Source organism: Proteus alimentorum (assembly GCF_002607735.1).
In the GTDB taxonomy this organism is placed as follows: domain Bacteria; phylum Pseudomonadota; class Gammaproteobacteria; order Enterobacterales; family Enterobacteriaceae; genus Proteus; species Proteus alimentorum.
In genome coordinates this window covers 1-50049 of record NZ_NBVR01000001.1, presented here as the reverse complement: position 1 = coordinate 50049, position 50049 = coordinate 1, and the positions used below count along the sequence as shown (strand labels likewise).

The window sequence follows — 50049 nt, the reverse complement described above, 5'->3', positions numbered from 1 at the left end:
CGGACTTTTTTCATCATGACCTCTGCAAATTAAAGGGCAGAAAATCTAATTATAGCTGTCTTATTTTAGGGGAAGTGGACAGGGGTAATTATGAATAATCAAAATTTAGAAGTGTTAGTCACTACATTATCAGTACCAAGTAGAACGACAAGCGAAAAAAATAGCAGGGTTACCAAAAAATTCGCTAGCATGCAATTAACGTAATGTGAATTAGATACTATTAATAATGCCATATTAATGGCTCTACTATTTGCCAGTTAAAACCTTTTTGTTAAATAACGTGAATAAGATTAAGGCTACGCATTATGTGTAGCCTTAATTATTTTTGTAAGGGTTTTGAATTAGGTTAATTCAAACTTGAATTGATTAGTTTTGTCGGTAGAAAACAATTATTTCTTATTTTACTGTCCAAGCTTCTGAAAAATGACGTTCTGAAAATAATTCTACTAACCCACTGATTTGTTTTAAGCGTAATACTTCATCTTGTGACATACCTAATTCATCACCAATCCGCTTATCGTTCCATCCCAATCGGGATAGATCTCTAACTATATCTGACATAGCTGCGACTTGGTGTTGTCCTCTTGCGCGATTATGACGAATAGTTGTTGCTATTTGATCCGACATTGTGTGGTTTTTAACATCAAGAATGCTAATTGGTAAATAATTATTAATTCGTTTTTTTAAGGCGTTTTCTTTGCTTAATAAATAACGATGATAGCCATCAACGATTTGCCATTGCAATTGTTTAGTTTTATTTTGTTGTGAACATAATACTACAACGGGTTGAGTATAACCGTCTTTTATCAATGAGGTTTTAAGTAATCTCTTTTCTGTCGGAGACATAACATTAGGATTGTAGTCATTTGCTATGACTTGATTTTGCTTTATCCAAAGAACGCAATCTATAGGTTCATTTTTGAACGGACTCATTTGATGAAGAAATAGTTTAATTTTGTTGATAGCTTCGATTTTTTGCTCATCATTGAGTTTTAGTAAATAATCTTTTAGCGAAGAAAACACTGTTTCAATAGTCATATTCACCTCTTGTTAAATCAACTGCCAATTTTTACGTTTTTCCTGTATACGTTTGAAATACCTGTCATAACAGTGTGATTTGGTAGGACTAAATGCTAATGTTCTACACCAAAAATCATTACGTAAAATAGTTTTACAGATCCGTCGCCAAGACGGGATTTGTTTGCTGCTAGTATCACCGTCTTGTTCATCTGGTATTCCATTTGGATAATCTCGCTCCGCATACCAGTGAAGATAAACTGCGATTTTATTTCGGTAATGTTCAGCGGTTTGTTCTGGTAAGCTCGCTAGTAAAAAGTGGGCGTAAGATTTCCATGTATGATGGGCGGGTTTACTCATTTTACGTTGCCCAAAAAAACCTGATTTATTACGAGGGTGGGTGTATAACATACCTGCATCAGCACCACTCACTCGTTCACAGGCGAGACTCCACGTCTCAGGTTCTAAAACATGGTATAACCATAGCCCTTTACGTTGTTCAGGGCCAAATGGTTCACAAATGCGCATTTGGCTTAAACTAACCCCAGCTTGATGCATGAGATCATAAATAGAATTATAGGGTAGGTTAAAACGTGAAATATATGTCCAAATATCTTTTACATGCCAGTCATAAATAGGATAGGCCATATAATAAAAACCTTCAGGTGATGCTGTTGTCCATGGGATGTCATCGGCATAACGTAATTTTTGGTTATTATTGATCGCGATAAAGCGATTTAATGATTCATCGGCTCTAATTCCTAATAAAATGACTGAACTGCGATGATTTCCGGTGATCCACTGATTAAATGCCGGTGTGAAGTCTTCAAAAATTATATTCGGATGATAAAAAGGGAAAAAGTCTGGATCGGTAATTGCGTCTTCTGGCGGCTGCCTCACCCATTTTTTTTCTGGTTCCCAAGCCGTCCAAGTAGGTTCATATTGTGAGATCCCGCTTTCCGTCGTTATAGGTAATGCTATCCAATAAAATCGCTCGGTACAGTCTTCATACAAAGACTTCATTTTTGCAACATGACTAATGGTAGCGGAGTATTGCACCTCCCAGTCAAGAAACATGACGTTGAATTTTCGATGTCGTTTTCTCGCTTCAGCAGCAACCAGATGAAAAAGAACAGTAGAATCTTTACCTCCAGAAAAGGAGAGAGAGATTTGTTCAAAAGTGTCAAACAACCATTCAATCCGTGTTTGAGTGGCATCTAACACGTTTTTTCCAAGAGGAATTTTGTGTTTGCAAGACATAACTATCACCAGAATAAGTTAGTTAATAGTATTATTACTTAATCACATTTAGACTATAAGGGTAAGTGATGATTACTAGTTGTTACTGAAGTTTGTTTGAAAAATGAAATAAATAATTATATCTCATTGTTATTATTGACAATCTATAGCAATGAAAAATTTATTTTATAATTATTAGAAATAAAGTAAGTGATTTAGTTAGTCGATAATGTTTTAAAAATATTTCCTGATTTATTATTCGGTATTTTCAACTATTCATACAATAAATAAAAAATAAAATAGTCATTTTATGATGGGGTATTGTATGACATTAAGTACACATAATGGAGTCAAAGTATATACACCAGTGTCATTGAAGCTATACGATTGGTGGGTACTTAATATTTCTAATAGCTATGCATGGCACTGTGACACGAATAAATATTTAATTCCACATTTTAAAAATCATCTCGGTGATCGTCATATGGATATTGGTGTTGGAACGGGATTTTATTTAAAAAAATCATTAAATTATATAAAAGAAATCTCATTGACTGATCTTAACTTACACAGTTTGGAACATACTAAAAAATATATACCTGATGATAAATTAATAAATTGCCTTCAGCATGATGTTTTTCATCCTTTTTCTAATGAATTAAATACATCTTATGATTCTATCTCTTTGTTTTACTTACTACATTGCTTGCCAGGAACAATGGATGATAAGAAAAAAGCGATAGAAAATATAAGTTATCTACTGACAGAAAAAGGGGTTTTATATGGTTCAACGATTTTAGGGAAGGGAGTTAAACATAATTCTTTTGGTAAAAAATTAATGTCTATTTACAACAAAAAAGGTATTTTTTGCAATTATTCTGATTCTGCCGAGTCTTTAGAAGAAATGCTTTCTTATTTATTCCATGACATCTCTATACATGTACAAGGTACAGTAGCTTTGTTCACCGCGAAGAATAAAAAATAATAAGAAATATTATTCTGAATTGTAGGTTTTTTTATCTTTATTTTCTTAAGGAACAGTATGTTATCACGTAGTCTGTTTTTTACCTTTTTATTATTAACACCAACCGCATTTGCCACAGATACATTAAGTCATAATATAGAATATTATTCTAATGTCACATTAACCGATTTTAATTCGGGAAAAATTGAAGATGGTCGGTATTTTTGTGTTAAAGCGATGAATCATGGTGGTGAATTTATTGCCTGTGCAGTATCTAACAAGTCAGATTGGGCTTCTTCCTATGAACACTTTTTTCAGCAAGCTCATTATTACTACACAACAGGTAAAAGCTTTAGGTTATATGTTCAACCTAATGTTTGGACACATCCAAAATTTACTCGAATATATTCAAATAAAGCGATAGCAGGGTTCGCTAGTTGTCATAATAGTCGTTGTATGGGGCCAACAAAAGACAACTAATTGATTAATATTCAGTTTTATAAATTGGATAAATCCCATTAGAATTTCAGATAGATTTTTTTAAATTAGAGAGAGTAAAAGAATACGCTATAAATACTAACTTAATGATATTTAGGGGACTATATGAAAATTTTATTTAAAAGTATTTTTTTTGCAGTCGGTATTTTGTCTTCTAGTTTTTCCATGGCAGATAATGCTGATGAGATAACGAAAGTATCTTATGCATGTGAAAATAATCAAATAATGGAAGTTATTTATATAAATACAGACAAGGATAGCTATGCGATCATTAATCAAATGGATGAAATGATCCCAATGAAAATCATGAAAATGGCTTCTGGTGCAAACTATGAGGCGATGAATAAAGCTTATACATATAAGTTGTATACTAAAGGTGATAATGCCGATTTAGTTGAAGGAAAAGACAAACCAGTATTGAGTGGGTGCAAAGCGGGTTAATTGTCACTAGTTTTATTAAAAATTATTTAGCGCTCTCATAGAGGTCACTTCGGTGACCTTTTTTGTATTCATCATGTTTACCTACAAAACCCAACTTAAACGTTAAACAGATTTGCTGAATTAATGGTGGCTATCAAATCAATATTATTCATTCCTTTATAAGATCACTTAGGTGATCTTTTTCGATATATTTAATCCGATTCTTTAAGTGTATTCATGGATATAAATATTTCTCGCATCATTTGAGTAATTCTCCAGCAGTCATTTAAATCTTCATTATCGAAGCTACACCAATGAAAAATAGTATATACATGTAGAGGATATTCGTGCTGTAATAATTCTCTAACTTCTGATTTATATTTATTAATTTGAGTATCCTGTTCTTCTAGTGCCTGTAATATAAGCATCATCAGTGTAAATTTTTGGTCATCATTAGACAGTTTCTTATAATGTGAAATATATTTATCTATATGTTGAGGGATCGAAACAATATAAGCCCAATCTTGCATCCAATGCTCATTAGGTAAGTTCAAATCTGTGGCGAGTTGTTTGATTGCAACAGCAGTTTCATAACGTGGAGCAGGAGTATTATACATAGTATGATTCTTATGAGTTTTTGTATCTCTAAATTAAAGTCTATTGTAATAGTAGCAATATAATTAAAAAATGATACTAACAAATTTGAGTATTATATAATAGCATCACAATCGAGGTGGGATTAAGTTTCATAAAATTAACCTTTGGCAATATAAATATTTTTTAATTGATAAATTTGAAGTTTGATGCAAATAAAAATTTTAAAGTAGGATGAAGAAAAATTATAATGATCTGTAAAACAATTAAATCTAATTGATAAGTAATTATAATTTTTATAGGTGATTAATGAAATATGATAAAAAACCATTATACAGAAAGCAAAATACAACAACACGGACTCATCCTTGCGATCATCATATGGGTGGAAAATATAAATGGGAGAGAGCTAAATATAAAAAGATAAATGAGTTCTCTATCGTTCGTTTATCAATGAAAGGAAAGGTGATGCGAGGTTATGACTACACACCGTTATTTCGCTTTTTATTAAATAAAGTCGGTTGCTTATGGAACGATGTTTTTAGTGAAGCGATTAAACGTTTAGATAAACCAGAGCCAATATACTGGATGGTTTCATTAGATCATACTGAAAAACGCGAGTATGTGCGTATTGGTGATAGTTCTTATTATTCACAATTATATATTGATGAAAAAGGATATTTACAGAAAGTAAATTCTTCCTTTGAAAAGGGAAATATACCAATATATTGTTCTTGTTGTACTTATACATTTAATGGTGAATTAATAATATAATTATTATTTTATTCACAATAAATAAATGAGGAGTGGTATGAAAAAATATTCATATTCACAATTATTCAGTTATACATTTTCAATTTTATTTATTATGGCTATGTTTTTTTATTGGAAATTTGAAATTAAAGAGTATGTTATAATTTCAAATGTATCGATTAAAATAGCATTGGTGATCTCTGTTATTGTTTCGTTAATATGCTTTTTTTTCATATATAAAAAACCAACTTTTAATAAGAAAATAAAAAACTTATTACTTTTTCCTTTAGCATTAATTATGGTTATATTCATTATTGAATATTTCATAATTTCTAATATTGTTTATTTTACTCGTGGAGAAATAAGTAGCTATAAGTCTAGTTACTCATACGTAGAAGGAAGAAGAGCATGTTCTGGTATAAAAGTAAATGATGAAAGTGAAGGTGAAGTAAAGGTTTGTGCTAAAATTGTTTACGGTAATATTGATGAAACTGGAAATGCAGTGGTTTTTAAGAAAACAAATGTTTTAGGTTTTGAGTTGATATCAGCAGAAACATACTAATATGAAACTGAGATAAAAACCTCATTAAATAAGGAGGTTTTTATGTGTAAATTTTATAATATAAACAATAAAATTATTAAAAACTCATTCTAAAGCCTGCTGTCGCATATATTGGAGTTTCTATTTTATTGCCATTTTGATAATTTATTTCAGTATAGAAAAGGGCATCGTTACCTATATTAGTTGTTAAACCAACACCATATTTACCAATATTTCCAGAATAATGACTATCAAATGATATGTTATTAATCTCTATTTCGTTACTTTTAATGAATTCACGAGATATTGCTGCTTTTATGTAAGGCTTAACATTGTGGTTTGCAATCAGTAAATTACTTTCTAATATGGATCCTAATTCACCTTTTAAGCTATCAGCATTGTGGATGTTTGCTTTCATACCGTTTTCTAACAAATAATGCGACTTACCAATATGAGAATAAAGGATCTGACTGTATGGTGTAAGTGTCAGTGCGCTTGAAAACTCAAGAGGATAGCCTATTTCTGTTGACGCTGTAATTGCATTTTGATTGTAATTTCCTTTAACTTTTCTACCTTCATTCATATTAGTATTGATTTCATTATGAAGATGATTCATTTTAAATAAAGAATCTACATAAAAACCAGAATGATTAAGCCAAGTTAAATAAATACCACCGCCATAGCTATTAATATCACCATTATTGATATTGTCAGATTTGATCTTACTCTTAGTATAAGAAGTCATTAAACCAAATAGCAATTGATCATTATTTATGGCTATTTTCTTATCTATACCAATTTGCATTCCATTTAAGTTTGAATGGAATTGGCTATAACCTTTATCGTTCAAATGAGAATTATTGTTTAAATAACGAACCCATACGCCGAGATCATTATTATTTTCACGTAAAAAACCCATTCTTTGGTGTAAAGTACTCGTCTCAATACTCAATATGTGCTGCGGTGCTGAGGCCATATTAATAATAGCTTGAGCACTATTGCTTAATATCGGCTGGGTAACATTAGGTTGTTTAGGGGTATCAGGCTGTTTAGAAGTATCAGGCTGTTTAGAAGTATCTTGCTCGCCAGCTTTTCCGCCTACAAGATACCATTCTGTATGGCCATCATTAGTTTTGCTATTTAATTTATATTTCCAAACACCAACTTCAACATTACCGTCTTTATTTAATAAGTTAAAATCAGCATCACCACTATTTACATAAACTAATTGAGTTTTTTTAGGATCAGAAATTTCTTCTCCACTATCATTTATTTTTAACCCAAAATGCCCAGTTGCATGATCTGAAATATAAATATTATCGCTTAAACCATCGGCTAAGCTGCTGCTTAAAATAAAAGTACCTTCACCAGTGAGCGTTTTTAATTCAAGTCGATTGAATTGCATACCAGAAGCGTAATGATCCATTTCAAATTGGCTACCAGCTTGCATTTCTAAATTGTTAATATGAGTGATTAATTCTGGGCCCGGTTTTTCTGGTCTAGGGGCATCACCATCATCACCATAATCTTCATTCCATGAAGGTACAATATATGTTTTACCTGCTAGTGTTAAGTTTTCTATAAAAATATTAGCTGAAGGGACAGGATCATTTTTAGATACATCAGTAGATTCAGCATCAATGTTATCAATATATAATTCAGCATTTTTATCTATAAATAGCTTGCCTATAGATGATGAATTTGCGCTCATATCAATATTACTGGTGTCTGTTATTATAGTATCTTTAATAGTGGGAATACCGATTTCTTTTTTACCATATGTATACATACTAATATTAGCATCATCTTTAACGATAGTGCCTATCGCTAGGCTATCACCATACATTCTTAATACTGCCTGGTTTGCAAGAGTAATATTTTGTATTTCGTGGCTTTTATCTATATAAAGGTTTGTTGTATCACTATAAGTTGAATTAGAGGTAATTTCCTTATTAGAGAGACTAAAATGCTGTGTGTTATTTTCTTTGGCATAAGCTGAACCAGCTAAGAAAGATAATATACTTATAGTAATAATATTTTTACTAAAATGTTTATTCAATAGCATAAAATATGACCTGTTTTGTTTTTTGTTGTGTGAAAAACAGCTAATTTATGCTTAATGATTATGGTGTTTGTTTTTTTTATCAATTTAAATAAACTTAAAAGATTATATTTAGAATATAATCTTTCTTAAGGTGAATTCTATTAAAGAAAAATGTAATTATTTACTATATAGAATAATATATATTAGGTGGTTATTTGGCTTATGGCATTTTTTATTTAAGTAAAATACCATAAGCTAAAAAAGAATATTATGATAGTTAGCTATTATATTTTTGGGGCTCTGTATGCTAAAATAGCAAAAAATATAGCCCATAAGAAACTGATAACTTTAAACCATTTAGGATATTTTTTTTGTAGAGAAAACCAGCAAAAAATAAAGGGAGCAAAAAAAGTGGCAACAGCTAAAATCGCAAATTTGGTTTTATAAAATCTTTTTGCTTTGAATTCTTTTTTAACTCTTTTCTCAATTTCTTTACCGTTTCTTTCTACTTCAGCTCTTTCACTATTCCATGATGGGTATTTATTATCTAACCAGCGAGTTATCCCAAATAATGAGGTGGTAATTCTATTTTTTGCGTGTTGACTTGTATCGCCAGAATATTTAATCTCTTGAATAACTTGAAAAAATGATACAGTAAGCCTAAGAAATTCATTGTCTAATTTCTTATAATGCAGTAGTTTATCAGAGTTAGGGCTTTTGCTTTTTTTCTCCGATCTTTCAAAACAACCGATCATTGTAGAGACTTCATCAACGGCTTTATCTGCAAATTTATTAAATTCTATTTTTTGAATTTCTTGTGGTGAAGGCCCGTCATCAGAAAGACTAATTCTATATGTAGTTCCTAAACCAGGAAAAATTGAGTTTCTTTTTCTTATATTGGCTTTTATGGTTTTTTTGGGGTTTAGAAACATGAATGATACCTATCTATTTTCTAATTTGTCGTGAATATACTAATATTTTTTTTAAATATAAACAACGAACTATATCGCAAATATCCTATCAATAGTGTATTGCAAATCATCTTTAAATGATGATTTTGTAAAACAGTGTAAGTCAGACCGTTCTGTTACTGTTTTGTGCCAATATTTTCTCTTTTACAAATGGGGAATTATTATGTCTACAATGAAAACAGAAGTGATTGTTATTCGTTTAACAAAAAAAGAGCGTGCATTATTGGATTCAATAAAAACAGCACCACTACTTGCTGATTGGATGAAAGAATTAGCACTTTCTAAATTACAAGAGCAAGAGATCTCATCTAATAAATAATTACTAATGCCGACAAAAAGGGAATTGAGTCGGTATTTTTATTTTATTATTTATACAATAAAATTGAGTCGTAATAGCAATAATGGTTTATAGTTTATGCCCATTAAGCTTTAAGATAATAGGTATGGATATAAATAAAACTAAAAAATAGTGGGAAAGGGAATGTTAATGGTTTTATTGGGTTGCTTGCTTCTCAATTATTATTTCAATGATATCAACAACTATTGCTAATAAAAAAGCCCAATGTGGCGGCATTGGGCTTAGTGACTCGAATAGATGGGTATAAAAAACTATTGGAGATCGGTATAAATGTAGTGAATTTTCATTTTATAAATTAACAATAAATGCTTTTTTTTTAGTAAAAAGTGTTTTTATGCCTTATGTCGTCTAGTTTTAAGACAAATTGACGTTTTTTCATTTCATTTGGCCATGTGGCGTTTCGTAGATTTGCTTATTTTTTACTTTTTGTTACGTAAATAGAGAGATCCATGTTCTCTTTTATCAACACTTGGTAGATAACAACAAGCTGATTATAATCAAGCAGTAATAAACTTTTTCTCGAATATTTCTTAAAAATTAAAGATACAGCATGAATAAAAACGATAAATTATTTATTTCTGAACAACAGAAAATAATGTGTGAAAGATACGGTGTTTTACCTCAACAACCAGAAGAAATGGTGGCGATTGCTTTAGATAATCTAAATGGTAATCCTATCTATGGTACACGCATAAGGCATTCAGAAGGTGGAACTATAAGTTGGTTTTTCTATTGTGAGGAGTATTGTGCAAAGGATAACTTTTATCAACCATTGCATACGGAACATTTGGGAGAACTGCTACCTGAAGTAATAAATTATCTTTGCCTACCAGAAGGGTATAATTTTATTATTGATAGAGACGGATATGAAGATGTTTGGTTTGAAGAGAGAAATGAATAAGTATTTATCATTATTTTGTAATTTTTAGATTAAGTAGATTAAGTAGATTTACATTTTATATGTTCTTAATCATTAAGTTTCACAACTATGTTGAAAATGTATAATATAAAAAATTAAGTTGTTTTAAAAATATTAATTGATATTGGTCTTACTTTTAACATAAAGACAATGACAGGTTAATCAGTTTAGGTAAATATTATAAGAGTATTTAATTCACAATTAATAAGGAAGGTAGCTATTTATGTTTCCAGAATATCGTGATTTAATTTCAAAACTTCGTCAGACTGATCCCCATTTTCGTGCTCTTTTTGATCAACATAACGAACTTGACCATAAAATTGTTAGATTAGAACATAAAGATAGAAGAGGATATGGTGAAGAAGTTATTGATCTAAAAAAACAAAAATTAAAATTGAAAGAGGAAATTCATCAAATCCTCAAAAATCCACCGGAAGAAGAGTAAGTAATAAAAATAAGTACTCTATAAATACATAAAGATGCAGAAACCATCCAACTAAAAAGGATGGTTTTTCGTTTTTAGAAAGATAATTTATTTTTGATATAAAATTATATAAACCACTTGGTTTTATTTATAAAGAAAAGGCTACTGATGTAGCCTTTTAACTGCCTAGGTTCTAAAAATGATAATTTAATTATGTTTTATGTCAAAATTCATCTTTCCAAAACAAATCGAAATGATTTGAATTTATTTTATAAATAGCTCTAACGTTATCATTAATATAATGTTTATACATTTCATCGTCAGAAAAATAAATGGATACGGCTAACTCACATTCTGAAGATATTTTTCGTGGAGCATCTATAATTTTTGAGGAGAAATTATCTTGTTGGAGTTGTTGCTGAAGTTTTTTCACTGCGTATTGCTCATGAAAAAGAAATAAATAGTTATGCGTCATTTTTGCTAGTTCCATTATTTTTCGCTTTATTTACAGCATAGGTGTAGATAGCAGCAACAATGATAGCAAACAACAAACCAATAATAATAACTAGCTTACCATTATTTGTAACACCAGCGGGGCTTGAGGCATAAGAGAAGTTATGAGCAAATGCTGCCCCCACTAACATGCCCATTACGCTTACAGCGGCATCTGAGTTACCTTGACCTGCATTAGCGAGTTGTCGTAATGGACATCCCGTAATGAGTACACCGCATAAGCCTACAAGCACCATAGAGAGAAAATTCCATAGTCCATCGCTGTGGGCTATAGGTTGATTTTCAAAACCAAGATTAAATTTGCCTAAATAGAGATTACCCAAAAAAACAACGAGTGTTAATGTGATTACACCAAACGCCATATTATAATTGCGTGATAAAAATACATGTTTGGCCATCCCAATAAAGCAAAACCTTGTGCGTTGAATAATAAAACCAATACTAAGTCCGGCGATGATAGACATCCATACTGGTGCATGACTTGCTCCAGGACCTTTTACACTGGCATTGAATATATCACTATTCCATAAGAATAAAGCAAATAGGAATATACATATAATAGGTAAAATAAAACCTTCTATAGATGATTGGTTATAATTTCTTGGGAGAGAAAATCCTTTTTTAACAAATAAACTGCCTATGCCAATTCCCATTATTAATCCAACTAATCCTATTACAGCATTTAAATCACCAGCGCCGATACGAAGTACCATTCTTAATGGGCAACCTAAAAAAACTAAGCAGCCTACCATCATGAGAAAACCCAGGGTAAAACGAATAATAGGGGCAGAGCCTGCCTTCGATTGAAATTCTTTGAAGATAAGTGCGGCAATAAATGAACCAAGAATAAAACCGAATATTTCAGGGCGGAGATATTGTACCGTTTCGGTGTGATGTAAGCCCATACTTCCTGCGCTATCACGAATAAAACAAGCGACACAAACACCCATATTAGGTGGATTTCCGTTAATACCAAGAAGTAACGCAATAGCACCAATAATAAACCCAGATAGGATTAAAACCCATTTTATAGACATCAAAAACCTCCGTTGATGGGGGTGTTCCCCCCTGACTAATAGAACCTATTAAGTACGGAGCAACTATATATAAGAATAACGCATTATTCTTTTATATAGATCACGTCAAAATAAATAAACCAGATAAGATGTTTTTTAGAATATAAAAATGTTAATGTAATGAGTAATAAGTTAATTATTGTTTAAATAACTTATTGCTAATAATGTAGGGTATCAAATGACGTTTAGAAAGGGATTTAATTATTTACTTCTTTTTTCCATTTTTTATATGCATCTGTAATTACGGGTGAAATCTTGTCATAATTATCCCATGAGTTTAATTAAGATAATACTTACCCATATTTTATTATTCTTTGAGTTAATGGCAAAAAATGTCATCAGGTCAATAAATTTTATTTTATTGCGATAAGCCTTATAATAGCTAAAATTATAGAGATTTTTTATTTCTATATGATAATAGTTTAATATAGTCAGTTACTATATAGTCCGGTTGAACGTGATTTTTTTATTCTTATTAATTGCGAATGAGTGTGATCTTATAACTCCAATTATTTAGGTTAGGTCACTTTTTTATTTTTCATTTTTTGCTAAATAATAGCTTAAATTATTTTCTATCCTCATTTTATGAGAGGGTTTCTTTATTTTTTATATAAGTAGTGAAATTTATTTTGTTGATGAATCAATTTTATGGAATAATTATTACTCCTATTTCTTATTGATATTCAATTTATGTATTACTTTTTATTTTTATTACTTTCTGTATTTATATGCTCAGGGTGTACCACTAATAAAGCAACCGAGTCTAAATCAATTGAAACACACACCGATAATCCCACTCTTGATAGTCACGCAGTTAATAATAACTTGGTTTTTATGTTAGGAAAACAATCTCGCTTTGAAATGGAAGTGCAAGAAGAAAAACAAAGACTTGGACAAGTTTTTAAAGTTGGTTTGAATGAGAAAAGTCCATCAATAAACAATCAGTATTTAAATAATAATAATTCAACATTAAAGCCTATTCAAAAAATAAGCTTTACCATGCCAGTTCCTGAGCCTATTTGGAATGAAAAAAAACAAACAGTTGAATTCAAATGGAAACAAAAGCCACATTATACTTTTGATGCCTATTAATATTTTAATACCAGTTTAAAAATTTAATTTATATGGAAAAATTATGCGTATAGCAATTACCTTCTTATTATCTTTTCTATTACTAGGCTGTACTACTGATAACGTTACTTTTAGTACGGGTAATTCAGGAAACCATAGAATAGGCAGCCCAGTGTGTTCTGCATTAGTTTGTGGTAAGAATACTCGAACACCAGGAGAGCAAAAAGCAATTAATGAAGCTGTTCATGAACAACAGCGGGCTATTATGCGAGGAGAAAAACCTGATTTACAGATCATGGCTTCTTATTAAAAATTAACACTATTATCTATGCCAGTAATGACTACTGGCTGATAATGATTTTTTAGATCTTATTAATAATAAAGATAGTTTGAAGCCAAGTGTTATAAATTTATGTATGGCTATAATGAAGTATATGAAAAGCAAAAATAGGATCTCTCTATTTTGAGTTTTATTTCCTCTTATTTTCCTTATTTTCCTTATTTTCCTTATTTTCTGATTTAGGCATTTTATGCCTATATCAGTATCGAATAGCAATTGAAAGAAGAAGAGTTTGATTCTATTATAGAGCGTATATGTTTTATTATGATCTGTATATAAGGATTGGCGTGGGTATTGTAAAAATTTCTGATGAATTACATGAGTACTTGCGAAAAGCAAGCAATGTAATGTCACGCTCTGTTAATGCTCAGGCAGAGTTTTGGATAAAAATTGGCATTCAAGCAGAGTTAAACCCAGATAAAACGTTTCCAATGATTATCAATGAAATGCTGGAAAAAGAAGCCATTAAGCAAGAAGTAGAATAAGAGGAAAAAAAGTGGATAAAATAACGATTAAAACAGCTGATGAAATTGAATTAATGCGGGAGTCAGGGCGTTTATTGGCGAAAGTTTTTACAATGCTTGATGATTTTATTGTACCAGGTGTTTCTACACTAGAGATTAACGATAAAGTTGAGGATTTTATTGTCAATGAACTTCAATCAAGACCAGCAAGTAAGGGGCAGTATGGTTATGAATATGTGTTAAATACATCTATCAATGAAGTTGTTTGCCATGGCGTACCAAAATCAGATGAGCGTCTTAAAAGTAAAGACATTATTAATGTTGATATTACACTAGAAAAAAATGGATTTATTGCTGACTCGAGTAAAATGTATATTATGCCAGAGGCATCTCCTATTGCGCGAAAACTAGCAAAAACAACGTATCAAGCAATGTGGGAAGGTATTAAGGAAGTAAAACCGGGGGCGACATTAGGCGATATTGGACATGCTATTCAAAGCTGTGCGCAAAGTCATGGTTATAGTGTAGTGAGAGAATACTGTGGGCATGGAATAGGAAGAGAGATGCATGAAGCACCACAGGTACTACATTATGGTATCAAAGGGCAAGGTGTTGAATTAAAAGAAGGTATGACTTTTACAATTGAGCCAATGATAAACCAAGGCGGCGCTAAAATAAAAACTAAAAAAGATGGTTGGACTGTTGTGACAAGAGATAAAAAGTTATCAGCTCAATCAGAACATACTATTTTAGTAACAGCAACAGGGTATGAAGTACTCACTTTACGTCCTGAAGAAGTATTACCATAATTATTACTCTTTTATCATTTATAGCCATTTTAAGAGAAAATACTCTTTATAGATTTGGTTTTTAATTAAAGTGGCTAGTAGTATCTCCTTTATTTTTCATTTCTATCAATAAATTAAGTTCAAAAATCAATATCTTTATAAATCCAAGTTGTAAATTATACGTTGAACACTATATTAATATCAATATTCATTAAGTATTAATGGATTGTTATTAAACGATTGCAGGACGCGATTATTTCTCTATGGAAAAATAAGGATGTTAATATGGAAAACATTTCAAAAACTTTAGAAGAGTGGGGATCATGGATAGCCAATGATCAAAATGCTATTAATTTATTGAATAATAATAAAAAAGAGCTTATTCCAGAACGTATAAAGTTAAGAAAAAAATGTACTCATCATAATGCTAATATTATCAATGATTTAATGAGAAGGTTGATGATGCACAATAAAGAGGATTATCAGTTGCTTATTAATTATTATGTTTTTGGTAAAACGTTTATTCAGCTTGCAAAATATGAGCGGTGTTCAGATACTTATATTGGAAAAAAACTGAAAAAAGCAGAAGGTGTGATTGAAGGTATGCTGATTTTCTCAGGTGTTAATTAAGATTATAAATAAAATTTAGAATTGATAAAAATAATGCTTTACGATCGTAAAATAGAGATTATGCTTATAACACTTAGAGCAATTAAGGTATCAAAATACGATGTTTACTATAATTTTTGTACGTCAAAGATTGTATTTTAAATTTTGTATTCTAAATGTTGTTTTAAGTATTGCTAATAGGATGTTTAGCAAATTAAATAGATTAATTTAAACCCAAGGAGTGGAAAATATGTCAACTACATATCCAATTATTTTAGTTCATGGCTTATCAGGTTTTGATGATATCGTCGGTTATCCTTATTTTTATGGCATCGCGGATGCCTTAGAAAAGGATGGTCATAAAGTTTTCACTGCATCTCTTTCTGCATTTAACTCTAACGAAGTTCGTGGTGAACAACTTTGGGAATTTGTGCAAAAAGTTCTCAAAGAAACAAAAGCAAAAAAAGTAAATTTAATTGGCCATAGCCAAGGCCCATTAGCTTGCCGTTATGTTGCTGCAAAACATGCGAAGAACATTGCTTCTGTTACTTCTGTGAATGGTGTAAACCATGGCTCAGAGATTGCAGATTTAGTACGACGTATTATGCGCAAGGATAGTGTGCCAGAATATATTGCTGATGCAGTAATGAAAGCTATTGGTACTATTATTTCTGCATTTTCAGGTAATCGTGGCAATCCACAAGATGCCGTTGCTGCATTAGAAGCGTTAACAACTGAAAATGTAACTGAATTTAATAAAAAGTACCCACAAGGGCTGCCTGCCATTCGTGGTGGTGAAGGTAAAGAAGTCGTAAATGGCGTTCACTATTATTCATTTGGTAGCTATATCCAAGGATTGATTGCGGGTGAAAAAGGCAATTTACTGGATCCTACTCATGCAGCAATGCGTGTATTAAGTGCATTCTTTACTGAACGTGAAAATGATGGTTTGGTAGGTCGTACAAGTATGCGTTTAGGTAAACTGATTAAAGATGATTATGCTGAAGATCATCTGGATATGGTGAATCAGGTTGCAGGGTTAGTAGGGCGTGGTGAAAATATTGTTGCTATTTATACAAACCATGCGAATTTTTTAGCAAGTAAAAAGCTTTAATTATCCTGAGTACTTGTTGTGAAATAATCTAGTCCGAATGGCTCTAATCGATTTAGAGCCATTTTTATTTAATACTATTGTTTAATATCTTTATTAACGCTGACAGAAATAGAATATCCTAATAAATAAAGTGCTTGCTCTAGACTGTCTATTTTTGAGGTTTGATTAATTTCAAGTAAGCGCTCTATTTGTGCACTCGTTAAATTCATCTTTCTTGCAAGATCAGATTTTTTTGTCTTTGTTTCTAACATCGCATTATGTAATGCAATTTTTAAACAGCTAATCAGAGGTAAATAGACAATAAAATCACCTGATTGTGCTCTGGATGGGGCAGGAATAGGCAGTTTACTCGCAACAAATTCTTCAAGGCCTACATGTAAAATATCAGAGGCTTCTAGTTCAATATCATCTTCTGTATAAGCAACAGCGTGTATATTATCAAAATCACGGTAGGTAATTTCGTAAGTTTCACTTTCTTCATCAAAATGAGCGACTGCTGGATAGTTGAACATAAATAACCTTTTATAAAGTTGAAAACCAGATTTAAAATGAAATGGCACAATATAATGTGTTTTCAAAATTCTTGTGTATAGTACTAAAGTGAAACTTTATTTATCTATTTGATATTAAATAGTATGTTAAAGATTAAAGCATATTTATCAAAATTTATCTTCATTTCTTACTAATGTGAGAAAAAGTAAAGTAGATAGTACATTGCTTGTTGGTTGTTACGTACTTTTACTGAAATTAATAATTAATTTTAGGTAGATCTTATATTTAAGAAAATCCATCTTATCGATGCTCATAAGGTGTTTTTAGAAAGGAGTTGTTTATGTATCCTGTTGATTTACATGCTCATACTATTGCTAGTACACATGCTTACAGTACAGTTAGTGAATATTTCCAACAAGCTAAAAAGCAGGGAATTCAATTGTTTGCAATTACTGACCATGGCCCAGATATGGATGATGCACCTCATGAATGGCATTTTTCTAACTTACCAGTGATCCCTCGTATTATTGATGGTGTTGGTATTCTTTATGGTATAGAAGCGAATATTAAAAATATTAAAGGCGAAACAGATTGTAGTGAGAAAATGAGCAAGAAATTAGATATTGTGCTTGCTGGTTTTCATGATCCAGTAATGAGTTCATTAGGTCTTGTTGATAATACAAAAGCGTTAATTGCAACAATAGCAAGTGGTTGTGTTCAAATGATTACACATCCAGGTAATCCGAAATATCCAATCGATATTGCTGAAGTTGCAAAAGCAGCTTCTACTTATAATGTTGCTTTAGAAATGAATAACTCATCATTTATTCATTCTAGAGTAGGTAGTGAGAAAAATTGCATAGAAATAGCGAAAGCCGTGCGTGATGCAGGAGGTTTAATTGCATTAGGCTCTGATTCACACATTGCTTCTTCACTAGGAAGTTTTGATCGAGTATTAGAAGTATTAGCCCAAATAGATTTTCCACAAGAGCGTATATTAAATGTAACTCCAAGAAGGGTGTTAGATTTTCTAAAATCACACGGTAAAAAAGAGATCCCTGAATTTAGCCATTTTTAATATTGGTTTAAATCAGTAATAAGAAAGCTATCCTAAGATTAAGATAGCTTTCATGATGTGGATAGACTTTAACGTTTACTGATGAAAAACAGTTAATTCTTGTTTTAGCCTATCTGATTGTGTTTGCAAAGAATCTAATGAACTGACTAATTCTCGTGTCATTGTTGAGTTAGCTTGTGTTGTTTGATCTAATTGATTTATTGCATCTTCAATTTGGGCAATACCATTACTTTGTTCATTTGTAGAAATAGAAATATCGTGGATCATCTCATTAATATTTTCAGTATGTTTAGAAATATCTATCATATTATCGTTTGCGTTAGCGGCTAGCTGAAAACACTGATTTATTTTTTTACTTGAATTAGCGACAAGGACTTTTATCTCTTTTGATGCCAAATTACAGCTAATGGATAATTCTCTTACTTCTTTAGCAACAACCGCAAAACCTTTTCCATGTTCACCTACTCTTGCCGCTTCTACGGCAGCATTTAAAGCCAATAGGTTTGTTTGGAAAGCGATATTGTCGATCGTAGAGGTAATATCGTTAATTTGTTCAGAGAACGTGACAACTTCATGCATATTTTCAACAACATTAGCGAGCATCTCATTACTTTGATGGATCATTGTATCTGTTTTTGTTACTAAATCGCATGATGCTTGTGTATTTTCTGCATGTTGTTTTGATGTAACGCTTAATTGTCGTATTCCTGCTGAGGTTTCTAGGACGGCGGCTGATTGTTGCTCAACACGAATAGCAAGATTATTGTTCATAACCGCAATATCACTTAATTCTGAATTAATAAGGCCAGAGCTGTTATTGATGTTATTGACGATCCGCTTTATCTGATCTCGCATTTTTTGAATATTAGCAGTGAGAATATTTATTTCCAATAAACCTTTTGTGGTTACATCGGTCGCTAATTCTCCATTACTAATATCTTCGATATTTTTCATTATAGCGTTTAAAGGTAAAATAAAGTTTTTTCGTAGTACAACTTGAACTAAGAAAGAAAAAATAACAATTAATATTGAAATGATGATTAAGCTATAAATAATTTTATCGTACAGTAATTCACCTTCATCCAATGAAGCTGTGTAATAGTTTTCTAACTGTTGATGATAGTTAGTATAAGCTTGCTCAAAATTATCTTGATAGGTTTGTGTTGGTTGATTTAAATACTCGTATGTTTTTCCTTGTTCTAGAAAGGCTAAAAATTCAATAAGTGCTGTATTAAGTTCAGTATATTTTTGCTCTAATTGTTGTATATAAGTCTGATCTTCAACATTATGAGGAAAATTATTGAAACTTTTCCATCCATTTTCAACGCTCTGAAGTTTTTCTTTAGTTTGTTGTAATAATGAAGAGATGTCAGTATTTGCGGTAGCCATTTTATTAATGATTAATAAGTGGCGAGAGCTAGCCCTATTTAAGGTATTACGGGTTTGTAGTAGATTTTCCCAAGTATTATTTAATAGTGATTGTTCATGGTAGATATTATTTAGCGTGTTTAAGTTTCTCTTGTAATCATTAACTGAAGAGAGGAATAAAACACAGGCTAGCCCAAGAAGTAAGATCAAAGAGCCTGTAATAAGCCAAACTAAAGTGGTTGTTTTTAAACTCGACATATTAAAAGAGACGTTTGGCAAATAACGTTGTTTGAAGTTCTTAAACATGTAATGTTATTTCCTTTTTCATAAAAATATAACTGTGTAATTTATTGATTTTTAAGTTTTATTTTTACTTCCTGTAACTGGTATAGACAAAGAATTAAAAAAACAAATGAAAATATGTTTTTAGGTCACTCTTTGATTTAATGCCATATATCCTTTTGATTTTTTCAAATACTAAAAAATAGTATCGGCATTTTATAAATATTCTTTATGATTATTTATTGTCCTGATTAATAAATTTATTAAATGTATTTATTTGTCTTGTAACACTTTGATTTTTAATTAATTTTTCTTAAATATTAAAAGTTAAAGATAAAGAATAAAAATGATACAAAAGAGAATATCGTGATGGATTATAGTTAACCTGTTGATTTATTATTAATTTTATGTGATTGGCTAGTTGTTTTTTAAACAATTAGATTTAAATAATGGAAGTATTTCTATTTATAAAATAAAAAAGTAATAATGATTAAAACAACAATAAATTAAATTATTTTTTGTTTATATAATAGAATAAATAAGAGAATTTAACGTTATGGGTGAGAGGAAGATAAAAAGATTGTAATAGAGAAAAAATAAGAAAATAGACGAAATTGCTATAAACGGAAGGTATATAACCCTTCCGTTTATAAATAAAGATCATATCGATAATGATCTTAATGATGTATGAAAATTCACATAAGATTAAAGATAAAAACAAGCGATTAAAGTGAAATACCAGAGAATGACATAAAACCAAGTGACATTAGTCCTACTGTGATAAATGTGATCCCCAGTCCTTTCAATCCTTTCGGGATGTCTGAATATTTCATTTTTTCACGTAAACCTGAGAGGGCGATAATCGCAAGCAACCAGCCTATACCACATCCTGCACCATATATCACAGATTCTGTAAATGTGTAATCACGTTCAACCATAAAAATAGTGGCACCAAAGATAGCGCAATGAATAGTCAATAAAGGCAAAAAGATCCCTAATGAATGATAAAGTGAAGGGATAAATTTATCTAAAAACATTTCTAAAATTTGAACTAATGCAGCTAAAACGCCAATAAAAGTGATATATCTAAGAAAGCTAAGATCAATACCTTCAACTATCGCATCTTTCTTTAGGATAAAATGATAGATTAAATTATTGATAGGTGTAGCAATAATAAGTAAGGCAGTTACAGTAAGACCTAGTTTTAATGAGGTTTTTACTTCTTTAGAAACAGCAAGAAAAGTACACATTCCTAAAAAGAAACTTAGTGCCATATTCTCAACAAAAGTTGCCTTAATAAAGATATTAAGGTAATTTTCAAGCATAAACCCTCCTATTAATATATTTTTTTACTAATTCTAGTAAAAACAGTGTATTAATATAAGTGGTATTGCAAAAATATCTTTAAAATTAGATCTGAATGACATTTTTTGGCTAAGAGTGAAGTTTATTTAAGATAAGAAAAATAAAATTATGGGATAAATATGATAAACATGGCATTCAAATAAATTTTCTAATTGAAGCCTCATTTTTTTATTTTTAGTGAATAAGATAAAAAAGAGTTAGAAACGACAAAGCACCAATATCTGTTGATAAGATCTCGATGCTTAGATGAGAAAATTTTTGATTATTTTTATAGAGATGTTTACTGAATAAATTTATTTATGATTTTAGGTTGTTTAACATGAGTGTTTTATAGTTATTTTTCTCAATATTTTTTTCTGTAAACCCAAACTTTTCGGCTAAATGCCTTAGTTGGTCAGTGTAGAGCGAGAGTTTATTTTGGTCGTCCGTCATAATAGCAAATTCAGCAAATGAACCTAATTTATCTAATTTATCAATAGTGATATGAAACTCATCTAGAAAATAGATTTCTCTTGATTTTGTATAATTGAGAATACAATGGTAGCCAAGTGTCGTAAACATAGAGACTGTTTTTTCTGCATCTTCGATACGAACAGCTTCACATTGCGATAAATCAGGGCCTTTAACGATAAGAAGGTTTATTCCTGCGGGTAGCATTTTTCTTACACATAAACTGATAGTTGGAGCTGAAAAATCAGTATCATCATGTTCCATGTACCAATCTGTTTCTTTATTCTCAGGCGTGAATAATGTGGCTCCTGCTTTTTTTAATTCATTAATAAAACTTTGTGGGTTTTGAAGGTGATATTTTAATTCAGCTTCAAATTTACCTTGGAAGTGTTCAGACATACGTTTACTCCAATTTAGCGTTAACGAATTATAGCATTAACAAAGTGTCTTTCTGGGATAAAAACGAACTTTTAGTGTTATTTTATTATTTTCTATTTCAGCAAATTAGATGAAAATATTAAAAGAGAGTGATGAATAAAATTACTATGAAATAATGAGAAGGGAATATAGTGTTATTAATAAAGGAAGAGGTAAAAGAAAAAAAAGGGGCATAGACCCCTTTATTATTACAGAACACCTTCAAACGGGTTCCAACTTTGATCATTTTTGGTTTCTTTTAAGTAGTATGCATAGTTGGCGGTTATAGCCCATAAAATGTTAACTGCGATGCCCACAGCATTGATAACACCATTATTTACAGGTAAAAAACTAATAATAGTAAATATAGCAATGTTAATAGCAAATAATGTTAATGCCTTGCGCCATAAACCTAAAATAAGAAAGTAAATAAAACCAAAGAAAAATGCCCAGATATTCATTCCAATGAGAATACGTTTACCAAAAGAAAGCTCTTTATAAGCGGCTTTAAATTCTGGTGTTTTAGGTGAACCATATTTATCGAAAAATGAAAAACGCTCTTGCCATTTTTCAGAAAATTCTTTATTCATTTTAATTCCTTTTACCCTGTTGATTAAATTTAGCCTTAATAAAAAAAGTATCTTTACATAATTTAACACCATGAACAATATAAATTTATTAAGAAATAATTAGTATGGAGGTTTATATAAAAAACGTTAAAGTGACTGTGCCTTTAGTCTTTTTTTAATAATTATCTTATTGTTTCAGAATATATTTTTAATGATTTCTCTTAAAAATAAGAACGATGAAATAAAATATCATTTTGAATAGGTTTTATGGTGAAAAGAATAAGAAATCTGGCTTATTACGAATACCAGATTTCTTATGGATGCAGGAAGAGGGTAATTAGCGCACGACTAATACAGATGATTCTGCATAACTGACCACTGAAGATGCAGTAGATCCTAGAAGATACGTTTTCATACCAGGATTACGAGAGCCAATGACAATCAGCTCTGCTTGAATTTTTTTTGCGGTTTCTAAAATTTTATCGCGAGGATTACCTATAGACACATAAAACTGCGTTGTACTATTGGGAATATCAATGTGCGATAAATTTTCTTTTAGTGTGGATAATGCTATTTCAATACGTTGTTTGTCACTTGCTAGTCTATCTTGGCCTGCGAATGCAAATCCGACAAAAGACTCATAACTTGGAATGACTGATAAAAAATGAATATTCAATTTGTCAGCGACAGACAATGCTTTTAGATGAGACACAACCTTGTCTAATAAACCAAGCTCTGTAAAATCAACGGGTACTAACACTGTTTTTGTCATAGTGGCTCCTAATTGACCTTTTATTATGATTAGGGCTTTAATATTAATTTTTGTGCATACAAATATGAGTTACCTACTAATCTTATCAGTCAAAATGAAAAACTACACAAAAATTAAAATTATTTTTATTTTTTGAGAGTTATGTATTTTTTTATATGAAAAAAGTGAAAAATCGGCTATCTGAGCAAATGAATGTGTAGCAATATCAAATAGAAATTATAAAAAAAGGAATGATAATAAGTAATAGAAGAATATTTTATTTTTCTAATGATGATTATAATAGATATTACTTTGTATATATTTATTGATATAGGGTAAAAATTATTTTTTAATGTTTTTTAATAATATAAAATATAATTTTTATTTAATGTGAATCTTGATTTTTTGGGATCCTAAAGAAAAAGTCAATAAATATGGAAACTAAAAAAATAAAATTCAAGATTGAAATGAAATACCTATATATTTCAATATGTTATATTGATTTCCTATGGCAGTCAAATACAAGTTAATTCTTAATGATAATAAGTGCTATTTAACTTTTTAATAATATTAAAAGCATATTACAAATGAGATTGGTTTTTATTTTTATTACGGGTAATTCATTAAAAAAATAAATAAAACCATACTTAAATAGCTATATTTTTATTTTTAACTGTGCATAATACCCATAATGTTAATTTTCATCGCAAGGGACGTAAAATATGTTACATCAAGATATGATCAATAAATTGAATGAACAGCTAAATTTAGAGTTTTATTCGGCAAATCTGTATTTACAAATGAGTGCTTGGTGCGACGATAAAGGATTTGATGGTGCTGCTAAATTTTTAAAAGCTCACTCTCGTGAAGAAATGGAACATATGCACCGTTTATTTGATTACTTAAGTGATACAGGTGCAATGCCTTTACTTGGGGCGATTGAAGCTCCGCCAGCTGAATTTTCATCATTATCTGAGTTGTTCGATAAAACTTACGAACATGAAAAACATATTACATCTGAGATTAATAAATTAGCACATGTTGCAATGACAACTCAGGATTATTCAACATTTAACTTCTTACAATGGTATGTTGCAGAGCAGCATGAAGAAGAAAAATTATTCAAATCAATCCTAGATAAATTATCAATGGTTGGTGATAGTGGTAAAGCTTTATTCTTGTTAGATAAAGATCTGAACACATTATCAACATCTGCACATGTCTAATTATTAATAAAGCTTTAGATCGCCTAAAAGCTAATAAATGAATTATTGCGCTCTGCTGTGAATAAATAGCAGGGCGTTTTTTTATTCTTCTATTTACCTCCATTTTTATTCTTATCTCTTCTCTCTTTCCTTACTTTTATTGTCTGTTTTTTATCCTAAAAGAGAGTTGTTGAATGCTATTTATACAGAGAGGTTATTTTACTTTTTGTTGTATTTGGTTATGTATTGAACTGTTTAGACTGTCAATATGGGTATTATATTTTTTCGAAGTGTAAAAATGGGTGATATTTGAAACAGAAACTGGTCTAAATAACATATATTTTGAGTGCTAGTTCACAACCTTTTATCTCTAATATCAAGAAGCGAAGATCTTGACGTAAATTTGCTATAAAATATTTTCATAAATAAAAAAATCACCTGTAATTTAAGAGGTTATTATGTCATTAAATACACTTAAGACATCTTGGGGTAAATTATCAGCTATTGCTGTTTTATTCCTTGGTATGTCATACCAACAAGCATTAGCACACGCACACTTAAAATCACAGTTGCCTGCTGAAGGTGCAGCTATTGAACAAGCGCAAGCGCCTAAAGTTATCACGCTAGACTTCTCTGAAGGTATTGAATTAGCCTTTAGTAAAATCAAAGTCACTAATAGCGATGGTAAAGAAATCACCGTAGGAAAACTGAGTTTAGACCCTGTTAACAACACCAAATTATTACTGCCTCTAGAAAGTGATTTGGCAGAAGGTAATTATTTAGTTAATTGGAACGTTGTTTCTGTTGATGGGCACAAGACAAAAGGTTCTTATCAATTTAGTGTAAAATAATGACACCTGAAGACGTTTATATTTTATGCCGTTTTTTCCATTTCGTGGCAGTCATGTTTATGTTCGGACTGAGCTTCTCGGCTGCCATTCTTGCAAAAGATAAGTTCATTCCTCTTATTCAAGTTCGTTTACGCCCCGCATTAGCCATTAGTACTGTTACTGTCTTTATTACGACTTATTTATGGATGGCGGTGCAATCCGGTATTATGGGTGATGGATGGGAAGACGCTTGGTCATTTGAAATATGGAAAGCGGTATTAGGTACTTCATTTGGTCAAGTTTGGCAATGGCAATTGGCATTAGCAACCATTGCATTAGCCGTTTTATTTATACACCAACGCTATATTCGTAACTTCTCTTTATTAATTGTTGCTTCAATTATGTTGATCTTACATGCATCAATTGGTCATGGTGCTATGTTTACAGGATCAGAAGCGATATTTTATAAAGTTAATCAAAGTATTCATCTTATTAGTGCCGCGTATTGGTTTGGTGGTCTATGGCCATTTGTTGCTTGTTTACAGTTTTTACGGAATAAAGATGAGCTTGCAGATGGGATGATCAAACCTATCATTGGTACAATGAAGCAGTTTTCACTTTTTGGTCATATTGCTGTTTTACTGGTTACTATTACCGGTATTATCAGTGCTGTTATGTTAATTCCAGGATGGCCGGCAGTACAATTATCATCTGAATATCAAAGTATGTTATGGCTTAAAATTAGCTTGGTGGTGTTAATGCTTGGTTTAGCCGTAATCAATCGCTATGTTTTAGTTCCTCATATCCGTAAGAAAAATAACTTTCAATGGTTGCTAGTAAATAGTTGGCTTGAGCTATTACTTGGAACAATGGTTATTTTTACTGTAGCTATCTTTGCGATTAACTCACCTGTATAGATTGTTATATAATCGAAAAAACCTAATTTTTTAAGTGAGATATCCACATGAAACGTTTTTTATTAGCGGGAATGTTAATGCTTTTTTCTTTTCAAGCATTCTCGGCTGCACCTATTTCGACAGTCAGTAAGCTTCAATTTGGTGACGATTGGCCATTCACACGAGAAGAAGTGATGCTCAATTGCCGTGCTGATGGTGCTTGGTTTGTGATTAATCCAGCAACACTGATGCAGTATCCACTTAATGAAATTGCAATGAAACAAATGGAAAGTGGAAAAGTAAAAGCACAGTTAATTGATGTTATTTTATTGCCAGATCCTAATTCACCTGAAAAGAAAAAATCAGTAGAAGTGATACAGAATACGATTAAGTCACTCTGTGAGAAAAATTAATCAAGTGATTAATAATATGGATAAGTATTTTTTATTTTTATCTAATTGATTTAAATAATAAAAATTAAGATAAGGGATTTTTTGAATGGAAAATAGTGTGCTACTAGGTTGTTTACTGGATCTTTACATATTGTTAGCTAATATTTAACAGTGGGTTGTGAAGAGAAAAGTCTGAGCTAGTCCTCGATTTTTGTTTATGCAGTAATCAACAATTACTTTTTAGCGCACGGCTCGCAATGAGCCATTTCCCTAAGCCAGATAAATGATTTATCTGGCTTTTTTTATTGCGCTTTAGCATCTCGTTATGCCACTTTTAGGATCCAGTGGTGATTATCTTTATCATAAGCATGTCGATAAAGCAGAATATTTTTATCTTTCAATTGGGCTGGAATACTGGTGTTTTCATCCCATCCATCTAATTGCATGCAAAACTCTTTGTCATAATCACATGGAATATGAATATAAGTTAATTGGTTATCAGAAGAGTGTTTCAAAGTAATATCTTCAATTTCATAGCAAGCAATTTTCAACGTTGTCTTTTTCATAATAAAACTCCGGTTTAAGCGATGTTGTGTTGTGTTCCATTGTGTTTTGTTAGTGGCATTTAGGTTAAAGAATGCTTTTTGACCAAACAAAATTAAGCATAGTATAAATGGAACCTATTTCCAAAATATTTTTTAGAAATAAAAAAAGCGGATCATTTTTTGTGATCCGCTTTAAATAAATAATCTGAAATAGGGCAGAATTATCTAATGTTTAAGGTTTAGGTATTGCCGTTCCCCATTCATCCCAATCTTTGGGTTCTTTATCATTTAAAATGAAATTCTGTTCCTGTTTTGCTTTCGCTTGTAATGGTGTGGAAGGCGGTGTTGCAAAAGTGATCCCACCACGTATAAATTGCTTAAATGTACCACTACGCATAACACCACCAGTTAATCCAAACGAAAAGTTATATCCAGATGAGAGCCAAAACTCTGTATTATTTCGAACAAGGTATTGGTATTTTTTACTAATACGGATGTGAATTAATACTCTGTCAGACATATTTCCTAGTTCAAGGCCTGTTACGGCACCCACCTCAAGACCTCGGTAGTAAATTGGTGTGCCAATTTGTACCGAACCCGCTTCAGTGGCATTTAACACAAGATTTAATCCATCTAGATAGCGTGAGTCTGTAATGTTGGATGTTTGCAATTCAAATTGACGATATACGCCACCATTGCCTGGCTCTGCTTTAATATAAGGCTGTATAAGTGAATCTAAGTTATCTAATCCCGATGCTGTTAATTCAGGAGTAACAACAGCGAAGCGACTGCCTGATCTCGCAAAGGTTTTGACATAATCAGGGTAGAGGACAGCAGATACAGTCACTGCTTTTCTATCTGGTGAAAGAATTAATGATTCGACTTGCCCAATATCGATGCCTAAATAACGAATAGGCATCCCTTCAGAAAGTTTGCTTGCGTCATATGTTTTTAAAGTAATTTGTGCGCCGATAGCTCGTGCGCTAGTTTCTGATGGATAGAGTTTATAACGTGAAACGTTATTATTGATATTTTCGAAATTATCAAAACTGATTGCACCTTTTAATGCACGATTTAGTGGCGTCGCTTCAACCGTTAATCCTGAGCCATTAACGGATACTTTAGCTGCTCCTTCAGTCCAGAAAACACTCTTTTCTGTGAGTAAATGACGATATTGTTTGGAAATATAAACATCGATATCAAATTCATCTATTAAAGGTCGAACATCAGTAATTTCACCAACTTGGAATTGATGATAAAGAACCACTGAACCTTTTTGGATCCCCGGAAGGCTTGATGCTTTTAAAGTGAGCGTCACGGGTAATTCATTACCATTAATACTGGCTTTGGCAAAAAAGTCGTTACGATAAAGACGATACTGCTCTTTAGGTGCTCCTTTAGTACCTTGAATAAGGTGAATTCCACCTTCAAGCCATTCTTGCGGTGTCGCACCTTGAACTTCAATACCATTTAGACCCATATTGACGTTAATTCGGCTATTGGCAACAAATTTACTATTTTCATAAATATAATGCTTATATTCAGGGGCAATAATTGCATCAAAAATAACCCCATCATCACTCATGTTGCGTTGAATGATTTGCCCAATAGTAATTCCTCTAAAAAGAATCGGTTGTCCAGCATCGACGCCCCAACTTTCTTCACTGGTTAGAGAAATAATTAATCCATCTTCGCCATATATTGCTTTTCCTGCATCTACAGAAGTGGCTGATTGTAAAACAAATTGCTGTTTTTCTTGTGCTGGAGGGCTGTTTTCTGGGGAATCAAAAGCAATTGCGCCATTGATTAAAGCAGAAACGCTTTCCATTTTTACTGATACACCGCTTGTTAAATTGAAATTACCTTGAAAGCCAGAGACGTTCCAAAAATGGCTATCTTGGCGAATTAAGTGGGTGTATTGTTTATCAATACTAAGTTCAATAAAAATACCCTGATTATCAGGGCGAATTTCATAGCTATACACTTTACCAACAGGAACTTGGCGATAATAAACGTGAGAGTCAACATTGAGTGATCCCAGTTTATCTGCCGTTAACGTTATTAATTGCTGGTTTTTATCGATGTTAGCTTGAGGGCGAACTTCCTGAGCAATAAATTTAAACTGCTTTTCACCGTCACCCGGTAACATACTGATATAGTTACCACCAACTAAAGCATCGAGCCCAGATACACCAGAAAGGCTGGCTTTAGGTGTAACTAACCAAAACTGTGTGTTTTTGCGCAGTGTACTCGAGAGATCTTTGCGGATATCGGCCGTAACAATAACTCGACGTAAGTCATCGCTTAAAGTGACATCTTTAACAAGCCCTACATCAACACCTTGATAGCGGATAGGTGTTCTGCCAGAGACAATTCCTGATGCAGATTGAAAATCAATCGTGATTGGTACGCCTTTATCTTGCCAATGTTGGAAAAGCAACCAACTAGCAATAAAAATGGCGATAACAGGGAGTAGCCAAAATGTCGAAATTTTACGCTTGCGGCGTATTTGGGCTTGTGTGTCCTGAACGTCGTTTTCTTCTTGTTGCATAAGTATCCCATAGTAAACGACTATCCAACCATTCAACGGCAAGGATAGTAAGAATAACCGCAGTACCAAAATAAAAAGCCGCTGGCCCCATTGTGAAAGTCATTAATTGATCTCGATTAATCAATGACATCATCAGTCCAATCACAAAGAGATCAAGCATTGACCATCGTCCTATCCAAGAGACGAAGCGGTATAGCTTCGTTCGAAGTAGGGGGTCAATACGAGCATTAAAATGAATGCTTAATAATAAACCCAGCATAATAATAATTTTGAAAAAAGGCACAAAAACACTGGCAATAAAAACAATAACCGCAATTGGAGTATTGCCTGAATTCACTAAGGAAAGTACACCTGAAAAAATAGTGTCTTCATTACGTCGACCATTTAAATAGAAAATAGAAATAGGGAGTAAATTTGCAGGTATGAGTAAAATTATTGCTGAAATTAATGCTGCCCATGTTTTTTGTAAACTCATTGGCTGTCTTGGGGTATAGCAAGATTTGCAACGAGGGCAGTGTGTTGATGGTGTTCTTTTAAAATGGTAATGACAAGCATGGCAAGTTGCAGGGCTTTTTTCTATCTCTTTTTGTGGATAAAAGCGTTGCCAAAGTTGGTCCATATTAATATTAATTAGCATTAATAAGCTGAGTATCATTAAAGAAACAAAAGCAATTAGGCCATTGCCAATATAGACAGTTGCATAATCGCCTAATTTTATTGTTGCAACACCAAGTCCAATCAAATAGACATCTAGCATTACCCATTCTTTTAATTTCCCTAACATTAATAAGACTGGGCGAAGATTAAGGCGTAAGCGAGCGCCTAAATGGAGATATAAAATAGCGATGGGAAGGCTGAGTGGTGCAGCAATAGCACAAAAGGCTACCATCGTTGCTGTAAGAGGAGAGCCTTGCTCTGACATCATACGAATACCGTCAAGCACATTCGCTGTTATCATCGTGCCTAATAGATGAATTTTAATTAGTGGCTGAGTAAATGCTATTGATGCCAAAATAAGCATTGTAATAGAGAGAATAAGTAGACGAGTTAATGACCAATATCGATAAGATGCGAGTTTGGCTTGGCAACGTGGGCAATAAGCATCCTCTCCACGCTTTAATGTAAGAGGGAGTGTCACGAGGTGATCACACTCCTGACAGCGTATTGATTTTTTTTCCTTTGTTGCGATATTGTTCACTATGTTGCTCGTTAATTCATCTAAGTTGGTTTTCTTAAGAGTTATCGTTTGATTAAGCTAAAAAAAAGTACCTATACTCAATGGTTCACAAGTTATCATTTTTATTATATTTATGCCTTTCATTTTACAATACAAAGTGTCTGATTTTTTTTGTGGGTGTTAAGGGGATATTATCGTTTTTTTACCCCAATCTTGAAAATGGAGTATTCAACCTCAAGATAAAATAGGCTAAATTACGAGTATGTTATCTATTTTAGTTACGCAAATAGGATTTAATGATGCCAAAAACGCTTTTTTATCAGGAACTCACTGATAATTTGTCAGCCTTGTTGTCTGGTGAAAATGATCTTATCGCATCACTTGCTAATACCAGCGCGCTTCTTTACGAGAAGTTAGAGACGATAAATTGGGTTGGATTTTATCTTAATGATGGTGACTCATTAGTCCTTGGCCCATTTCAAGGCAAAATTGCGTGTGTCAGAATCGGTTTTGGGAAAGGAGTTTGCGGAACTGCATACTCTGAAAACAGAATTTTAAGAGTAAGTGACGTTCACCAATTTAGTGGTCATATTGCTTGTGACAGTGCAAGTCAGTCTGAAATTGTTCTACCTTTAGCAGTAAATGGACAAATTATCGGCGTTCTCGATATTGATAGTCCTATTTTTGATCGTTTTGATAAAAAAGATGAAAATGGGCTTAAAGCGTTGTGTGACGTGCTCTGCGAGCATTTAAAAACTTGTCATACAGCAAAATATTGTGAATTTTGTGTAAGTTAACAGGCGTTTGCCATAGAAATTGTTGGCAACACTATTATAATGTCGCTTGTTCATGCCTGCGCTGGTTGGCAAAACCGTTGTAATCAGGAAATTTCATGGAAAATCAACCTAAGTTGAATAGTAGTAAAGAAATCATCGCTTTTTTAGCTGAACGTTTCCCTAAGTGTTTTATCGCTGAGGGCGAAGCTCGCCCTTTGAAAGTTGGCATTTTTCAAGATCTTGTTGAAGATCTAAAAGATGAAACTCAACTGAGTAAAACACAGTTACGTTCGGCATTACGCTTGTATACCTCAAGTTGGCGCTACCTTTATGGAGTTAAAGAAGGAGCAAAACGTGTCGATTTGAATGGTAATGACTGCGGCGAACTGGAAGCTGAGCATATTGAACATGCTCGTACACAATTAGCAGAAGCTAAGGCGCGCGTTCAAGCTCAGAGAGCAGAACAACGTGCTAAGAAGCGCGAAGCTGAAGGTGATAAGGAGACCAGCAAACGTCCGGCAGCGAAAAAGCCAAATAATACGCGTCGTCAGCCACCTAAAGAAGGTGAAAAACGGCAGCCTCGTCCTCAAAAAGCGACTCAAGCTCCTCGTAAAGCACCACCACGCCAAAATACTGAAAAGTTAATTCCAGTGAAAGACACATCAGTTCTTACTGTTGGTCAATCACTGAAAGTTAACGTTGGTAGTAGCGTGATGGACGCGACAGTGCTAGAGATAGCAAAAGAGGGTGTACGTGTACAATTGCCTAACGGTTTGGCAATGAATGTACGCACGGAACATTTAAAGTTCTGATACGGAGGCCAACCAGAGCATGAACAAACTTTTAAATGTGGCTTTTGCAATCGGATTAACGTTAACAGGCACTTCTGTTGTGATGGCTGAGAAACCAGCCACTCCAGCAATGGTAACTATTGATCAGTTACCCGAATTAAAGCAAGAGCCACAGCATTCTACCGTGAGCGAGCGAGTAACCTCTCGTTTTGAACGCTCTCATTATCGTCAGTTCTCGCTAGATGCGAGCTTTTCTGAAAAGATTTTTAATCGCTATCTTAATTTATTAGATTATAACCACAATGTGTTGCTAGCATCAGATATTGCCCAATTTGATAAAGAAAAAACCAAAGTAGGTGAATATCTGAAAAAAGGTGAGCTTCAACCCCTTTATGATCTTTTTAATTTAGCGCAAAAAAGACGTTTTGAACGTTTTCAATACGCTTTAAATCGCCTAGATAAACCCATAGATTTAACTGGCCAAGATAAGTTTGAGTTAGATAGAACAAAAGCGCCATGGCCGCAAACTCAAGCTGAGCTAGATAAGCTTTGGGATGAAAAAGTAAAATATGATTGGTTAACGCTGAAACTATCTGAAAAAACAGATAGCGAAATTAAAGAGACACTCACTAAGCGTTATAAAGCTGCGTTACGTCGTCAAACGCAAAGCCAAAGCGAAGATGTTTTCCAAATCATTATGTCGGCATTTGCCCGCGAAATCGATCCTCATACAAGTTATCTATCACCAAGAAATACTGAAGCCTTTGATTCTGAAATGAGTCTATCCTTAGAAGGTATTGGCGCTGTATTACAGATGGATGATGATTATCCTATGATCAACTCTATGGTAACCGGTGGTCCGGCTGCAAAAAGCAAAGAGTTGAAAGTTGGCGATAAAATTATTGCAGTAGGACAACAAAATAAACCAATGGTTGATGTTGTCGGCTGGCGACTTGATGATATTGTTGCTTTGATTAAAGGACCGAAAGGTAGCCAAGTAAAATTAGAAGTTATTTCTGATGAGAAAGGCGCTAAACCAAGAACAATCACTTTAGTCAGAGAGCAAATCCGTTTAGAAGACAGAGCCGTTAAGCTCACTGAAAAAGTAATTAACGGCGATAAAGTCGCAATTTTGGATATTCCAAGCTTCTATGTTGGTTTAACCAATGACGTAAAAACACAGTTACAAAAAGTGGCGAAAGATAATGTTTCATCTTTAGTCATTGATTTGCGCGGTAACGGTGGTGGTGCATTAACAGAGGCGATTTCACTTTCAGGATTATTTATTCCAAGTGGTCCCGTTGTGCAAGTCAGAGATAACAATGGTCGTGTGCGACAAGATTTTGATAAAGATGATGTCGTGTATTATAAAGGACCACTGGTTGTTATCGTCAATCGCTTTAGTGCTTCTGCCTCTGAAATTTTTGCTGCTGCAATGCAAGACTACGGACGAGCATTAATTGTTGGTGAGCAAACATTCGGTAAAGGAACGGTTCAGCAATATCGCCCATTAACCCGTGTTTATGATCAAATGCTAAGCCCTGATTGGCCTGGTTTAGGTTCAGTGCAATACACTATTCAAAAATTCTATCGAATTAATGGCGGTAGTACTCAACTTAAAGGGGTAACACCTGATTTGTTGTTACCAAGATTTAATAGTACTGAAATGGGCGAAAGTTTTGAAGATAACGCATTGCCTTGGGATAGTATCTCTCCAGCAAGCTATCAGCTATCTGAGTATTCAGACAAGCTGAAAGTGGCGTTAGCACCATTAACTGAACAGCATGCCAAGCGTATTGCAAATGACAGAGAGTTTTCATACATCTTTGCTGATATTCAGCGTTATAACGATGCTAAAGCAAAAGGTGAAGATAAATTTGTTATCTTAAACTTCGCTGAAAGAGAGAAAGAAAACAAAGAGCTAGAAGCCATTAAATTAAACCGCATTAATGAGCGTTTTAAGTTAGAGGGTAAGCCTGCGTTGAAATCACTCGATGATTTGCCTAAGGATTATGAAGGTCCAGATCCTTATTTAGATGAAACTGCTAAAATTGCAGTTGATCTCTCAAAAGTGCTTAAACCTAAGAAACTATTAAATTAAGTTATCAGTTATAACAACGGATACTTAAAGTAGCCCCAATAGTTGGATAAACCAATTATTGGGGTTTTTTTATATTTATATTAATCGAGATATAAAATTATCATTGCCAATCAATGTTTATCAAACTTCCCATCAAAAATATTTAAAGAAAAATAATAATATCTTTTTGGATAGGATACTTCACATTTTTAGTTATTCACTATGTTAAGTTACCAGTAATATAAATAATTATTAATAAATGGATATTTAAATTTAACTTTATGTCACTTAATTTTTTATTCGAAATATATCTTGAATAAATTTTTTAAGCTATAAGAGCAAATACTAGGTTGGTTTTTAGATAAAAAGGGAGTTTCTTGCTTAGTAAGTGGAATAAGAAGATAAAGAGATTATTTATTGTGATTAAGATCTCATTTAATGGCATGTCTATTGCAATAAATGTAACATGTTGTGACAATGGTCTCTCAAACTGACATAAAATTACTATAGTATACAGATTATGAAATATTTGCGTCATTTTTGGATGTCGACGTGTTAGCTAAAATCTTACCTAAATGATGAGTTATCTTTATTCTATGAGTTCAAAATGTATTTTTGGAGCCACATATCATAACTAAAATATTATATTTTTAGAGTAAGATTCTCTACGTGAGGGATAATGACTAAAGGCAAATAAGCTATATTTGCCTATAGGGTTTTATTACGAAAAAAATAAGTAAATATAAATATGGTGAGATATCCATATTGGATTTTTTATGCCAAAAAATGACTCTATTGCTTGAAATTGGTGCAACTATAAATTTAATCAAAGGTTATTTTTTAGCTAAATAAAAAATGGTGTTTTATTAAACTTGCTGAATATAAATCAGCATAACTTAATTCAAATATTTATTAACCAGGTTGCATTAAAATGAAAGTAAAAAAAATAGTATTACTTATGCTGTCTCCTTGTTTCTTAGCAGTAAGCGCTGCTAATGCTGCAAATTGGGAAGACTCAATTAAAGAAAACGCATTTATTTCAGATTCAGAACTTGAACTTTCTACAATAAATATGTGGAAATACTTAAAAACTGAAAACCGTTTTGATAAAGAAGAGCAACGTTACAGAAAGCAAGTTGCCAATGCTTGGGGTCAAAACTTCCAAGCTGATTTCAAATCAGGTTATTTAGGTGGCATTCTAGGGTTTGATGTCTCTTATTATGGTGGTATCAAATTAGGTGCAAGTAAAGACTTCGCCTCTCGTGCAATTTTATATAATGATGATGGCGAAGCAAAAGGCTATAACAAAATTGGTCAACGTTTTGCAAAAGTCAAATTCGATTTAGATCCTGTGCTCATTAACGGTAAAGCGGGTTGGTTTACTCTGAAAAATACGGGTATTTTCTCTAATTCGCAACGCTTATCATTAAACAGCTACAATGGTTATGCAACTAACACTGCAATGGGCGACTGGAGCTTAGATTTACTGTTCCTTGACGGTAAAGTGATGCGTCGTGATAGCCCAAATATCGACAGAATGTATTTCAGCGATGGTAATGGTGTTAGACATAATATCGACCATGTGCTGACTGGTGGCATTAACTACAACTCCAAACCGTTAAAAGTATTTTATTTCTATGGTCAAGCGGATGATGTATTCCGTCAACATGGTTTAGAAGCAAAATATAAATTAACCTCAGATGTTACTGTGGGCGGTGTTGTTTATTATCATGATTATGGTAGTGATGGTAAACGCACATTAAGCGATGCCAATAAGGGTAAACGTAACTTTGATAATGATGCATGGCACTTTGCAGGTATTATGGAATGGCGCATTCCAGAGTCACCATGGACATTGCGCACAGGTGTGACGTATACCGATGCTGAAAAAGCTAATGGTGTTGGTCAATTTGCTCGTAACCCAATTGGTAATACCCGTGGACGCTTTAACTCACCAGCTTACGCAGATATCGACTATGTACGTGATGGTGAGGTTATGGGGGCATTGGAAGCTGAATACAGAGTTAGCAAAGAACTGTCTGTTGGCGCGCGTACCAACTATAGTGAATTCAGCTATTCTGGAGAAAGATTAAAACAAGGTCAATTTGGCTTATTTAGCTATTGGAAACCTACAAAAAATCTTTCTGTTTCTTTAAGCGGTGGTATCGGCTGGCACCATCAGCAAGAAAACGACTATACCACACCAAAACTTTATGATGGTCACTCACAACGAGCTCATTCATTATCAGGCTCTATGACAACCACATATCGCTTCAAAATGTAATTTATAGCGTTCATTGAGCTTATTCTTGCTCGTACCAAATGCACGACTTGCACATATTGTGAGTCGTGCATAAAAATACAGAGGTAATGGCTCTATTGATTATCGTAAATGATGGTGTCTGTATGCTAATTTACGTTGCTTTTATGATAGACCCATTGTCACTATATTAAACGATACAAGTCTTTCCTAAATAAATCACCTCCGTTCGACAAAACAGAAAACGCATATCACTTATTATTAATCTCACTTTATACTTAAGTTTTAAATAATGCCTAATATTAGGTGTTCACTGGCTATTTTTTTTATCAAAATGTAAAGTTATATCGTTTTGAGTATTAAATAAGTTAAAAGGCTTGATAAAATCTAAAAAAGCCTTATTTATAAGACAGTTTTAGCAATGTGATAATTAGATAAAATAGGAACAGTATCAATATGATGAGAATTGCTTTATTCCTGTTAACAAACTTAGCCGTTATGTTTGTTTTTGGGATCATCTTATCTTTAACAGGTATACAAGGTCGTAGTGTTCAAGGCTTGATGATCATGGCGGGCTTATTTGGCTTTGGTGGTGCATTTGTTTCACTATTAATGTCAAAATGGATGGCACTACGTTCAGTGGGTGGTCAAGTTATCGAAAACCCAACTTCAGAAGTAGAGCGTTGGTTATTAGATACGGTAAGACGCCAATCTGAACAAGTCGGTATTAAAATGCCACAAGTGGCAATCTATGATGCGCCTGATATTAATGCGTTTGCGACAGGTGCTCGTCGTGATGCTTCGCTGGTGGCTGTGAGTACGGGTTTGTTAGCCAGTATGAGTCGTGATGAAGCAGAAGCGGTTATTGCCCACGAAATTAGCCACGTTGCTAATGGTGATATGATAACCATGACCTTACTGCAAGGTGTTGTGAATACCTTCGTTATCTTTATTTCCCGTATTATCGCTCAATTTGTTGCTAACTTTATCTCTAATGATGAAGAGAGTGAAAATAGCAATGGAAACCCATGGGTTTATATGGGCGTTTCAATGGTTCTGGAAATTGTATTCGGTATTCTTGCTAGCATTATTACAATGTGGTTCTCACGTTATCGTGAATTCCATGCGGATGCAGGTTCTGCAAAGCTTGTTGGTCGTGAGAAAATGATAGCTGCATTACAACGTTTGAAAACGAGTTATGAGCCACAAGAAGAAAGTAGCATGATGGCTTTCTGTATTAATGGCCGTAATAAGTCATTCAGCGAGTTATTTTTATCTCACCCACCGTTAGATAAGCGTATTGAAGCACTGCGCAACGGTGAGTATTTGAAATAAGATTAAGCGTTTAATCGCAAACACTTAAATAAAAAGCGCGCAATATGAAAGTATTGAAGTGACCCCCGATAGTTGGACAGCCGATGATCGGGGGTCACTTCATATTGCACACTTTCTATTATGGAGAATAGGGTGTTTAATCTAAATACTCGCCAAAGTATGTTGCCACTTTTTCCTCATCAATTTTAAGACTGCCTTTCCAACCTGCCCATGGCATTTCCATATCAGAGCGACCTTTTGTGTTATTAAGTTGATTTTCTGCAATGGCAATATCGCCGAAATTAGACCAATGATCCAAAGATAGTGGAATATAGACATTAGGAATAACGCCAACTAAGGCCAGTGAGTGCAAAACACCTCGTTTGGTATATTTATCACCAGAAATTAATTTAGCCTCATTTAACCGCTTTTCAAATTTACCTGGAGTTTCATCTTCAGGTGCATGGCGTAATAAATGAAGTAATTGCTTAAAGATCTCTTTATCTGCAGGGGTTGGGCCGATAGGTGCGACGGTCAATAGATGTTTTAAATTCAAGTAAGCATAAGAAGGATTGCTGGTATAAGAATTACCGTAATAAAGGCAATATTGAAAATAGCTGTCATTAATATGTTTTTGCTGATCTCCATCACTGCAAACCCAACAGCAGGCATATTGAGGCTTTTCTTTATAATCATGTAATGGCAAATTTTGTAATTTATGAAAAGCACCTAAAACAGAGCGACCTCTAAGATAACTGCCTCCGACACCGGCAACAAAAGCATCTAAGCAACGCTTTTGGGTAAGTAATGGATTATTCTTTAAGCTATTTAATTTCGAAATAACATCAAAGTGATTAGCAAATCTTTCTATGATATTAGGTTGCCAATTGGCTTCAGATAACAAGGTTCGTTCTTTGTCTGAAAGAATGTCAAGGTGATACAGTGAAACTTGGCGTTCTGGATCATATTGGCTGTTTTCATATTTATAGAGTTTACGTAAAACTCGCATAATTTTTTGCACGATTTTACCTTGTTATGTTTATAGGGTTTTAATTGATATTGGTGAATAACATAGAGAGAAAATAGGTAACTTAATATAGATGCAAAAAAAAGCCAGCTTAAATGAACTGGCTTTATCAATAATCAATAGAGGTAGTTAAAGTTTACTTTACGGTAAGTTCCGTCTCTTCATCTTGGTTGAATACAGCTTTGTCCGTTTGTCCCATAATTTGACTGGTGATTGTACCCGCTGTCATTGAGCCACTTACGTTTAATGCGGTACGCCCCATATCAATTAACGGCTCTACTGAGATTAACAGAGCAACTAATGTCACTGGTAAGCCCATTGCTGGTAAAACAATAAGGGCTGCAAATGTTGCACCACCACCTACGCCAGCAACACCAGCAGAGCTAACAGTCACGATAGCCACTAAAGTTGCAATCCACATTGGATCTAATGGGTTAATTCCTACTGTAGGCGCAACCATAACAGCTAACATCGCGGGGTAAATACCCGCACAACCATTTTGACCAATGGTTGTACCAAAAGATGATGAGAAGCTTGCGATAGATTCTGGCACACCCACACGCTTAATTTGCGTTTCAATATTTAATGGAATACTTGCAGCACTTGAACGGCTTGTAAACGCAAATGCTAATAAAGGTCCCGCTTTTTTGAAGAATTTAATTGGATTTAAGCCTGTAAAGCTGACCAGCAATCCATGAACAACAAACATTAAGCCAATCGCAACATAAGAGGCAACAACAAAGCTTCCTAATTGAATGATGTCATGCATATTTGAGCTTGCAACAACCTTAGTCATCAGAGCCATTACACCATAAGGTGTCAACATCATAACAATGCGAACCAGTTTCATGATCCATGATTGTAAGCAATCAATCGCGACTAAAACTTTCTCACCACGAGGCTGGTCTTCTTTGAGTAATTTCAGTGCAGCCATGCCTAAGAACGTAGCAAAAATAACAACACTAATAATCGATGTTGAGCTTGCACCAGTTAAATCAGCAAATGGGTTTTTAGGAATAAATGACAAAATAAGCTGTGGCATTGTTAAGTCAGAAACTTTGCCCATGTAATTTTGTTCAAGTGCAATTAATCGCTGTGCTTCTTGTTCACCTTGCACTAAGCCTTCTGCTGTTAAGCCAAATAGGTTGGCAATAACAATACCAATTAAGGCAGAAATAGCGGTGGTGAATAATAGTGTACCAATAGTGAGGCCACTAATTTTTCCTAGTGATGATGCTTGATGTAAACGAGCTACGGCACTAAGAATAGAGGCGAATACTAATGGCATAATAATCATTTGTAACAGTTGCACATAGCCATTACCCACGATATTAAACCAAAGAATAGATTCTTTAATAATAGGATCGTGTGAGTCATAGAATGCGTGTAGTGCTAGTCCAAAAGCAACACCAAAAACTAAACCAACAAGAACTTTCTTTGAAAGGCTCCACTGACGTTGACTTAATTTAGCCAAGATGAGTAATAGCACAACAAAGACGAGTACGTTAATGATTAACGGAAAATTCATCTTAACTCTCCAACGAGATCTTTATTTATATAATTTCGACGATTGTATGCGATATGAGTTCTTAGGTAATAAGAAAGGATATAACAGCACCAATTCGTTATATGGTAACAGGATTGTTAATAACTTTTTATAATTAATTATTATTTTATATAATCGTTTGGTTATAAAGACAAGGAAATTAGGCATAAAAAGATGTAAGAATTTATAAATAAATAGAGAAACGTAGGGTTTTGTCAGAGGGTGTTAAAAATTAGTACGCTTATCGTGGTACATCTGTAACCAGTTGTTGACTTGAGAAGGCAGGGTAACAGTAAGGTGAGGCGGTAAAAAAAGTGCACCAACAAGGATCAATACAGAGATAAATCGTTCGCCTTTTTTATTATTCTTTTTGCCTAAAATAGGTAATGCAAAACGCATTTTTAAAGGCCACAAAAAAGGAACGCCAGCAGGAGTTAACATATCTGCAATGAGATGGCTAAGATAGCCCAATAAAAGGGCATGAAAGATATCGGCAGAAATATCCCAATGTGGCGAAACTTGATTTTCCCACAAAATAGCTAAACCACAAAACGCAAGTAAACTATGTGTAAAACCTCGATGGCCACAGAGCTTTGATAGAGGCAGAGAGATAATTCGGAATAATCGCCCGAGAATAGAACCTGGGTGATCTAAGTCAGGTAGAAGTGAGCCTAATAAGACAGCAGGGATCATGTGAAACCAATCACCATGAGCAAGAGCTGGCGTTATTTCAAGTTTCTGTGCTAACACAAGTGTTGCCACAGAAAAAAGTAGATGTCCTTCTGCTGTCATTCCATATCTGTTTATTTGCTGTTCATTTATACAGTAATGAAGTATAAAAGGTTTTGACGATAACTAACAGAAAAAAGAGATAAAAATTGTCTTAAATATTAAGGAATAACAGGAATATTTTATTTGATTGGTTTAAAAATGATCGAATTTAGGATAAAGAACTAAAAAGCAAGATAACAACGAGTAGCAGTAAGCGAGATATACAAGAGGGAGACTTAAAAGTAAAAAAGGGACATGTGAGGTAATGAGCATTGAAAATAGAACAAAAAGGATATCTTACAAAGCCGGATATCCTTTTTATTTATAGAAATTAGCCTAATAAATGTAGTTGCGTTAGCTCATTAAGTGACGCAATTTTCACATCCGCTAAGCCCCATTGTTTATCATTAAATTGTTCTGTTGCCGGTACGACAATAGAGCGCATTCTTGCGCCTTTACAAGCAATCATACCATTGCGAGAATCTTCTAATGAAACACAGTGGATAGGATCAAGGTTAAGTGCTTTAGCTGCGTTTAGATAAACCTCAGGGTGTGGCTTGCTGTGTGGTAGTTCATCGGCAGACACAACGGCTGAGAAATAATGACGAATATTAAACAACTCAAGTACACGCTCAAGCATAAAATCAGGAGATGCAGATGCTAGTGCAATTTTTAACCCTGATGATTTGCAAAGCGCTAAGGCATGTTCAACACCCGGTAAGAGGGGTTTTGTTTCTTCAACCAATTTGACAACACGAGAAACCATTTTTTGTTTTGCTTCTTGTTTTGAAACGCCTTGCCAAGGTGATGCTCTATACCATAAATCAATGACTTCGTTTATTCTTAACCCAACCGTATCGGGCATTGCCGATGCAAGGGATAAATCGACGCCTAATTCAGCAAAGACCTCATGTTCTGCTTGCTGCCAAAATGGTTCTGAGTCGATTAATAAACCATCCATATCAAATATTGCAGCTTCAATAGGAAATTTAAAAGACATGTTACTCTCCATAAATAAGGTCTATGTTGTCGAGTGGCGATTGTAGCAAGAGTTACAAGGAAAATCTTTTTAATCAGTTTCTTATTTATTTTGTAAAATAAATAGAGAGAATGGCTACTATTAATTTATTGTCGTATTAGCCGTTAATTAGACTACGATAAACAGATAAATATTGACGAATTCTACTAGTGAGGATGTGATGAGTTATCAATATGCAGGATTGTATGCCATTTTAAAGCGTGTACTTGGTTGGCTTATATTTATTCCTGCCTTTATTTCGACAGTTGTATCATTGATAGGATTGGCTGCAATTCAACGCCCAAGCGGCGATGGTGTAAATGCCGTAATTAATGACTTTTTTCGTGTATTAGCGGAAATGGTGCAATTTAACACACCTTTTTTAGATTTTTTCTGGCGAAATTCACCTATCCCCAATACACAAATGGGATTTAGCCAAGAAAATATTACTTTTTTTGTTATCTTTCTTTTTATGTTTATTGGTTTAGCATTCAGCGCATCAGGATTACGAATTTATCGCCAAGTGAAATATTTGAAAGAAAATATACAAGATCAGCTGATCATCGAACGCGCAATGAAAAGTGGTGTGACAGCTGAGGAGTTGCAAAAAAATATCAAATTACCGCGACATACTATATTTACTCAAGTTATGGTGCTTTATCTATCACCTATGATTGTTGTTGCAATAGGCTATTTTTTGATGAAATTTTTAGGATGGTAACATTACTTTAAAGTGAACGAGGACGGTTCATTTATATTACTGAAGGGAAAAATAAACCTCGCACAACTGAATCTGGCGAGGTTATATTTTTAGTTTATGTATCTTATCTCCGTGCTACTTCGCTCTTTTTCTATTTAAGGTGTTGCTAATAGATCATCAATTATTTTTCTGACTTCTAAATAATTTTCTTCTCCCCCAAATAAATTACAACGGTTGAGGAAGAAATAGAGTTGATAAATAGGCTGACGTGATAAAAACTTATCTGATAGTGGCCAAACACTTTGATAACCATCGAAAATATTTGCTGGCACGGCAGTGCAAAGCGGTAACATTGCGATATCACACTCTCGATCACCCCAATAACAAGCGGGATCGAACACTGTACCTTCTGATTGACCAATTGCAGCACAGTTTTTAGGCCATAAGTTGCCATGTAGCAGAGAGGGTTGTGGATTATGATCAGCAAGGCGATGATTGATGATTTGAGTGATCTCGTCGATATCCCCAAAAATCATGCCTTTCTCAGAAGCCAGTTGTAGCTGAAAACCGATACGTTTTTCAGAATAAAAGTGATTCCAGCGTTTTTCCCAGCTATTGAGTTGAGGTGTTGTATCGATTTGGGTATCGAAATCAAAGCCATAGCTAGGTTGATCTTCCCACTGATGTAGTCTTGCTAGTTGTTGTCCAAAACAGTAGGCGCTATGAGGTGTAAATGGTTGAACAGGCAAAAATTCAAGGAGTAGAAAGCTAGCATCTTTACTATTGCCGATACCAAGAACCCGAGGAGTTCGAATTGTTTGGCTTTTTGCCAACATTTCGAGTTGTTCTGCCTCATTTTTAAAATTAGGCAGAAATTCACGCAAATTAGATTTCACAAAAACAGGCGTATCACCATAATAAATTTTCCATGTATGATGAATATCACCACTAGAAAGGTGAATTTTTTCGTTTATCTTTGCTGAAAATCCTAAGTTTGATTCCAGTAAACGACCTATATTCTGCCACATACTTACACCTCGCAAAGTTGTTTACTTAGTAGACCCAAATAAAATAATAACGAGCGATGTTTATACTATGACAATAACACTTTAATTAAATCAATAAAGTATAAAGCTAAAAAACGGGATGATTATCCCGTTTTTGCTAAGATAAAGAATGTTATCAGGCGCTAGCGGGTTTTGTTTGTCGCTTTATTTTTGCTAATTTAATCTGATTACAGAATAGTGCAATAATAAAGAACACAGCTTGCGTTAGCACAATACATGGGCCTGTTGCTCCATCAATATGGAAACTAATAAATGTTCCTATGACACTAGATGCGACAGAAAATACAATTGCTAACATAATCATGCGTGAAAAACTGCGTGTTAATAAATACGCGGTGATCCCCGGTGAAATAAGCATGGCGACAACTAAAATAATCCCAACAGCCTGCATTGAAGCAACAATGGTTAATGCCAAAATAGACAGCAATCCATAGTGTAATAATGTGACAGGCAAACCAACAATTCTTGCTTGGTTAGGATCGAAGCAATAAAGCATAAAATCTTTTTGTTTAACAAGCATAATAGTGATGGTGATTAAACAGATAATACTAATTTGAGTTAATACATCAGGTGTGATACCTAAAATATTACCAAATAAAATATGCATTAAATGTTGGTCTGTATCGACACTGGCAAAAATGACCAAACCCACCGCAAACATACCTGAAAATACGATTCCCATCACAGTATCTTCTTTAATGCGACTGTGATCTTTTAAATAACCTGTGGCAAAAGAGCAAAATAGTCCAGAAAGAAAGGCACCTACTGTTAACGGGATTGCAGTGACATAAGCAAGAACAACACCGGGTAAAACGGCGTGAGAGATTGCATCTCCCATCAAAGACCAGCCTTTTAATACCATATAACAAGATAAAATAGCGCAAGCGATACCTATGATAATGGCTGCAACAATAGCGCGTTGCATAAACGGATATTGAAAAGGTTCAATGAAAAACTCTATCAACTCATTCATAGTTTCACCTCTTCTGGTTTTGTTGATCCTTTATGCTGATGAGATTGCGTGATCAACTGTTGTGAACTCTGACGAGCACGACGGCGAGCGGCTAACATACCGTGTTTAGGGGCAAATAAGAAAGCCAATAAGAAGAGTGATGTTTGCATTGTGACAATCACGCCACCCGTTGCACCATTAAAGAAGTAGCTAAGATAAGCGCCCACTGCACTTGTGATTGTGCCGATACAGATAGCAATAATGGCAAGTCGTTTAAATTGATCTGTGAGTAAATAAGCAGTTGCGCCAGGGGTCACTACCATAGCAATGACAAGAATAGCGCCAACAGTTTGAAGAGCCGCAACAGTACATGCGCTCAAAAGAGTAAAAAAGATAATTTTTAATTTTAGCGGCGATAAGCCAATTGATTTTGCATGAACTTCATCAAAAAAAACCACCAGCAAGTCTTTCCAAATACAAAATAAAACTAAGAAAGAGACACCTGTAATAATCACAACTTGCCATACATCTTCATCAGCAATACCTAAAATATTTCCGAGAATGATGGTCTGAACGTTGACGGCTGTCGGTTTAAGCGAAACCAGCAACAGACCAAAGGCAAAAAAAGTGGAGAAAATAAAACCAATAACGGCATCTTCACGAAGGCGTGTGATATGACGAATAAATGTCATTGATAATGCAGCGAGTAAACCTGTAAAAAAAGCACCCACTGCATAAGGTAAACCTAATATATAAGCCCCAGCAACACCGGGAACAACGGAGTGGGAAAGGGCATCTCCCATTAACGACCAACCTTTCAAAATAAGATAGGATGAAAGAAAAGCGCAGACAGCACCGACTAAGGCACTCACCCAAATTGCTTTCACCATATAGTTATATTCAAAAGGTTGTAGGAGTAAATCTAGCATGGCTAATCTCCTTGTTTGCGTTGGCTTTGGTGCGCTGGAGTGTGTTCTTCATGATGACCATAGAAGACAGCAGCACGTTCATCATCGGTAATGACAGTGAGTGAACGTGGATCATCATCATCATGAAGATCAGAACCTGATAGGCTAATGTGGCGCAACACACCACCAAATGCGTGTTCTAAGTTTTTCTGTGTAAATGTTGTTTCAGTTGGACCACTGTCTAACACGGTTCTATTGATTAAAATAACGTGGTCACAAAATTCAGGCACACTTCCCAAGTTATGCGTTGAAACTAAAACTAAGTGGCCTTCTTCGCGCAAATTGCGTAAAAGTTCGATAATGGCATTTTCGGTTTTAACATCGACACCAGTAAAAGGTTCATCAAGTAATAAAACAGTACCTTCTTGAGCCATTGCTCGTGCTAAGAAAACACGTTTTTTCTGACCACCAGAAAGCTCACCAATTTGACGATGCCCTAAGCCTGATAAGCCAACGCGTTCTAATGATGCTTCAACAACTTCATGGTCGCGTTTTGACGGAATACGAAAAAAACCCATTTTTCCATAACGTCCCATCATCACAACATCAGAAACGAGAACGGGAAAGTTCCTGTCAACCTCTTCTGTTTGTGGAACATAGGCGATCATATTTTGTTTTAACGCCTGCTGGATCGGGCAATCGTTTAATGTCACTTTACCTTTAGAGGGCTTGACCAGCCCCATAATGGTTTTAAATAGCGTGGATTTACCACTGCCATTGATGCCCACTAGGGCACAAATAGTGCCGCCAGTGATAGAGAAACTAGCATCGAAAATAGCCGTATGACCGTTGTTGTAAGTCACTGTTGCATTATCAACAGTCAACGTAGGATTAGCTTTTATATTGCTCATTGTCCAAATCCTTTCGCAATTGTATCTACTGTAATAGTAATTAAATCAATATAAGTAGGAACTTCGCCACCTTCAGCGGAAAGTGAGTCAACATAAAGAACGCCACCGTATTTTGCACCTGTCTCTTTACTGACTTGTTTTGCAGGTTTATCTGAAATGGTACTTTCACTAAAGACAACAGGGATTTTGTGTTCTCTAACGGTATCAATCACATATTTAACTTGTTGTGGCGTGCCTTGTTCTTCTGCATTGATAGGCCATAAATAAACTTCTTTAAAGCCATAGTCATTAGTTAAATAGCTGAATGCACCTTCACTGGTCACTAACCAACGCTCTTCTTGTGGGATACGAGATAATCTTTCTCTTAATGGTGCGTCAAGCTGTTTAATTTTTTCTGCGTAGCGTGCCGCATTTTGATTATAAATAGCGGCATTATCCGGATCATGCTCAACAAGCGCCTTGCGAATATTTTCAATATAAATTAATGCATTATTCGGTGACATCCACGCATGTGGGTTAGGGTTGTTTTTGTAAGCACCTTCACGGATTGCCATTGGTGTGATGCCTTCTGTGACAACAACAGCGGGTACGTTACGTAACTCATTAAAAAAGCGTTCGAACCAACGTTCAAGATTTAAGCCATTCCATAAGATAAGATCAGCCTTTTGAGCTTTTACAATATCTTTAGGCGTCGGTTGGTAATCGTGAATTTCAGCGCCGGGTTTTGTGATTGACTCAACAATTGCGGCATCTCCTGCCACATTTTGAGCGATATCTTGAATAATAGTAAATGTGGTGACAACTTTTAGTTTATCTTTTGCTTGTGTAGGTGCTGTTAAAAATACGGATGCCATAAGGCATAAAGCCGTAAGTGAAAGTTTGTTTACAGAGCGAAATATATCCATATTATTATTGCCTTATAGTTGCAGAGTTATTTTCTTAATTGATAATGATTATCAATATCATTTCAAGGAAGTCAAGTTATCTCTGTGTAAAAAGCTTCATTTGATAATGACTAGAAATAAGATAACAACATGTATTCCAATAAATGTTAAGTAGATTGTCGAGTTTTGTCACAAAAATTAACAATAGTTCGTAACTATTTGTGTAAAAGGTAATTTAAATATTCATCACTGAATATCAATAAGTTACTTTTACACACTCACAAAAGCTCACAAGTCAGTTTGTGAATGCGTCTTATCAGAATGACCACATTGATTGGGCCAAGCGCAATACGGGGATACGTTTTCGGGGAAAACAGATTTTTGTGAGTGAGCGAATACGTGATGCTCATCGGCAACATCATGTAGAGCAACGTATCCCCTTTTATATCCTCAATGGTTCACATTATTTTTAGTCAAAATGTGAATGATATAAAATATTTAAGTAGTACTAAGTTTTTATTCTGTGTAATTATAAATGAGTGTGTATTGATATATTATTTATTTAATATGTAATAAATAGTTAGTCTATTTTATTTCATCGTAAAGTCGTCTCGGCTGATAATACTGTTTTTGCCCATGAAATTGCCTCAGCTTTGGCTATGTTGTGGGTTGGTAATAAACTTTCGAGTTTAACTTCTAATATTGAGGGGATAGCAAATATATGCTCTACAGTGAATTTAATATCACCATTTTCTAATCGAGAAAAATGTTGTTGACTTATTCCAAGTAAGTATCCCATTTGTATGCCTGTTAATTTTAGTTAATTACAGTGTGGTTTGAGATTAATACAAAAATATCTGATATAAAGTATATTGCTTAGTGCTGATATTGATAATTTAATCAAATGGTTGTGTTGTTATATCCTTTCTTAAGTTAAATAATTAGTGTTTTTGTGTAAATCAAATAATTTTAATAAAATTTAAAAACAACTAATGTCATTGTTAAAAGATTATAAAATTTAATTAATGTAAGAATATTTACTTTGTGAATTTTATCATATAGCATTTCTTTTNATTGTTAAAAGATTATAAAATTTAATTAATGTAAGAATATTTACTTTGTGAATTTTATCATATAGCATTTCTTTTTTTAATGTTATAACTCATTGGGTTTATTTCTTTATTTATGAATTTTATATTGAATTGTAAATTCAGATTTTGTCTATTATTTATTCTGTTTCTGAGTTTTCATAGTATTGCGAATGACGATTATAATAAAAAAAGTAACAATTTGATAACTGAGGCTCAATTGGTTGAGGATCCTACTCTATTATTACGATTATTTATTCCTGCATTAATAAGAAATGATGTAGAAGGTGTTGAATTATTAATTTCTATTTATGAAAAACAAAAGAAAACAGAAAATGATGAATTGTTAATATGGGGTAATGCTATTATTGCTCGTAAGAATAAACAATTAGATAAATCAATATCATTATATAGAAGTTTAGTTTCTAGAAATCCTAAATTAGTATTTGCTCGATTACAGTTAGCAATTGCATTATTTGAAAATAAAGAGAATGAGGCGGCATTAGAACAATTTGATAAATTGAGAAGCGAAAACTTGAATGATAATATAATTGATATTATTAATAAATATTCAGAATTAATCAATCATCAGAATGATTGGTCATTTAATGGTGGCATTGTTTATCTAAATGAGTCAAATATTAATAACTCTCCTAAATTAGGTGTTAATACTGCAAATTGGAAGAGTACATCAAAGCCTGAAAGTGCAGAGGGTTTTTCTTATGTCGGTGTAGCTGAAAAGAAGTTATCGATATATAAAAATTATTTTTCTTTATTGAATTTTCGAGGGAAGGGGAAATATTATTGGGATAACTCTAAATATAATGAAATATCTTCTAGAGTGAAAGTGGGATTTGGATATAAAGATTTA

General features: G+C 33.5%; 52 protein-coding genes. 26 read left to right on the top strand and 26 right to left on the bottom strand.

Annotation, left to right across the window (positions count from 1 at the left end; all coding sequences use genetic code 11):
• Nucleotides 1–396: 396 nt before the first annotated feature.
• Both B6258_RS00260 and B6258_RS00255 read right to left on the bottom strand, forming a co-directional pair.
• On the bottom strand, nt 397–1038 hold the full coding sequence (locus tag B6258_RS00260) for an IbrB-like domain-containing protein (protein WP_099073621.1): 642 nt from the start codon (nt 1036–1038) through the stop codon (nt 397–399).
• A 12-nt stretch (nt 1039–1050) separates the two neighbouring features.
• Nucleotides 1051–2277: a phosphoadenosine phosphosulfate reductase gene (locus tag B6258_RS00255; protein WP_099073620.1), complete on the bottom strand. Its 1227-nt coding sequence runs from the start codon at nt 2275–2277 to the stop codon at nt 1051–1053.
• A 304-nt stretch (nt 2278–2581) separates the two neighbouring features.
• On the opposite strand from B6258_RS00255, the gene B6258_RS00250 reads away from it, so the two are divergent.
• From B6258_RS00250 to B6258_RS00240, 3 genes are all read left to right on the top strand, one after another.
• The gene (locus B6258_RS00250) at nt 2582–3241 is read left to right on the top strand and encodes a class I SAM-dependent methyltransferase (RefSeq protein ID WP_099073619.1); all 660 of its coding nucleotides are present in this window, start codon (nt 2582–2584) and stop codon (nt 3239–3241) included.
• Between the two features lie 57 nt (nt 3242–3298).
• Nucleotides 3299–3700: a subtilase family AB5 toxin binding subunit gene (locus B6258_RS00245; protein WP_099073618.1), complete on the top strand. Its 402-nt coding sequence runs from the start codon at nt 3299–3301 to the stop codon at nt 3698–3700.
• A gap of 123 nt (nt 3701–3823) precedes the next feature.
• The gene (locus B6258_RS00240; RefSeq protein WP_099073617.1) at nt 3824–4159 is read left to right on the top strand and encodes a c-type lysozyme inhibitor; all 336 of its coding nucleotides are present in this window, start codon (nt 3824–3826) and stop codon (nt 4157–4159) included.
• A 191-nt stretch (nt 4160–4350) separates the two neighbouring features.
• Here B6258_RS00240 and B6258_RS00235 read toward each other — a convergent pair whose 3' ends face one another.
• On the bottom strand, nt 4351–4755 hold the full coding sequence (locus B6258_RS00235; RefSeq protein WP_099073616.1) for a hypothetical protein: 405 nt from the start codon (nt 4753–4755) through the stop codon (nt 4351–4353).
• A 286-nt stretch (nt 4756–5041) separates the two neighbouring features.
• On the opposite strand from B6258_RS00235, the gene B6258_RS00230 reads away from it, so the two are divergent.
• Nucleotides 5042–5506, top strand: coding sequence for a hypothetical protein (locus B6258_RS00230; RefSeq protein ID WP_099073615.1), 465 nt, complete (start codon nt 5042–5044; stop codon nt 5504–5506).
• Nucleotides 5507–5543: 37 nt separating this feature from the next.
• Complete coding sequence (locus B6258_RS00225) at nt 5544–6047, top strand: hypothetical protein (protein ID WP_099073614.1); 504 nt, start codon at nt 5544–5546, stop codon at nt 6045–6047.
• A 76-nt stretch (nt 6048–6123) separates the two neighbouring features.
• Here B6258_RS00225 and B6258_RS00220 read toward each other — a convergent pair whose 3' ends face one another.
• On the bottom strand, nt 6124–8091 hold the full coding sequence (locus B6258_RS00220; protein WP_099073613.1) for an autotransporter outer membrane beta-barrel domain-containing protein: 1968 nt from the start codon (nt 8089–8091) through the stop codon (nt 6124–6126).
• 263 nt (nt 8092–8354) lie between these two features.
• Nucleotides 8355–9002, bottom strand: a complete 648-nt coding sequence (locus tag B6258_RS00215) for a hypothetical protein (protein WP_099073612.1) — start codon at nt 9000–9002, stop codon at nt 8355–8357.
• 202 nt (nt 9003–9204) lie between these two features.
• Between B6258_RS00215 and B6258_RS17960 the strand changes: the two genes are divergently transcribed.
• The 3 genes from B6258_RS17960 (at nt 9205) to B6258_RS00205 (ending at nt 10763) form a co-directional block, all read left to right on the top strand.
• Nucleotides 9205–9360, top strand: a complete 156-nt coding sequence (locus tag B6258_RS17960) for a hypothetical protein (RefSeq protein ID WP_164996110.1) — start codon at nt 9205–9207, stop codon at nt 9358–9360.
• 589 nt (nt 9361–9949) lie between these two features.
• On the top strand, nt 9950–10300 hold the full coding sequence (locus tag B6258_RS00210; protein WP_099073611.1) for an immunity protein Imm33 domain-containing protein: 351 nt from the start codon (nt 9950–9952) through the stop codon (nt 10298–10300).
• 241 nt (nt 10301–10541) lie between these two features.
• Nucleotides 10542–10763: a DUF465 domain-containing protein gene (locus B6258_RS00205; RefSeq protein WP_099073610.1), complete on the top strand. Its 222-nt coding sequence runs from the start codon at nt 10542–10544 to the stop codon at nt 10761–10763.
• 202 nt (nt 10764–10965) lie between these two features.
• On the opposite strand, the gene B6258_RS00200 is transcribed toward B6258_RS00205, so the two are convergent.
• Together B6258_RS00200 and yedE are read right to left on the bottom strand one after the other, a co-directional pair.
• The gene (locus tag B6258_RS00200) at nt 10966–11232 is read right to left on the bottom strand and encodes a putative Se/S carrier-like protein (RefSeq protein WP_099073609.1); all 267 of its coding nucleotides are present in this window, start codon (nt 11230–11232) and stop codon (nt 10966–10968) included.
• Complete coding sequence (gene yedE / locus B6258_RS00195) at nt 11207–12292, bottom strand: YedE family putative selenium transporter (RefSeq protein ID WP_240531494.1); 1086 nt, start codon at nt 12290–12292, stop codon at nt 11207–11209. Before yedE ends, B6258_RS00200 begins: the two co-directional genes overlap by 26 nt.
• Before the next feature lie 873 nt (nt 12293–13165).
• On the opposite strand from yedE, the gene B6258_RS17955 reads away from it, so the two are divergent.
• From B6258_RS17955 to B6258_RS00165, 6 genes are all read left to right on the top strand, one after another.
• Nucleotides 13166–13423, top strand: a complete 258-nt coding sequence (locus B6258_RS17955) for a hypothetical protein (protein ID WP_164996109.1) — start codon at nt 13166–13168, stop codon at nt 13421–13423.
• Nucleotides 13424–13466: 43 nt separating this feature from the next.
• Complete coding sequence (locus B6258_RS00185; RefSeq protein WP_099073606.1) at nt 13467–13712, top strand: hypothetical protein; 246 nt, start codon at nt 13467–13469, stop codon at nt 13710–13712.
• Nucleotides 13713–14029: 317 nt separating this feature from the next.
• Nucleotides 14030–14227: a ParD-like family protein gene (locus tag B6258_RS00180; RefSeq protein WP_036913277.1), complete on the top strand. Its 198-nt coding sequence runs from the start codon at nt 14030–14032 to the stop codon at nt 14225–14227.
• Between the two features lie 11 nt (nt 14228–14238).
• Complete coding sequence (gene map, locus B6258_RS00175; protein WP_099073605.1) at nt 14239–15015, top strand: type I methionyl aminopeptidase; 777 nt, start codon at nt 14239–14241, stop codon at nt 15013–15015.
• A gap of 264 nt (nt 15016–15279) precedes the next feature.
• Nucleotides 15280–15624 carry an antiterminator Q family protein gene (locus B6258_RS00170; RefSeq protein WP_099073604.1) on the top strand — a complete coding sequence of 115 codons (345 nt, stop codon included), beginning with the start codon at nt 15280–15282 and terminating at the stop codon, nt 15622–15624.
• Between the two features lie 229 nt (nt 15625–15853).
• Nucleotides 15854–16717, top strand: a complete 864-nt coding sequence (locus B6258_RS00165) for a lipase family alpha/beta hydrolase (protein WP_099073603.1) — start codon at nt 15854–15856, stop codon at nt 16715–16717.
• 74 nt (nt 16718–16791) lie between these two features.
• Here B6258_RS00165 and B6258_RS00160 read toward each other — a convergent pair whose 3' ends face one another.
• A complete protein-coding gene (locus B6258_RS00160; RefSeq protein WP_099073602.1) occupies nt 16792–17229 on the bottom strand; it encodes a type II toxin-antitoxin system HicB family antitoxin in 438 nt (145 codons plus the stop codon).
• 320 nt (nt 17230–17549) lie between these two features.
• Between B6258_RS00160 and B6258_RS00155 the strand changes: the two genes are divergently transcribed.
• Nucleotides 17550–18287 carry a phosphatase gene (locus B6258_RS00155; protein WP_099073601.1) on the top strand — a complete coding sequence of 246 codons (738 nt, stop codon included), beginning with the start codon at nt 17550–17552 and terminating at the stop codon, nt 18285–18287.
• A 75-nt stretch (nt 18288–18362) separates the two neighbouring features.
• On the opposite strand, the gene B6258_RS00150 is transcribed toward B6258_RS00155, so the two are convergent.
• From B6258_RS00150 to B6258_RS00130, 5 genes are all read right to left on the bottom strand, one after another.
• On the bottom strand, nt 18363–19961 hold the full coding sequence (locus tag B6258_RS00150; protein ID WP_164996108.1) for a methyl-accepting chemotaxis protein: 1599 nt from the start codon (nt 19959–19961) through the stop codon (nt 18363–18365).
• A gap of 701 nt (nt 19962–20662) precedes the next feature.
• Complete coding sequence (nqrE, locus tag B6258_RS00145; protein ID WP_099073600.1) at nt 20663–21262, bottom strand: NADH:ubiquinone reductase (Na(+)-transporting) subunit E; 600 nt, start codon at nt 21260–21262, stop codon at nt 20663–20665.
• Between the two features lie 337 nt (nt 21263–21599).
• A complete protein-coding gene (gene cyaB / locus B6258_RS00140) occupies nt 21600–22151 on the bottom strand; it encodes a class IV adenylate cyclase (RefSeq protein ID WP_099073599.1) in 552 nt (183 codons plus the stop codon).
• Nucleotides 22152–22378: 227 nt separating this feature from the next.
• Nucleotides 22379–22759 carry a DUF2628 domain-containing protein gene (locus B6258_RS00135; RefSeq protein ID WP_099073598.1) on the bottom strand — a complete coding sequence of 127 codons (381 nt, stop codon included), beginning with the start codon at nt 22757–22759 and terminating at the stop codon, nt 22379–22381.
• Between the two features lie 316 nt (nt 22760–23075).
• Complete coding sequence (locus B6258_RS00130) at nt 23076–23510, bottom strand: universal stress protein (RefSeq protein ID WP_072062602.1); 435 nt, start codon at nt 23508–23510, stop codon at nt 23076–23078.
• Nucleotides 23511–24211: 701 nt separating this feature from the next.
• Here B6258_RS00130 and ftnA point away from each other — a divergent pair.
• From ftnA to B6258_RS00110, 4 genes are all read left to right on the top strand, one after another.
• The gene (gene ftnA / locus B6258_RS00125; RefSeq protein ID WP_099073597.1) at nt 24212–24715 is read left to right on the top strand and encodes a non-heme ferritin; all 504 of its coding nucleotides are present in this window, start codon (nt 24212–24214) and stop codon (nt 24713–24715) included.
• 437 nt (nt 24716–25152) lie between these two features.
• A complete protein-coding gene (gene copC / locus B6258_RS00120) occupies nt 25153–25545 on the top strand; it encodes a copper homeostasis periplasmic binding protein CopC (RefSeq protein WP_023582413.1) in 393 nt (130 codons plus the stop codon).
• On the top strand, nt 25545–26441 hold the full coding sequence (gene copD / locus B6258_RS00115) for a copper homeostasis membrane protein CopD (RefSeq protein WP_099073596.1): 897 nt from the start codon (nt 25545–25547) through the stop codon (nt 26439–26441). Before copC ends, copD begins: the two co-directional genes overlap by 1 nt.
• A 47-nt stretch (nt 26442–26488) precedes the next feature.
• Nucleotides 26489–26833: a YebY family protein gene (locus B6258_RS00110; RefSeq protein WP_099073595.1), complete on the top strand. Its 345-nt coding sequence runs from the start codon at nt 26489–26491 to the stop codon at nt 26831–26833.
• A gap of 302 nt (nt 26834–27135) precedes the next feature.
• On the opposite strand, the gene B6258_RS00105 is transcribed toward B6258_RS00110, so the two are convergent.
• From B6258_RS00105 to yebS, 3 genes are all read right to left on the bottom strand, one after another.
• Nucleotides 27136–27378, bottom strand: coding sequence for a DUF1480 family protein (locus B6258_RS00105; protein ID WP_023582410.1), 243 nt, complete (start codon nt 27376–27378; stop codon nt 27136–27138).
• A 211-nt stretch (nt 27379–27589) separates the two neighbouring features.
• Entirely contained in the window at nt 27590–29908 is a 2319-nt protein-coding gene (locus B6258_RS00100) for a PqiB family protein (protein ID WP_099073594.1), read from the bottom strand.
• Nucleotides 29850–31151 (bottom strand): membrane integrity lipid transport subunit YebS, encoded by a 1302-nt coding sequence (gene yebS, locus B6258_RS00095; protein ID WP_420820570.1) that lies wholly within the window; start codon nt 31149–31151, stop codon nt 29850–29852. The genes B6258_RS00100 and yebS overlap by 59 nt, the downstream gene beginning before the upstream one ends.
• Before the next feature lie 233 nt (nt 31152–31384).
• On the opposite strand from yebS, the gene B6258_RS00090 reads away from it, so the two are divergent.
• The 5 genes from B6258_RS00090 to htpX all read left to right on the top strand — a co-directional run bounded on the left by B6258_RS00090 (nt 31385) and on the right by htpX (nt 38327).
• Nucleotides 31385–31882 carry a GAF domain-containing protein gene (locus B6258_RS00090; protein WP_099073592.1) on the top strand — a complete coding sequence of 166 codons (498 nt, stop codon included), beginning with the start codon at nt 31385–31387 and terminating at the stop codon, nt 31880–31882.
• Between the two features lie 95 nt (nt 31883–31977).
• Entirely contained in the window at nt 31978–32673 is a 696-nt protein-coding gene (proQ, locus tag B6258_RS00085) for an RNA chaperone ProQ (RefSeq protein WP_023582406.1), read from the top strand.
• A gap of 19 nt (nt 32674–32692) precedes the next feature.
• On the top strand, nt 32693–34753 hold the full coding sequence (gene prc, locus B6258_RS00080) for a carboxy terminal-processing peptidase (protein ID WP_099073591.1): 2061 nt from the start codon (nt 32693–32695) through the stop codon (nt 34751–34753).
• A gap of 910 nt (nt 34754–35663) precedes the next feature.
• Entirely contained in the window at nt 35664–37016 is a 1353-nt protein-coding gene (locus tag B6258_RS00075; RefSeq protein WP_099073590.1) for an OprD family outer membrane porin, read from the top strand.
• A 432-nt stretch (nt 37017–37448) separates the two neighbouring features.
• The gene (gene htpX, locus B6258_RS00070; RefSeq protein ID WP_099073589.1) at nt 37449–38327 is read left to right on the top strand and encodes a protease HtpX; all 879 of its coding nucleotides are present in this window, start codon (nt 37449–37451) and stop codon (nt 38325–38327) included.
• Between the two features lie 136 nt (nt 38328–38463).
• Here htpX and B6258_RS00065 read toward each other — a convergent pair whose 3' ends face one another.
• From B6258_RS00065 to hxpB, 4 genes are all read right to left on the bottom strand, one after another.
• Complete coding sequence (locus tag B6258_RS00065) at nt 38464–39327, bottom strand: hypothetical protein (protein WP_240531493.1); 864 nt, start codon at nt 39325–39327, stop codon at nt 38464–38466.
• Between the two features lie 142 nt (nt 39328–39469).
• On the bottom strand, nt 39470–40861 hold the full coding sequence (locus B6258_RS00060) for an L-cystine transporter (protein ID WP_023582401.1): 1392 nt from the start codon (nt 40859–40861) through the stop codon (nt 39470–39472).
• A 243-nt stretch (nt 40862–41104) separates the two neighbouring features.
• The gene (locus B6258_RS00055; protein ID WP_099073587.1) at nt 41105–41671 is read right to left on the bottom strand and encodes a metal-dependent hydrolase; all 567 of its coding nucleotides are present in this window, start codon (nt 41669–41671) and stop codon (nt 41105–41107) included.
• 310 nt (nt 41672–41981) lie between these two features.
• Nucleotides 41982–42650, bottom strand: a complete 669-nt coding sequence (hxpB, locus tag B6258_RS00050; protein ID WP_099073586.1) for a hexitol phosphatase HxpB — start codon at nt 42648–42650, stop codon at nt 41982–41984.
• A 199-nt stretch (nt 42651–42849) separates the two neighbouring features.
• On the opposite strand from hxpB, the gene B6258_RS00045 reads away from it, so the two are divergent.
• Nucleotides 42850–43389, top strand: a complete 540-nt coding sequence (locus B6258_RS00045) for a YniB family protein (protein ID WP_099073585.1) — start codon at nt 42850–42852, stop codon at nt 43387–43389.
• Nucleotides 43390–43523: 134 nt separating this feature from the next.
• Here the strand turns inward: B6258_RS00045 and B6258_RS00040 are convergent, their stop codons facing one another.
• The 6 genes from B6258_RS00040 to B6258_RS00010 form a co-directional block, all read right to left on the bottom strand.
• Complete coding sequence (locus tag B6258_RS00040) at nt 43524–44396, bottom strand: fructosamine kinase family protein (RefSeq protein WP_088495798.1); 873 nt, start codon at nt 44394–44396, stop codon at nt 43524–43526.
• 154 nt (nt 44397–44550) lie between these two features.
• Entirely contained in the window at nt 44551–45408 is an 858-nt protein-coding gene (locus B6258_RS00035) for a metal ABC transporter permease (protein WP_099073584.1), read from the bottom strand.
• Nucleotides 45405–46316, bottom strand: coding sequence for a metal ABC transporter permease (locus tag B6258_RS00030; protein ID WP_099073583.1), 912 nt, complete (start codon nt 46314–46316; stop codon nt 45405–45407). The genes B6258_RS00035 and B6258_RS00030 overlap by 4 nt, the downstream gene beginning before the upstream one ends.
• A 2-nt stretch (nt 46317–46318) precedes the next feature.
• A complete protein-coding gene (locus B6258_RS00025; RefSeq protein ID WP_099073582.1) occupies nt 46319–47206 on the bottom strand; it encodes a manganese/iron ABC transporter ATP-binding protein in 888 nt (295 codons plus the stop codon).
• Entirely contained in the window at nt 47203–48060 is an 858-nt protein-coding gene (locus B6258_RS00020) for a metal ABC transporter substrate-binding protein (protein ID WP_240531495.1), read from the bottom strand. Before B6258_RS00020 ends, B6258_RS00025 begins: the two co-directional genes overlap by 4 nt.
• A gap of 625 nt (nt 48061–48685) precedes the next feature.
• A complete protein-coding gene (locus B6258_RS00010; RefSeq protein WP_099073580.1) occupies nt 48686–48889 on the bottom strand; it encodes a helix-turn-helix domain-containing protein in 204 nt (67 codons plus the stop codon).
• A gap of 491 nt (nt 48890–49380) precedes the next feature.
• On the opposite strand from B6258_RS00010, the gene B6258_RS00005 reads away from it, so the two are divergent.
• The coding region (locus tag B6258_RS00005; protein WP_164996107.1) for a surface lipoprotein assembly modifier at nt 49381–50049 on the top strand (669 nt) is incomplete at its 3' end.

Bases quoted from the DNA above. Each gene is read 5' to 3' on its own strand.
- B6258_RS00260 (WP_099073621.1), bottom strand. From the start codon at position 1,038: ATGACTATTGAAACAGTGTTTTCTTCGCTAAAAGATTATTTACTAAAA.
- B6258_RS00255 (WP_099073620.1), bottom strand. From the start codon at position 2,277: ATGTCTTGCAAACACAAAATTCCTCTTGGAAAAAACGTGTTAGATGCC.
- B6258_RS00250 (WP_099073619.1), top strand. From the start codon at position 2,582: ATGACATTAAGTACACATAATGGAGTCAAAGTATATACACCAGTGTCA.
- B6258_RS00245 (WP_099073618.1), top strand. From the start codon at position 3,299: ATGTTATCACGTAGTCTGTTTTTTACCTTTTTATTATTAACACCAACC.
- B6258_RS00240 (WP_099073617.1), top strand. From the start codon at position 3,824: ATGAAAATTTTATTTAAAAGTATTTTTTTTGCAGTCGGTATTTTGTCT.
- B6258_RS00235 (WP_099073616.1), bottom strand. From the start codon at position 4,755: ATGTATAATACTCCTGCTCCACGTTATGAAACTGCTGTTGCAATCAAA.
- B6258_RS00230 (WP_099073615.1), top strand. From the start codon at position 5,042: ATGAAATATGATAAAAAACCATTATACAGAAAGCAAAATACAACAACA.
- B6258_RS00225 (WP_099073614.1), top strand. From the start codon at position 5,544: ATGAAAAAATATTCATATTCACAATTATTCAGTTATACATTTTCAATT.
- B6258_RS00220 (WP_099073613.1), bottom strand. From the start codon at position 8,091: ATGCTATTGAATAAACATTTTAGTAAAAATATTATTACTATAAGTATA.
- B6258_RS00215 (WP_099073612.1), bottom strand. From the start codon at position 9,002: ATGTTTCTAAACCCCAAAAAAACCATAAAAGCCAATATAAGAAAAAGA.
- B6258_RS17960 (WP_164996110.1), top strand. From the start codon at position 9,205: ATGTCTACAATGAAAACAGAAGTGATTGTTATTCGTTTAACAAAAAAA.
- B6258_RS00210 (WP_099073611.1), top strand. From the start codon at position 9,950: ATGAATAAAAACGATAAATTATTTATTTCTGAACAACAGAAAATAATG.
- B6258_RS00205 (WP_099073610.1), top strand. From the start codon at position 10,542: ATGTTTCCAGAATATCGTGATTTAATTTCAAAACTTCGTCAGACTGAT.
- B6258_RS00200 (WP_099073609.1), bottom strand. From the start codon at position 11,232: ATGGAACTAGCAAAAATGACGCATAACTATTTATTTCTTTTTCATGAG.
- yedE (WP_240531494.1), bottom strand. From the start codon at position 12,292: ATGTCTATAAAATGGGTTTTAATCCTATCTGGGTTTATTATTGGTGCT.
- B6258_RS17955 (WP_164996109.1), top strand. From the start codon at position 13,166: ATGTTAGGAAAACAATCTCGCTTTGAAATGGAAGTGCAAGAAGAAAAA.
- B6258_RS00185 (WP_099073606.1), top strand. From the start codon at position 13,467: ATGCGTATAGCAATTACCTTCTTATTATCTTTTCTATTACTAGGCTGT.
- B6258_RS00170 (WP_099073604.1), top strand. From the start codon at position 15,280: ATGGAAAACATTTCAAAAACTTTAGAAGAGTGGGGATCATGGATAGCC.
- B6258_RS00165 (WP_099073603.1), top strand. From the start codon at position 15,854: ATGTCAACTACATATCCAATTATTTTAGTTCATGGCTTATCAGGTTTT.
- B6258_RS00160 (WP_099073602.1), bottom strand. From the start codon at position 17,229: ATGTTCAACTATCCAGCAGTCGCTCATTTTGATGAAGAAAGTGAAACT.
- B6258_RS00155 (WP_099073601.1), top strand. From the start codon at position 17,550: ATGTATCCTGTTGATTTACATGCTCATACTATTGCTAGTACACATGCT.
- B6258_RS00150 (WP_164996108.1), bottom strand. From the start codon at position 19,961: ATGTTTAAGAACTTCAAACAACGTTATTTGCCAAACGTCTCTTTTAAT.
- nqrE (WP_099073600.1), bottom strand. From the start codon at position 21,262: ATGCTTGAAAATTACCTTAATATCTTTATTAAGGCAACTTTTGTTGAG.
- cyaB (WP_099073599.1), bottom strand. From the start codon at position 22,151: ATGTCTGAACACTTCCAAGGTAAATTTGAAGCTGAATTAAAATATCAC.
- B6258_RS00135 (WP_099073598.1), bottom strand. From the start codon at position 22,759: ATGAATAAAGAATTTTCTGAAAAATGGCAAGAGCGTTTTTCATTTTTC.
- B6258_RS00130 (WP_072062602.1), bottom strand. From the start codon at position 23,510: ATGACAAAAACAGTGTTAGTACCCGTTGATTTTACAGAGCTTGGTTTA.
- ftnA (WP_099073597.1), top strand. From the start codon at position 24,212: ATGTTACATCAAGATATGATCAATAAATTGAATGAACAGCTAAATTTA.
- copC (WP_023582413.1), top strand. From the start codon at position 25,153: ATGTCATTAAATACACTTAAGACATCTTGGGGTAAATTATCAGCTATT.
- copD (WP_099073596.1), top strand. From the start codon at position 25,545: ATGACACCTGAAGACGTTTATATTTTATGCCGTTTTTTCCATTTCGTG.
- B6258_RS00110 (WP_099073595.1), top strand. From the start codon at position 26,489: ATGAAACGTTTTTTATTAGCGGGAATGTTAATGCTTTTTTCTTTTCAA.
- B6258_RS00105 (WP_023582410.1), bottom strand. From the start codon at position 27,378: ATGAAAAAGACAACGTTGAAAATTGCTTGCTATGAAATTGAAGATATT.
- B6258_RS00100 (WP_099073594.1), bottom strand. From the start codon at position 29,908: ATGCAACAAGAAGAAAACGACGTTCAGGACACACAAGCCCAAATACGC.
- B6258_RS00090 (WP_099073592.1), top strand. From the start codon at position 31,385: ATGCCAAAAACGCTTTTTTATCAGGAACTCACTGATAATTTGTCAGCC.
- proQ (WP_023582406.1), top strand. From the start codon at position 31,978: ATGGAAAATCAACCTAAGTTGAATAGTAGTAAAGAAATCATCGCTTTT.
- prc (WP_099073591.1), top strand. From the start codon at position 32,693: ATGAACAAACTTTTAAATGTGGCTTTTGCAATCGGATTAACGTTAACA.
- B6258_RS00075 (WP_099073590.1), top strand. From the start codon at position 35,664: ATGAAAGTAAAAAAAATAGTATTACTTATGCTGTCTCCTTGTTTCTTA.
- htpX (WP_099073589.1), top strand. From the start codon at position 37,449: ATGATGAGAATTGCTTTATTCCTGTTAACAAACTTAGCCGTTATGTTT.
- B6258_RS00060 (WP_023582401.1), bottom strand. From the start codon at position 40,861: ATGAATTTTCCGTTAATCATTAACGTACTCGTCTTTGTTGTGCTATTA.
- B6258_RS00055 (WP_099073587.1), bottom strand. From the start codon at position 41,671: ATGACAGCAGAAGGACATCTACTTTTTTCTGTGGCAACACTTGTGTTA.
- hxpB (WP_099073586.1), bottom strand. From the start codon at position 42,650: ATGTCTTTTAAATTTCCTATTGAAGCTGCAATATTTGATATGGATGGT.
- B6258_RS00045 (WP_099073585.1), top strand. From the start codon at position 42,850: ATGAGTTATCAATATGCAGGATTGTATGCCATTTTAAAGCGTGTACTT.
- B6258_RS00040 (WP_088495798.1), bottom strand. From the start codon at position 44,396: ATGTGGCAGAATATAGGTCGTTTACTGGAATCAAACTTAGGATTTTCA.
- B6258_RS00035 (WP_099073584.1), bottom strand. From the start codon at position 45,408: ATGAATGAGTTGATAGAGTTTTTCATTGAACCTTTTCAATATCCGTTT.
- B6258_RS00030 (WP_099073583.1), bottom strand. From the start codon at position 46,316: ATGCTAGATTTACTCCTACAACCTTTTGAATATAACTATATGGTGAAA.
- B6258_RS00025 (WP_099073582.1), bottom strand. From the start codon at position 47,206: ATGAGCAATATAAAAGCTAATCCTACGTTGACTGTTGATAATGCAACA.
- B6258_RS00020 (WP_240531495.1), bottom strand. From the start codon at position 48,060: ATGGCATCCGTATTTTTAACAGCACCTACACAAGCAAAAGATAAACTA.
- B6258_RS00010 (WP_099073580.1), bottom strand. From the start codon at position 48,889: ATGGGATACTTACTTGGAATAAGTCAACAACATTTTTCTCGATTAGAA.